The sequence below is a fragment of the Larkinella fluvii genome, from assembly GCF_051857545.1.
In the GTDB taxonomy this organism is placed as follows: Bacteria; Bacteroidota; Bacteroidia; order Cytophagales; family Spirosomataceae; genus Larkinella.
The window spans coordinates 56,481-114,151 of sequence record NZ_JBPZHB010000016.1; the positions used below are offsets into that span (position 1 = coordinate 56,481).

46 protein-coding genes (2 of these 46 cut by a window edge) are annotated in these 57,671 nt (G+C 50.9%); 16 read left to right on the forward strand and 30 right to left on the reverse strand.

Translation table 11 applies throughout. From position 1 onward, the window contains the following. Positions 1–513 carry the final stretch of a histidine kinase gene (locus ACS5NO_RS30585; RefSeq protein ID WP_439418643.1) on the forward strand. The gene continues 909 nt to the left of window position 1, outside the view, so only the last 513 of its 1,422 coding nucleotides appear in the window; the start codon falls outside the window, past its left edge; its stop codon occupies positions 511–513. Positions 514–558: 45 nt separating this feature from the next. Here the strand turns inward: ACS5NO_RS30585 and ACS5NO_RS30590 are convergent, their stop codons facing one another. The 5 genes from ACS5NO_RS30590 to ACS5NO_RS30610 all read right to left on the reverse strand — a co-directional run bounded on the left by ACS5NO_RS30590 (position 559) and on the right by ACS5NO_RS30610 (position 3,619). Beyond that, positions 559–1,536 carry a radical SAM protein gene (locus ACS5NO_RS30590; RefSeq protein WP_439418644.1) on the reverse strand — a complete coding sequence of 326 codons (978 nt, stop codon included), beginning with the start codon at positions 1,534–1,536 and terminating at the stop codon, positions 559–561. Positions 1,537–1,542: 6 nt separating this feature from the next. Next, positions 1,543–1,767, reverse strand: a complete 225-nt coding sequence (locus ACS5NO_RS30595) for a type II toxin-antitoxin system HicA family toxin (RefSeq protein WP_439418645.1) — start codon at positions 1,765–1,767, stop codon at positions 1,543–1,545. Continuing rightward, positions 1,764–1,985, reverse strand: coding sequence for a type II toxin-antitoxin system HicB family antitoxin (locus ACS5NO_RS30600; protein WP_439418646.1), 222 nt, complete (start codon positions 1,983–1,985; stop codon positions 1,764–1,766). The genes ACS5NO_RS30595 and ACS5NO_RS30600 overlap by 4 nt, the downstream gene beginning before the upstream one ends. 4 nt (positions 1,986–1,989) lie before the next feature. Beyond that, on the reverse strand, positions 1,990–2,832 hold the full coding sequence (accD, locus tag ACS5NO_RS30605) for an acetyl-CoA carboxylase, carboxyltransferase subunit beta (protein WP_439418647.1): 843 nt from the start codon (positions 2,830–2,832) through the stop codon (positions 1,990–1,992). Between the two features lie 88 nt (positions 2,833–2,920). Beyond that, on the reverse strand, positions 2,921–3,619 hold the full coding sequence (locus ACS5NO_RS30610; protein ID WP_439418648.1) for a DNA alkylation repair protein: 699 nt from the start codon (positions 3,617–3,619) through the stop codon (positions 2,921–2,923). Between the two features lie 78 nt (positions 3,620–3,697). On the opposite strand from ACS5NO_RS30610, the gene ACS5NO_RS30615 reads away from it, so the two are divergent. Next, positions 3,698–4,258 carry an NADPH-dependent FMN reductase gene (locus ACS5NO_RS30615; protein ID WP_439418649.1) on the forward strand — a complete coding sequence of 187 codons (561 nt, stop codon included), beginning with the start codon at positions 3,698–3,700 and terminating at the stop codon, positions 4,256–4,258. 76 nt (positions 4,259–4,334) lie between these two features. Here ACS5NO_RS30615 and ftsZ read toward each other — a convergent pair whose 3' ends face one another. From ftsZ to ACS5NO_RS30670, 11 genes are all read right to left on the reverse strand, one after another. After that, positions 4,335–5,747: a cell division protein FtsZ gene (gene ftsZ / locus ACS5NO_RS30620; RefSeq protein WP_150877268.1), complete on the reverse strand. Its 1,413-nt coding sequence runs from the start codon at positions 5,745–5,747 to the stop codon at positions 4,335–4,337. A gap of 78 nt (positions 5,748–5,825) precedes the next feature. After that, complete coding sequence (gene ftsA, locus ACS5NO_RS30625) at positions 5,826–7,250, reverse strand: cell division protein FtsA (protein WP_138992954.1); 1,425 nt, start codon at positions 7,248–7,250, stop codon at positions 5,826–5,828. After that, a complete protein-coding gene (locus tag ACS5NO_RS30630; RefSeq protein WP_138992955.1) occupies positions 7,247–8,023 on the reverse strand; it encodes a cell division protein FtsQ/DivIB in 777 nt (258 codons plus the stop codon). The genes ftsA and ACS5NO_RS30630 overlap by 4 nt, the downstream gene beginning before the upstream one ends. A 32-nt stretch (positions 8,024–8,055) precedes the next feature. After that, positions 8,056–9,438 (reverse strand): UDP-N-acetylmuramate--L-alanine ligase, encoded by a 1,383-nt coding sequence (gene murC, locus ACS5NO_RS30635; protein ID WP_439418650.1) that lies wholly within the window; start codon positions 9,436–9,438, stop codon positions 8,056–8,058. Positions 9,439–9,601: 163 nt separating this feature from the next. Continuing rightward, a complete protein-coding gene (gene murG, locus ACS5NO_RS30640; protein ID WP_439418651.1) occupies positions 9,602–10,699 on the reverse strand; it encodes an undecaprenyldiphospho-muramoylpentapeptide beta-N-acetylglucosaminyltransferase in 1,098 nt (365 codons plus the stop codon). Between the two features lie 65 nt (positions 10,700–10,764). Continuing rightward, positions 10,765–11,907 carry an FtsW/RodA/SpoVE family cell cycle protein gene (locus ACS5NO_RS30645; RefSeq protein ID WP_170315701.1) on the reverse strand — a complete coding sequence of 381 codons (1,143 nt, stop codon included), beginning with the start codon at positions 11,905–11,907 and terminating at the stop codon, positions 10,765–10,767. Between the two features lie 71 nt (positions 11,908–11,978). Next, positions 11,979–13,337, reverse strand: a complete 1,359-nt coding sequence (gene murD / locus ACS5NO_RS30650; protein WP_439418652.1) for a UDP-N-acetylmuramoyl-L-alanine--D-glutamate ligase — start codon at positions 13,335–13,337, stop codon at positions 11,979–11,981. Between the two features lie 132 nt (positions 13,338–13,469). After that, positions 13,470–13,793: a large-conductance mechanosensitive channel protein MscL gene (mscL, locus tag ACS5NO_RS30655; protein WP_150877256.1), complete on the reverse strand. Its 324-nt coding sequence runs from the start codon at positions 13,791–13,793 to the stop codon at positions 13,470–13,472. Positions 13,794–13,899: 106 nt separating this feature from the next. Next, positions 13,900–14,691, reverse strand: coding sequence for a transglutaminase family protein (locus ACS5NO_RS30660; protein ID WP_439418653.1), 792 nt, complete (start codon positions 14,689–14,691; stop codon positions 13,900–13,902). Positions 14,692–14,866: 175 nt separating this feature from the next. After that, the gene (locus ACS5NO_RS30665; protein ID WP_439418654.1) at positions 14,867–15,433 is read right to left on the reverse strand and encodes a thioredoxin family protein; all 567 of its coding nucleotides are present in this window, start codon (positions 15,431–15,433) and stop codon (positions 14,867–14,869) included. A gap of 176 nt (positions 15,434–15,609) precedes the next feature. Further along, positions 15,610–16,887, reverse strand: a complete 1,278-nt coding sequence (locus ACS5NO_RS30670; RefSeq protein WP_439418655.1) for a DNA polymerase Y family protein — start codon at positions 16,885–16,887, stop codon at positions 15,610–15,612. Positions 16,888–17,004: 117 nt separating this feature from the next. Between ACS5NO_RS30670 and ACS5NO_RS30675 the strand changes: the two genes are divergently transcribed. Then, positions 17,005–17,721, forward strand: a complete 717-nt coding sequence (locus tag ACS5NO_RS30675; RefSeq protein ID WP_114407483.1) for a LexA family transcriptional regulator — start codon at positions 17,005–17,007, stop codon at positions 17,719–17,721. Between the two features lie 106 nt (positions 17,722–17,827). On the opposite strand, the gene ACS5NO_RS30680 is transcribed toward ACS5NO_RS30675, so the two are convergent. Then, positions 17,828–18,427 carry a transposase gene (locus ACS5NO_RS30680; protein WP_439418656.1) on the reverse strand — a complete coding sequence of 200 codons (600 nt, stop codon included), beginning with the start codon at positions 18,425–18,427 and terminating at the stop codon, positions 17,828–17,830. Between the two features lie 103 nt (positions 18,428–18,530). Here ACS5NO_RS30680 and ACS5NO_RS30685 point away from each other — a divergent pair, with 103 nt between their 5' ends. Continuing rightward, positions 18,531–20,243: a GMC oxidoreductase gene (locus ACS5NO_RS30685; RefSeq protein WP_439418657.1), complete on the forward strand. Its 1,713-nt coding sequence runs from the start codon at positions 18,531–18,533 to the stop codon at positions 20,241–20,243. An 81-nt stretch (positions 20,244–20,324) separates the two neighbouring features. On the opposite strand, the gene ACS5NO_RS30690 is transcribed toward ACS5NO_RS30685, so the two are convergent. The 3 genes from ACS5NO_RS30690 to ACS5NO_RS30700 form a co-directional block, all read right to left on the reverse strand. After that, positions 20,325–21,071, reverse strand: coding sequence for a GLPGLI family protein (locus ACS5NO_RS30690; RefSeq protein ID WP_439418658.1), 747 nt, complete (start codon positions 21,069–21,071; stop codon positions 20,325–20,327). Positions 21,072–21,093: 22 nt separating this feature from the next. Then, complete coding sequence (locus ACS5NO_RS30695; RefSeq protein ID WP_439418659.1) at positions 21,094–23,922, reverse strand: outer membrane beta-barrel protein; 2,829 nt, start codon at positions 23,920–23,922, stop codon at positions 21,094–21,096. Between the two features lie 248 nt (positions 23,923–24,170). Then, on the reverse strand, positions 24,171–24,986 hold the full coding sequence (locus tag ACS5NO_RS30700; RefSeq protein ID WP_439418660.1) for a polysaccharide deacetylase family protein: 816 nt from the start codon (positions 24,984–24,986) through the stop codon (positions 24,171–24,173). 70 nt (positions 24,987–25,056) lie between these two features. On the opposite strand from ACS5NO_RS30700, the gene ACS5NO_RS30705 reads away from it, so the two are divergent. Continuing rightward, positions 25,057–25,353 (forward strand): hypothetical protein, encoded by a 297-nt coding sequence (locus ACS5NO_RS30705; protein ID WP_133299874.1) that lies wholly within the window; start codon positions 25,057–25,059, stop codon positions 25,351–25,353. A gap of 348 nt (positions 25,354–25,701) precedes the next feature. On the opposite strand, the gene ACS5NO_RS30710 is transcribed toward ACS5NO_RS30705, so the two are convergent. From ACS5NO_RS30710 to ACS5NO_RS30720, 3 genes are all read right to left on the reverse strand, one after another. Next, a complete protein-coding gene (locus ACS5NO_RS30710) occupies positions 25,702–27,639 on the reverse strand; it encodes a glycoside hydrolase family 9 protein (RefSeq protein ID WP_439418661.1) in 1,938 nt (645 codons plus the stop codon). Between the two features lie 139 nt (positions 27,640–27,778). Continuing rightward, positions 27,779–27,979: a hypothetical protein gene (locus ACS5NO_RS30715; RefSeq protein ID WP_114407472.1), complete on the reverse strand. Its 201-nt coding sequence runs from the start codon at positions 27,977–27,979 to the stop codon at positions 27,779–27,781. A 213-nt stretch (positions 27,980–28,192) separates the two neighbouring features. Continuing rightward, the gene (locus ACS5NO_RS30720; RefSeq protein ID WP_439418662.1) at positions 28,193–33,652 is read right to left on the reverse strand and encodes an alpha-2-macroglobulin family protein; all 5,460 of its coding nucleotides are present in this window, start codon (positions 33,650–33,652) and stop codon (positions 28,193–28,195) included. A 238-nt stretch (positions 33,653–33,890) separates the two neighbouring features. Here ACS5NO_RS30720 and ACS5NO_RS30725 point away from each other — a divergent pair, with 238 nt between their 5' ends. After that, on the forward strand, positions 33,891–34,415 hold the full coding sequence (locus tag ACS5NO_RS30725; protein WP_439418663.1) for a pyridoxamine 5'-phosphate oxidase family protein: 525 nt from the start codon (positions 33,891–33,893) through the stop codon (positions 34,413–34,415). Positions 34,416–34,546: 131 nt separating this feature from the next. On the opposite strand, the gene ACS5NO_RS30730 is transcribed toward ACS5NO_RS30725, so the two are convergent. Beyond that, positions 34,547–36,346: an acyl-CoA dehydrogenase FadE gene (locus ACS5NO_RS30730; protein ID WP_439418664.1), complete on the reverse strand. Its 1,800-nt coding sequence runs from the start codon at positions 36,344–36,346 to the stop codon at positions 34,547–34,549. Between the two features lie 255 nt (positions 36,347–36,601). On the opposite strand from ACS5NO_RS30730, the gene ACS5NO_RS30735 reads away from it, so the two are divergent. After that, positions 36,602–38,680: a LysM peptidoglycan-binding domain-containing protein gene (locus tag ACS5NO_RS30735; protein WP_439418665.1), complete on the forward strand. Its 2,079-nt coding sequence runs from the start codon at positions 36,602–36,604 to the stop codon at positions 38,678–38,680. 118 nt (positions 38,681–38,798) lie between these two features. Here ACS5NO_RS30735 and ACS5NO_RS30740 read toward each other — a convergent pair whose 3' ends face one another. From ACS5NO_RS30740 to ACS5NO_RS30760, 5 genes are all read right to left on the reverse strand, one after another. Further along, positions 38,799–39,974 (reverse strand): acetyl-CoA C-acyltransferase, encoded by a 1,176-nt coding sequence (locus ACS5NO_RS30740; protein ID WP_439418666.1) that lies wholly within the window; start codon positions 39,972–39,974, stop codon positions 38,799–38,801. A 51-nt stretch (positions 39,975–40,025) separates the two neighbouring features. Further along, complete coding sequence (locus tag ACS5NO_RS30745; RefSeq protein WP_114407467.1) at positions 40,026–40,397, reverse strand: four helix bundle protein; 372 nt, start codon at positions 40,395–40,397, stop codon at positions 40,026–40,028. Positions 40,398–40,462: 65 nt separating this feature from the next. Beyond that, entirely contained in the window at positions 40,463–42,919 is a 2,457-nt protein-coding gene (locus ACS5NO_RS30750; RefSeq protein ID WP_439418667.1) for a 3-hydroxyacyl-CoA dehydrogenase/enoyl-CoA hydratase family protein, read from the reverse strand. Between the two features lie 130 nt (positions 42,920–43,049). Beyond that, positions 43,050–43,520, reverse strand: coding sequence for a MarR family winged helix-turn-helix transcriptional regulator (locus ACS5NO_RS30755; RefSeq protein ID WP_439418668.1), 471 nt, complete (start codon positions 43,518–43,520; stop codon positions 43,050–43,052). 134 nt (positions 43,521–43,654) lie between these two features. Next, a complete protein-coding gene (locus tag ACS5NO_RS30760) occupies positions 43,655–44,692 on the reverse strand; it encodes an oxidoreductase (RefSeq protein WP_439418669.1) in 1,038 nt (345 codons plus the stop codon). A 175-nt stretch (positions 44,693–44,867) separates the two neighbouring features. On the opposite strand from ACS5NO_RS30760, the gene ACS5NO_RS30765 reads away from it, so the two are divergent. Next, complete coding sequence (locus ACS5NO_RS30765) at positions 44,868–45,536, forward strand: hypothetical protein (protein WP_439418670.1); 669 nt, start codon at positions 44,868–44,870, stop codon at positions 45,534–45,536. A 233-nt stretch (positions 45,537–45,769) separates the two neighbouring features. Continuing rightward, entirely contained in the window at positions 45,770–47,215 is a 1,446-nt protein-coding gene (locus ACS5NO_RS30770) for a S41 family peptidase (protein ID WP_439418671.1), read from the forward strand. A gap of 109 nt (positions 47,216–47,324) precedes the next feature. Here ACS5NO_RS30770 and ACS5NO_RS30775 read toward each other — a convergent pair whose 3' ends face one another. Next, positions 47,325–47,732: a gamma-glutamylcyclotransferase family protein gene (locus ACS5NO_RS30775; protein WP_439418672.1), complete on the reverse strand. Its 408-nt coding sequence runs from the start codon at positions 47,730–47,732 to the stop codon at positions 47,325–47,327. An 88-nt stretch (positions 47,733–47,820) separates the two neighbouring features. On the opposite strand from ACS5NO_RS30775, the gene ACS5NO_RS30780 reads away from it, so the two are divergent. From ACS5NO_RS30780 to ACS5NO_RS30810, 7 genes are all read left to right on the forward strand, one after another. Further along, on the forward strand, positions 47,821–49,284 hold the full coding sequence (locus ACS5NO_RS30780) for a TonB-dependent receptor (RefSeq protein WP_439418673.1): 1,464 nt from the start codon (positions 47,821–47,823) through the stop codon (positions 49,282–49,284). A gap of 125 nt (positions 49,285–49,409) precedes the next feature. Then, positions 49,410–51,044: a sodium/sugar symporter gene (locus ACS5NO_RS30785; RefSeq protein ID WP_439418674.1), complete on the forward strand. Its 1,635-nt coding sequence runs from the start codon at positions 49,410–49,412 to the stop codon at positions 51,042–51,044. 156 nt (positions 51,045–51,200) lie between these two features. Beyond that, complete coding sequence (locus ACS5NO_RS30790; RefSeq protein ID WP_439418675.1) at positions 51,201–52,694, forward strand: hypothetical protein; 1,494 nt, start codon at positions 51,201–51,203, stop codon at positions 52,692–52,694. A 130-nt stretch (positions 52,695–52,824) separates the two neighbouring features. Further along, complete coding sequence (locus tag ACS5NO_RS30795; protein WP_439418676.1) at positions 52,825–53,469, forward strand: hypothetical protein; 645 nt, start codon at positions 52,825–52,827, stop codon at positions 53,467–53,469. A 112-nt stretch (positions 53,470–53,581) separates the two neighbouring features. Then, positions 53,582–54,574, forward strand: coding sequence for an aspartate-semialdehyde dehydrogenase (locus ACS5NO_RS30800; RefSeq protein ID WP_439418677.1), 993 nt, complete (start codon positions 53,582–53,584; stop codon positions 54,572–54,574). 242 nt (positions 54,575–54,816) lie between these two features. Then, a complete protein-coding gene (locus ACS5NO_RS30805) occupies positions 54,817–57,528 on the forward strand; it encodes a TonB-dependent receptor (protein WP_439418678.1) in 2,712 nt (903 codons plus the stop codon). 12 nt (positions 57,529–57,540) lie between these two features. Beyond that, positions 57,541–57,671: the beginning of a M28 family metallopeptidase gene (locus tag ACS5NO_RS30810; protein ID WP_439418679.1), read on the forward strand. 1,477 nt of this gene lie beyond the right edge of the window; the window shows 131 of its 1,608 coding nt (coding positions 1–131); it begins with the start codon at positions 57,541–57,543; its stop codon lies beyond the right edge, outside the window.

The following is a 57,671-nucleotide window of genomic DNA, read 5'->3' on the forward strand; positions in this document are numbered from 1 at the left end:
CTTATTCTGGAGAATTCCCGGCAGGAGTGGGTGACCTTAGCCAGCGAACTCGAACAGTTGCAATTGTATTTAGAATTAGAGCAGCTCCGCTTCAGTAATAAATTTGACTTTTCTATTAGGACCGACCCTGCCCTGTTTCAAGATGCAGTGTCAATTCCGCCGATGATTATCCAGCCCTACATCGAGAATGCTATTCTGCACGGCATTGCTTATAAGAAAGATCGGGGCAACATCACCGTTTACATTCAGCCCAACAAGCATGGACTGGATTGCAGCGTCGAAGATGATGGGGTGGGCCGTCAGAAGGCGGCTGAACTGAAGAGCAAAACCGTTTCCTCGCATACGAGTGTGGGACTAAAGGTAACTGAAGAACGGTTGCAACTAATTCACCAGCAAACCGGTCAACCAAGCCAGGTCGTCATCATTGATAAAGTGGATGCCGAACAGAAGCCAACCGGTACGAAGGTAGAGATTCACTTACCCGTTCTATCGGCGAGGGCTGAATCGGAGTAAGGAGCAAAACTTCGGTGACTCTACCGAGAAGCCAATTCTGTGATCTTAGAACAACTGCTTCCAGGTGCCCTTGATGCGGTTGTATTTCAAGGTGCTTGGGAGGGCTTTCCACCAGTACCGGTTCATTTCAACGGCAAACGAAGGCTGCATGTAGCAATTGATGGCACAGCCTTCACAACCCGGCAGCCGACCTTCCAGTGCAATCAGTTTCTGCACTTCATCAGAGCGATAGAGATCATACAGCTTGCCGTCGATGGGCAGGTCTTTCAAGCCGAGGTGGTAGCAGGGTAGAACCAGTTTGTTTTCGGGGGAAATCACCAGGGTGGTGCTGCCGGCCAGACAAATCGGATCGTCGACGTGGTTGCCGCCATCGCGCCGGAGTTGAATAAAGGCATCGTTGAGGTACACATTTTTCTGCTTGCCCCACCACGTCATTTCCTGCAAGGTTTTCTCCGAAAAACCGCCCCCGGTTTCAACGTCGTTATATTCAAAAACCGGGTTCAGAATTAGCACCAGATCATTGGGGAGACAAATTTCTTCGTGTAGCTGCTTGATCTGGTGAACGTTGTGTTCAAAAACCGTAAACAGAATATCCGGACGTTCGCCCAGTTGTTTTGCAATGGCGATGGATTCCATCACTTTGTCGAAACACTTGACGCCCCGCGATTTGTCGTGTTCTTCCGCAATCGGCGAATCCAGCGAAAAATGCAGCATATCGACCAGTCCGTGCAGCCGTTCGGCATATTTGGGGTAGAGCAGACCGTTGGTCGTAATGGTTGTAATGAGCCCCAGGTTTTTGGCTTCGCGGAGCAGGTCGTCCAGTTGGCGGTGCAGCAGGGGTTCACCCCCCGTAAAATCGATCACCCGGACGCCCAGCCGTTTCAAATCCCGCAAGTTGTCGCGCACGTTCTCCTGCGTCACGTAGGGCGAGGGACGCTCCCAAATGTCGCAGAAACTACAGGTCGCGTTGCAGCGATAGGTAATGTAGTAATTGCAGAGAACGGGGTGAGAAACCAGGCGCATGTATACTTATCTATTTTCCAAATCTTCGACGGTCAAACCGGTATCTTTCATAATCTGTTTCAACAAACCAATCCCCAGTTCTTTCTTACCATGAATGGGCACCGTCGTACGTTTGCCTTCGCTGTTTATGTAGATAGCGTGACTGCCGCTTTGGCGTGAAAATCGAAATCCTTTTTGTTCAAGGAGACGGATAAGCTCGTGAGCGTTAACTTTCCGATGCTTATGACTCATGCAGCAATGTTGAGACGCTCTGAAATAATTTCCTCGTAGATCGTCTCTCCACGTTCAATCCGGTCTTCGATATGCAAATGAATGGCATCTTTTAAAGATTCAAGTGCTTCCTCTGGGGTTTCTCCTTCGGCGTAACAGCCCTGTAATGCCGGACAGATTGCCAAATAGTTACCCTCTTCATCCTGTTGCACAATGACCGTAAAATGATAGTTTTTCATGGTGTTACTGCAACATTTTAAACAACCCGGTCAGCTTGTCTTTCAAATCTTTCCGATCGACGATGAAATCCAGAAAACCGTGATCCAGCACGAACTCGGCACTCTGGAACCCTTCGGGCAGGTTTTTTCCGATGGTTTCGCGAATGACACGTGGCCCGGCAAAACCGATCAGTGCTCCCGGTTCGGCAATGTTGAAATCGCCCAGCATTGCAAAGGACGCCGTCACACCGCCGGTGGTTGGGTCGGTCAGCAGGGAAACGTACGGTATTTTCTCGTTCGACAACAGCGCCAGTTTGGCCGAGGTTTTGGCCATTTGCATCAGCGAATAACCGGCTTCCATCATCCGCGCTCCGCCCGATTTCGAAATCATGACGAACGGTGTCCGGGTTTTGATCGAATGGTCGATGGCCCGGGCAATTTTTTCGCCCACCACCGATCCCATCGAACCACCGATGAAATTAAAGTCCATACAGGCCACCGTAACCTCCAGTTCGTTCATCTGCCCGTAGGCTGACCGAACGGCATCTTTTAGCTGCGTTTTGTTGATGGTCGCTTTCACGCGTTCCGGATACGGCTTCGTGTCGACAAACTTCAGCGGATCACCCGAGGTCATGTTCGCATCCAGTTCCGTGAACACACCGTCGTCGAACAGGATGGAGAAATAGGCATCCGAACCGATTTTCTCGTGGTAGTTGCAGTGTACGCAGGTATAGGCGTTCAGCTTATGTTCCCGCGAATGCATAATTTTCTTGCAATTCGGGCATTGGTACCACAAGCCGTCCGGCGCTTCGCGCTTCTCTTTGGTTGGCGTGTTGATACCTTTTTCTTTACGGATAAACCACGACATAGGGGGTCAGTCTCCAGTTAACAGTTCGCAATCAATAACTTTGCTTTTCAGGCAGGGGGCAAAGATAGTAAGAAAACGGCAGGGCTGCTCATAGATCAAGGTAGTACTTTCGCCGGGCGGGGTCAAACCGCTCGATGGCATACCGCAAAGCCGTCCGCGGAAACCGCCCCGCATGGTCGTGCAGGAACTCTTCGAGCGCGTCCGGATTTTTCTTTCCTACTTCCCGCAGCATCCAGCCAACGGCTTTGTGAATGAGGTCGTGCCGGTGACTGAGCAACAGTTCGGCAATCTGAAAAGTGTCCTGAAACTGGTTTTTACGAATAAAAGCCAGCGTAGACACCATCGCGATCCGCTGCGACCACAGGTGGTTTTCCCGAGCCAGTTCGTATAAAATGCTGCGGTCTTTGTTTAACAAGTAATTGCCAACGATTCCGGGGCAGCTCGTATCCACCAGGTCCCAGTTGTTGACAAAGTTTTTATTCCGGAGGTAGTAGTCGAAAATCAGTCGCCGGTTTTCTTCGCCGGGCCGTTTGGCCTGGTTGGTCCAGATGATTAGACCCGTCAGACGGCATTCGTGAAACGGATCCCGCACGAGTTTTTCCGTCTCCTCCGGCGGCAGCAGCCGGTAAGTTTGGGCGATGATGCGCTGTTGCGGAACCGTCAGGCCCAGAAATTCATCGCCTTCGCCGTACTGACCCGGCCCGGTTTTAAAAAATCGTTTGAAAAAGACGGCTTTTTCGGGAACCGCCAGAGCCAACAGCTCATCCTTAACGTCCTGGTGAGTCATTTCTGTACTTGAACTAAAACCCGAACGGGTTGTTATTGCTGCAACTGAGTGTCTATTCAGCAGAACGAAAACAAGGATATGAATACAAATCCTACCGAACCGGTACGTGAAAATCCCATCATCATCATCGTCGGAACCAATCGGAAAGACTCCATGTCGCGCCATATTGCCGATTATTACCACCTCATTTTGCAGCAACTGGGTAAACCGAGTGATATTCTGGATTTAAGCGGACTTCCCCCCGATTTTATGACGACGGCTTTGTACGAAAATACGGGAAAAAATCCTGAATTCAACCAGTATAAGGAGGTGGTCGAGCGGGCGAAGAAAATGGTGTTTATCGTTCCGGAATACAACAATTCGTACCCCGGCGTCCTGAAAGCGTTTATCGACGGAATGAGCTATCCCAGCGGTTTATCAAACAAGAAAGTAGCGCTGGTGGGCCTATCCGCCAATCACCAGGGTGGCGCCCTGGCTCTCAGCCATTTGAATGATATTTTTAGCTACCTCGGGACGAATACCCTGGCGTTGCGCGTGAAGCTGGCGCAGATCCGAAATTACTGGAAAGAAGGCGCTCTACACAACGAGCTTTACAACCTGCTCCTGCAACAACAGGCGCAGCAGTTGATTGATTTTTGAGTGATTGAGTGAGTTAGTGATTGAGTGAATACTCGGTTTTCTAATTCACTCAATCACTAACTCACTCAATGACAATTCAATCATTCAGTCGGGTACGAATAATATCCCGCTCATCGAGAAGCGGTATTTCGTATAAATTCACTTTCTGGCGGGCAAAAGCCGGTGTTTCCAATTCCCGTTCCCGCTCCGAATACCGCCCCTGCGAAAATCCTTCGACCATTTTCTGGATCAGCAGCAAATCGTCTTCCCGCTTCTCGTCGATCAGAATGTCGTCAATGCTGGTCAGATGCGGGCGCGTTACCGGATCGGGTATCGGCGCTACTTCAACGTTCCCACCGCCCCGTGTCAGGGTGTCTGCTCCCTGGGGTTGATCCTCCGTTACCAGTTCCGTATCTTCTTCTTCGTCAACGGGTAATTCGTCGGTTACTTCCTCTTTTTTCAGCTCCGGCTCCGGCTGTTTCCAGTTCGTTGGCGGAAAATCCGGCCGTTCGGCGGGCAAATCAAAACCGGCAGCAATCACCGTAACGCGGAGATTTTTGCCCAGCGACTTGTCTTTGATCGTACCGTATTTGAAGAGATGCGCCTGCTTGTCCTTGCCGATTTTTTCCTTGATATAACCGGTAATGATCTGCAACTCCCGCATGGTCGTACGGGCATCCGGACCCGACGCCATCGTGAGCAGAATCCGTTTGGCACCCCGAATGTCGCGGTCGTTGAGCAACGGCGAGTTTAGCGCATCCTGAATGGCGGTCAGTGCGCGAGTTTCGCCTTCAGCATCGGCGGATCCCATTACGGCTTGACCGGCACCTTCCAGCACGCGCTTCACATCCATGAAGTCGACGTTGATTTCGCCCTGAACGGTAATGATTTCAGCGATACTTTTAACGGCATTCGCCAGCACGTCATCGGCCTTGGCAAACGCCTGATCCATCGGGAAATCCTCGAAGATTTCCGCCAGTTTGTCGTTCAGAATGACCAGAACCGTGTCGCAGTATTCCTTCAACTCTTCGATACCGCGCATGGCCTGATCCAGCTTCTCGATGCCTTCGAAGTCGAACGGTGCCGTAACAACCGCAATTGTCAGCAGGCCCATTTCCCGGGCAATCTGTGCGATAACCGGTGCGGCTCCGGTGCCGGTGCCTCCCCCCATCCCCGCCGTGATGAAAACCATCTTGGTGGGTTCGCCCAGTAACTGCCGGATATCGTCCGTGTTTTCCAGCGCGGCCTGACGGCCCACTTCGGGGTTTGTTCCGGCTCCCAGTCCGGAAGTCAGAAGCGCACCCAATTGGATTTTGGTCTTTACCGGGCTATTGGTCAGGGACTGGCGGTCGGTGTTGCAGACGATAAAATCCACATCCTTCACGCCCATTCTAAACATGTGGTTGACGGCATTGCTGCCACCGCCACCGACGCCTATTACTTTAATGATTGGGTCATCCTCCTCGTCGGGGAATTCAAACCTCATGCCGTACTCCAATGCCTCTGGCATACCTGCTAATGTTTGTTGCTATAAATATATATTTGGTAACGCTGGATGGCCAGTACGTTTTGCCGTCAAAATTGAGTACTACTGATTGTACCGGTCGTCGGGGCCGAGGTCTTTGCCGATGTCATCGGTCAGAAACTTCCGAACCCAGGTCATAAATCCTCCACCCCCTTTTTCTTCTCCTTTGCCCGTGTCCTTCGTATTCTTCCCGGATGTCTGTCCGTTTGTACCATGTCCATGACCGTGACCATGTCCGTTTGTGCCGGAACCAATCACCGGATTCAAAACCATGTGCTGCAAGGGAATGCGGTCGTCCAACCGTTTGAACCCGGCCCACACCAGACCCACTGCCGTGGCAAACGCCGGGTCGCTGACCAGGTCCGCCTTGACATTGTGTTCCAGTTGATCTGGAAAACCGATCCGGACGTCCAGGCCCGTAACGCGCTCAAAAATCCGCTCAATGCCTGAGATCGAAGCCGTTCCGCCGGTCAAAACCACACCGCCGACCAGTTTGTCGCGGTAGCCGGAGCGTATAATTTCGGCCTGTACCATCGCTGCGATTTCTTTCAGACGGGCCTCAATGACGAGGGCCACATTTTTCAGCAGAATATCTTTAGGCGGCCGACCGCTCAGGTTCGGAACCGCCACCACTTCATTCAGTCGGAAATCGGTAGGGTCGGCACTGCCAAACTTCGTTTTCAGCAGTTCAGCCTGGGTTGGCAACACCCGGCAACCGACTTCCAAGTCGGCCGTCAGGCTATTTCCCGCATAAGGAACCACGGCGACATGCCGCAGCACATTTTTGTGATAAATCGCAATTTCAGTGGTTCCACCGCCAATATCGACCAGGGCGACACCGGCGTGTTTTTCCTCATCGGTCAAAACCGCCAAAGCCGACGCGAGGGGCGCCAGCAGGAATTTATCGTTTTCCAGCGGTTCTTTCTGCGGAGATACCGAACGGGCGCGCTGAATACATTTCCGGGTGTAGGAAGCAGAACTCGTTTGTGCCGTAATAACCTGGAAATCAGCTTCCAGCTTGACGCCGATCCGCCCAACGGGGTAGTCGATGTTCGATTCACTGTCGACCGTGAAATCCATTGGCAGGACGTGGACAATTTCTGCACCGGCCGGCAGAACCGAACGGTACATATCGCCCACCAGGTGGTCGATGTCGTCGGCCACCACCTCGTCACCGGGCGACGTGCGCGTAATGCTGCCGTGTTGTCGGCGGGCGGTTACGTTTTGCCCGGAAAAACTGACATTCACGACGTGAATATCGATGTTGGCTTGCCCGGCGGCTTCTTCAACCGCCCGGTTGATGGCTTCGACGGTTTGCCCAATATTGACGACGGAGCCTTTGGTGACTCCTTTGGAAATAGCTTTTCCCACGCCCAGGACATCCAGGCGAGCGTGATCGTTACTGCGGATAAGGCGACCGGCCACGGCGCACACTTTGGTGCTGCCGATGTCCAGTCCAACTATAATTTCTTCCTGCTTAGGTATCATTCGCACACAATCTGGTTACGGTACTGCACACTAACCCTCCGGTATCGTTCCCACCCTTTCAGGGGCAGAATATGCTTGTAAAACAATTTAATCTTTTCAAATTTAGACTCCAGTTCGACGGGTTGCCCGATTTCGATCAGACAGTCGCCCACCTGCGGAATCAGCGTAACCTCGCGATTTCTGTCGACTACCACCTGGGCCACTTGCGCTTTCCAGAACGGGTCTTTTTCAATCTGCTTCAGTAACTCAATCAACGGTTGGTTTTGCTCCGTCGTCAGCGATTTCCGTTCGCTAAAATACGAACCGGACACCAGAACAACCCGTGCCGTGTAATTCATGGACAGTGGAAACCAGCGCCCTTCCTCCGTCAGATAATAACCGGCATACGCTGATTTGTCCTCATCGCCATCCGGAACCAACCGCGCCAACGGTCGTTGCTGCTTGATATCAGCGATCAGAATGCCTTTAAGGTCCCGATACAACTGACAACTTTTTATCAACCCATTCTGTTTCAGCCTTCTTTCCAAAAGCTTCAAATCCAGGTCGGCATAGTCGTCGCCCAGGAGTGGATCGGCGCCTTCGTTGGTCAGCGTTTTCAGTACATCGTTCCGGTTTAAAAACCGGTGGCCATCAACTTCGTCCATCCGGATGTCGATGCCTTCACACTGGCGGTGGTTTTGGCGGTGTTCGGTAAAGGCGATCAGCCCTACCAGAATGGCCAAACCGGCGACGGTCAGAATGAAAGTTCTATTTAAGGGAAAAATAGAAAACATCCGTGTTTATTAACTTTAAAAGAGATGAATTTTTATTGATTGGTCTCAAATAGGTTTCGCAACACCGGAATCATCTGATCAATGTCGCCTGCGCCGATGGTGGCCACCAATTCCGGTGGTTCGTTTCGCAGTAGATCGGTCAGTTCTGCTTTGGTGCATTGGACTTTATTTTCAGACAATATCGATTTAAAAATCAGGTCGGCACTCACCCCTTCAATGGGCAATTCACGGGCGGGGTAAATATCGAGCAAAATAACCCGATCGGCCAGTGAAAGGCTCTTTGCAAATTCCTCGGCGAAATCACGGGTCCGGCTAAAGAGGTGCGGCTGAAAGATGGCCGTTACCTTTCGCTCCGGATACAACGCTTTCAGCGACGATAAAAAGGCAAATACTTCGGCGGGGTGATGGGCGTAATCATCGATAAATATAACGTTTTTTGATTTGAGTATATACTCGAATCGACGTTTTACCCCCTTATAATTTCCGAGTGCCTGCCGGATCTGTTCCGGTGCGACACCCACCTGCAAAGCGGCAGCCGCGGCAGCCACGGCATTCTCGACGTTATGAAAACCGGGCATCTGCAAGGCTATATTTTCGATAACGCCCTGAGGATAAACGATGTCGAAAACGAAGCAGGCATTTTCGATGCGCAAATTCTTACTGTAGAACGAGCCTTCGTCTAACGCGTACTCATAAACGGTTGCCGGGGTGCGGTCGGCCAATGCCAGTCCCCGTTTCATAAACAGCGTGCCATCCGGTTTAATCTGGCTGACGAAAGCGCTGAACGAATCCAGAACCGCGTTGTGGTCGCCATAAATATCCAGGTGGTCGGCGTCGGTCGAGGTGACGATGGCCACCTGAGGAAACAGGGTTAGAAACGACCGGTCAAATTCATCGGCTTCCACCACGCAAATGACCTTCGACAGATCGTCGGTGGGTTCGTTCAGTAGAAAATTGGTGCCGTAATTTTGGGTAATGCCGCCCAGAAAAGCCGCGCAGTTCACGCCCGAATCTTTCAGAATATGGGCCACCATCGACGACGTCGTCGTCTTGCCGTGGGTGCCGGCAATGGCCACGGTGGTCATCCGCCCGGCCAGCAAACCCAACACCTGCGACCGCTTCTGCAACGTAAAACCGTGTTCGGTCAGGTAAATGTATTCCTGATGGGTTTTGGGTACGGCAGGCGTGTAAATGACCAGGGTTTCGTCCCGGTTTTCCCGAAAATGCGCCGGAATCTGTTCGACATCCTCCTCAAAGTGGATTGCCATGCCTTCCTGTTGCAGGGCGTTGGTCAGGGCGGTGGCGGTGCGGTCGTAACCTGCCACTTCATACCCGTTGACCAGAAACCACCGCGCCAGGGCACTCATGCCAATACCGCCAATTCCCAGAAAATAAACGTAACGGATGTTATTCATTTTTAATGGTCTACGATGGTTAAATGGCTATGATGATTTGAATGGTTAAAAATGGTTTCGATGGTTAAATGGTTAAAAATGTTACAGGTCTAATAAACCATCCAACCATTTTTAACCATTCAACCATGCAGCCATTTAAACCATCAAAACCATTTCTACCCATCTATTTTATCAAGTTTAAAACTTCCTCCGCAATTTCCCGCGCGGCTTTGGGCCGGGCCAGTTCGCGAATCTGTTGACTGAGTGTTTGCTGCTGCCCGGGATCGGCCAAAAGCCGCAGAGCCGCCGGAACCAGATCGGTGGGGGCTGCACGGTCGTTGACCAGCAAAGCCGCCTGCCGGTTCACCAGACTCATCGCATTCTTGGTCTGGTGGTCTTCCGAAGCCGCCGGAAACGGCACCAGAATCGCCGGTTTTTCGACCAGGCAAAGCTCGGAAACCGACAAGGCTCCCGCCCGCGACACCACCACGTCGGCGGCTGCGTAGGCCAGATCCATCTCGTAAATAAAATCAAACGCTTTGACCCGGCTGGCCCCGGCATCGGCAATGGCTTTGCGGGCGCGTTCGATGAACAGCGGCCCGGTTTGCCAGACAACCTGATGGCCGGAATCGACCAGCAGCCGAAGGTCTTTTTCGATGCTTTCGTTGATGGTACGCGCTCCCTGACTGCCCCCAATGATTAGCAACGTTTTGCGATCGGGTTCCAGCTTAAAAAAAGCCAGGCCTTCCGGGCGTTTCCCTTTGGCCTGCATAATGTCGGTCCGGACGGGATTGCCCGTCAGCTTGATTTTTTGAACGGGAAAAAACGCTTCCATGCCGGGATAAGCCACGCAGATGGTCTTAGCCCCGCGCGACAACAGCTTGTTGGTTAACCCGGCGTATGAATTCTGCTCCTGAATCAGTGTCGGAATGCCCTTCAGCGAAGCCGCCAGCAAAACCGGGCCGCTGGCGTAGCCCCCCACGCCCACGGCCACATCCGGACCGAAGTCGCGGACGACCTGTTGCGCCTTCAAAAAACTCCGCCCCAGTTTGAACGGGAAAGCCAGATTCTCCAGCGTCAACTCCCGTTTAATCCCGACCACCGGCAAGCCGATGATCCGGTAGCCTGCCCGTGGCACTTTTTCCATTTCCATCTTTCCTTCCGCTCCCACGAACAAAATTTCGGTGGTTGGATCGATGGTTTTCAGCTCATTGGCAATGGCAATCGCCGGATAAATGTGTCCGCCGGTTCCTCCACCGCTGATGATGATGCGTTTTGGCATAGTGGGTTGACTCCAAATTGAAATTACGAATGTGTTAAAAACCGTTCGTAATCAGTTGGTTTACGTTATATTTTACTTTCGTCGGCTTCTCCCCGGCTCACACTGATGATAATGCCGATGGCCGTGCCGGTGAAGAGCAGCGACGTACCGCCCATACTCAGCAAAGGCAACGGCTGGCCCGTCACGGGAACCAATCCGACCGAAACCGCCATGTTGATCATCGCCTGAATCACGATGCTGAACGTTAGACCGGCCGACAGCAAACCGCCGTACGCCCGGTTGGCCTTTCGAATGGCCCGCATCCCGCGCCAGAGCAGATAGAGATAGGCCGCAATGATGACAATGCCGCCGATCAGCCCGTATTCTTCCACGATCATGGCGAAAATAAAGTCGGAATAGGAGTGGGGCAGGAAATTTCGCTGGTGGCTGTTGCCCGGTCCTTGTCCGTAAATTCCGCCGTGTGCCAGCGCGATGTACGATTGTTCAACCTGAAATTCGGGCGGTCGCCTTCCGTTGAAGGTCTCCCAGTAATTGGTCAGACGACTGCCCGATGTTTTAGCCCGCTGCCCGATCAAAAGAGCAAAGCTACCCATGATCATGCAAACCACCACCATGATGAGCAAATACTTGCTGGGTACGCGTCCGATGAACATCAGCAGAAAGCAGGTGGCGGCCAGCAAAGCCGCTGTCGATGCGTTACTCAAAACGATACAGGCACAAATAATCCCGATCCAGCCAATCATGTTGACCAGAACGCTGGGGTCATACTGTTCCTTTTTAATGTGCTGCCGTTTGGCCAGCATGGCGGCCAGATTGGAGATCAGCGCCAGTTTGGCCAAATCCGAGGGCTGAAAAGTCTGGTTGATCAACGGAATGGTGATCCAGCGTGAAGCTTCGTTCAGATTTGTCCCTTTGAAATAAGCCCACAGCAACAGGGGAACGGACAGCCACATGCCAAAGCGCGACAACCGGGCGTAGTAGACGTAGTTGAACCGGTGAGCCACCCACATGCAGGCCAGCCCCAGCACCACCAGCGCGCCGTGTTTAAAGAGGTAATGTTCCGTTGATTGCAGTTTCTGATAGGCCATCGTCCCCGTGGCACTATACACCACCGCAACGCTCATAATCGATAGAAAAAGCACTACCCCCCAAATGTGGTAGTCGCCCTTGATGTTGCTTTTCAACCAGTCTGTTGGAGAGATCGTCATATCTGAGTGAAGAGTTAAGAGTGAAGAGTGAAGAGTTAAAATGGCTGACGCACACGTTAACTCTTCACTCTTCACTCATCATTCATAATTCTTTTTACGGCTTCTTTAAACTGATTACCCCGGTCTTCGTAATTACGGAACAGGTCGAAACTGGCGCAGGCGGGGGATAACAGAACCGTATCGCCCGGATTGGCCAGCTCCAGTCCTTTGGCAACGGCTTCGTTGACGTCCTGCGTCTCGAACAAAGTCGGAACGCGGTCCGCAAAATAGCTCACCAGTTTCCGGTTATCTTTTCCCAGACAAATTAACGCTTTTACTTTTTCCCGAACCAACGGCTCAAGCTGGTCGTAGTCATTTCCTTTGTCTAACCCGCCCGCAATCCACACCACCGGCGTTGGTAGGCTTTCCAGCGCGTAGTAAACCGAATCGACGTTCGTCGCTTTTGAGTCGTTGATGAATCGCACGCCCCTGATTTCGCCCGCCGGTTCGAGCCGGTGAGCAGCATTTTGGAATGTCAGCAATCCTTCCCGCAGTGCGTCCGGTTTGACGCCGACCGCCAGAGCCGCCAGCGTTGCCGCCAGCATGTTGATGGCGTTATGCTGGCCTTTCAATGGCAGATCAGCCAGTGGAATCTCAAGGGAGTGAGAACCATTGTCGATTACCAGCAAACCGTCTTTCAGATATGCGCCCGGTTTGGGCGCATCGACCAGCGACACGGGCAACAGCCGGGGCACCGGTTTTTTAACGGGCAGGGCTTCGCTGATCACCGGACTTTCCTGGTAGTAGATAAACGTGTCGTCGGGGGTCATGTTTTGCAAAATACGGAATTTCGAGTCGACGTATTTTGAAAACTGGTACTCGTAGCGGTCGAGGTGATCGGGCGTGATGTTGAGCAGGATGGCGACATTCATTCGGGCCTGAATCATATCGTCCAACTGGAAACTACTCAGTTCCAGAACATAATAGTCAAATGAATGGTCGAGAACCTGTTGCGCGAAACTGTCACCGATGTTCCCCGCCAGACCGACGTTGAAGCCGGCGGTTTTGAGCAGATGATAGGTTAGGAGCGTCGTAGTGGTTTTTCCGTTGCTGCCCGTAATGCCGATCAGTTGGGCCTTCGTGTAGCGCGAAGCCAGTTCGATTTCCGAGATAATCGGGATTTTCTTTTCCCGGAGTTTCTGAATAATGGGCGCTTTTTCGGGAATGCCGGGGCTTTTCACCACTTCGTCGGCCTGAAAAATAGTTTCTTCGGTATGATGTCCTTCTTCAAACGGGATGCCCTCTTGCTGGAGAATCTGACGATAGGATTCCTGTAAGAGACTTTTGTCCGACAAAAAAATCGTGTATCCTTTTGCTTTTGCCAGCAAAGCCGCACCCACTCCGCTTTCTCCTCCGCCCAAAACAACCATCAATTCCCTAGTACCTTTCATAGATTCATGTGCAAACCGGAGACAAAAATAGAGGTTTCACCGTAGTCTGTTCGCCCCTTCACCAATCTTTTTGTTTCTAAAAAAGAAACCCCGCTCTGGAGCGGGGTCGATGGAGTGGGTACAGTGGAAAGGTTACTCTTTCTTTTCCTGCGACCTAAAACGGTTGGCCGCCTTAACAATGAGAAACACCACCCAGGCAATGATCAAGAACTGAATGACAATGTTGAGGAAATTGCCGTACCGAATGGCGACTTCCGGCGTTTCACCGACGGCTTCCTTCAGAACAACTTTCAAATTACTGAAATCGACACCGCCCGTTAAGAGCCCCAGGATCGGGTTGATAATATCTTCAACCAGAGAGGTGGTTATTTTTCCGAAAGCCGCACCAATAATGACACCCACGGCCAAATCCAGTACGTTGCCCTGAGCAATGAAGGTTTTAAATTCTTTCAGCATGGATTGAGTGGTTAAGTTGATTGGCAGGAAGTTATGAAATGTAACCGTTTTGTCAAATTTATTTACAAAAAAAGAAAAACCGGTCTTATTTCGCCTGTCTGGCAACTTATGCGTCGGTTTTCTTTTCTTCCACCCACACCCGCATTTCTTCTAAAGTCATGGCGCCATACTGTGTTGCCAGGGCCACATCGGCCGCATCCCGGCCATAAGCGACCACGATCCGATTGCCACGGGGTTCTTTTTGGGTGGCGTCGAACGTATACCAACGGCCATCGATGAACGCTTCGAACCAGGCGTGCAGATCCATCGGTTCCAGCAGGTGCAGGTAGCCTACCACCATGCGGGCCGGAATGTTGATGCTGCGGCAGAGCGAAATGCCCAGGTGCGCAAAATCCCGGCAGACGCCAATGCGCTTTTCGGCGGTTTCAACGGCCGACGTGCTGGCATCGCTGGTGCCATACTGGTACGTCACGCGGGTCTGAATCCAGCTCCGGATCGCTTCAACCTGGTCGTAGCCGGGGAGGGCGGTTTCCGTAATTTCGGCCGCCAGGGCTCCCAGCCGGTCCGACTGGCAGTAGCGGCTGGGTAGTAAAAACTGCAGGGTGTCGTCGGGTAAATCCTGCACGGGCACAAAGGGCGCGCCGGGAGCTGTATCGATTTCGTCGGCGGTTTCGATCACCAGCGATATTTGGATCTTAAACTGGCCCTCTGGGGCCATCAGCCGCTGGCACAGATTGCCGTACGGGTCGGTGTATTCGATCACCGGAATGCTCGGTTCGATCTGGTATTCCTCGGAAATTACCCACTGCCCGGCACCGGAGCGGGGGCGTAACATAAGCACAACAGGTGCTGGAGCCGGAACTTCGTAGAGGAGTTCACAGCCGGCGAAAAGTTTCATAAATTATCAGGATGCGAGCGTCGGTTTTAAATTGCTCAAGCTTTCCTAACTTCAATTTCTGTGAAATTGTTCTTCGTTTTTCAGGAGTAAACGAATTATTTTCTGTACGGTTGAACGCAAAAACGACCCCGCTCTAAAACCGGGGTCGTTTTTGCGTTGGAGGATGGTCAATCCGTTAAATCTTCACGGAATATTTCTGCTGATAGGTCTTTGTTTTGAACTGATCGAAGGGCTCTTTGCTGTAATGGTCGCCCCCGATAAAGGTGATGATCTGGTGAAATTCCGGTGCTTTTATGTACCCGGGGATGGGTTGAATCGGCTGGAATTTCTCGTTCAGAAATACGACAGTCGGGTAGCTTAACTGGTTGCGCAACAACGCAGCCGCCAGTTGATGATAGCCCCGACCACCCTGCGCAACGTACACAAATTTATCGGTTCCCAGCACGATGTCGGCCTTCTGTTCGGCGTTCAACTTGACGGCATAGTAGTTTTTATTGATGTAGTCGACAACGGAAGGGTTGGTGAAGGTTTCGCGATCCATAACCTTGCACCAGCCGCACCAATCGGTATACACGTCGATGAAAACCTTCTTCGGCGTTTTCTGATTCAGCGCAAAGGCTTCCTCAATCGTGAGCCACTTGATTTTGGCCTCTTCTTTGGTGGCTTCCGGGCGGGGCCGAAACGAAACCAGTGTCACTGCCATAAGCAGCATGGTTACAATAACGGTGAATAATTTATTCATAAGTCTGATGATTTAGGCAAAACCGCTTCCGGGTTGCTGTACCAAATTAGATAACGAAAGATACGAAGGAAACCGTGTGGCACAACGCGAAGTTCGTGCTCCTTGTTTTGACTTCAAAAAGGAGGAAGAGTAACGCGTTTTCGCTAAAAAACTATTGGATGTATCGGTTTCGTCATTCAAAACGGATTTTGGTCATCGTGCAAGTCCTTGATCGATCCAAAACCGATGACATCCCGGAATACCGGGTTATCGCGGAGTTCGGTGGCACGCATCAGCTTATCGCTCCCGAACTTCGCTTTCACTTCATAAACCGTTTTCCGAAGCGTGTTTTTGCGGGTATTGTCTTCAAACAAGCTGAAAGGAACCAGTTGGGCAGGGATAAACCGGAACACACTGACGCTCATGCTCCGGATCGAGTGGTTCAAAATTGGTTCACACTGGTTGAGTTTCTGAAACCGCTCGAAGCGTTGCCGGATCAGGTGGTAGAGTTCCATGCTGTCCTGCTTCGGTTCGGGCAGCCGGACTTCGTCGCTGTAGTTTCGGCCGTCATGATACCGGCAATAGAACGTCACGATCTGGCAAAAGACATCCTGGCGCACCATCCGGCGCTCGAGCGTCAGGCAAAGCGACTGGAGCAGCTCATCCAGTTGCTCCTCGGATCGTCGTTGGGCCGATGAAATGGTTCGCATGGCCTGCATGCTTTTGTAGGCGCTGGTTTCCAGATCCACTTCGCCCCCGAAGTTCAGCCGCAAATGCCAGTGCCAGCCGATGACGCTTTGACAAACCGCCCGCAGTCGTTCGGGGGAGGCATACCGCAGATTCAGGGGCGTCAGAATGCCTTTGTCTTCGAGTCGTTTTGCCATTCGGGTTCCAATACCGGGCAAATCCGTCAGTTTCAGATCTCGTAAAACGTCGTCGATGGTTTCGGGCGTGATCATCACCAGACCGTCGGGCTTCTGAAGATCCGATCCTAATTTGGCCAGAAACGCATTGGGTGCAATCCCGATGGAGCAGCGTAAATAATCGCCGACCTTTTCGCGAATGTCCCGTTTGATCTGCTGAGCGACCTCCCGCACGTCCTTGTACATCAACTGACAGCGCGTGAGGTCGACCACCGCTTCGTCGATACTTTTCGGCAGCACATCGGGCGTAAACTGGCGGAGCACATCGATGATGGCAACGTGAAATTCACGGTAACGCTTGGAATTCGTTTCAACCGGAACCAGATCCGGGCAAATCTTTACGGCTTCGTCCAGTCGCATCCCGAGCCTGATCCCCAGACGTTTGGCTTCGATGGAAGGCGCAATTACGCAGCCCTGTTTTCCGGTATAGACGCACACCGCAATCGGGCGGTCGCGCAGGTAATAATTCACCTGTTGCTCGCAACTGGCAAAAAAACTGTTCATATCGACGAACAGAACCGTCGGTTTCGTGTATTCCCCCAGCCGCTTCATCCTTTTTTTAGCTATCGTATAATATTATTCTGGTAGTTTTCATCGGATTTGTTGTTTTATTTAGTAAATTTGATCACAATATATAATACTTATATTATAAAAGTCAACAACTATATTATGTTTAACGAACCCGGAAAATCTTTTGAGGAGGGTTTAGAGCCGATTCAGGAGCGGTTGCGGCAAGTATTTGACGCGCTGGAAATCAGTATCTACCAGGCTGCCAAAGACCTGGGTGAGAACTCATCAAAGTTTTATAACATCCTGAACGGCCGTGCTAAACCATCGTATGATACCATCATGCGGTTGTTGGAGCAATATCCGCAGGTACGGGCCGACTTTCTGTTGCGGGGGCAGAAACCCGTGTTGGACGAGCCGGAGCAGAACGGAAAAATTATTGAACTGGAAGTACGGTATACCGACCTTCCTTTTGTGCCGACGCGTTTCTACGCGAGCTTCATCGAGACCTACATTGAAGGAATCAGTATGGCACAGATGGAAACGTACCGCGTTCCGGTTCATCTGGTGGGCAATCACAAGGACCCGGTTGTTATCGAGGTTTCGGGCAACAGCATGACGCCACAACTGGCAAACGGAGCGAAAGTGCTGGCGATTCTGGTGGACCCTAATAATTGGGAATACCAGTCAGGCGGCATCTTTGCGGTAATTTACCGAGATTTCTTCGTTGTTAAACGCATCAAAGACAACGAATTATTGACCAAACAGCGGCTCACGTTGCATTCCGATAACCCAAACGGCGGCAGCGTTACGGTTCCGTTGAAAGACATACGCGGAATTTGGAAAATTGTGCGGGTTATTGACTCGCCGGTGGAATAATGTATGGGAGAAAAACGCATTTTCGTTTAAGAACAGCTAAAATGGGAGACCCGCACACCTGTCAGGTTTTCAAAACCTGACAGGTGTGCGGGTCTCCCATTTTAGATTAAATATCCATAGTATCGTGAAAATCAATAAAGGCAGCTCGCCCACCAAACCAACTCAAAACTTCATCGCGACACAATAAGGTTGGTTTTTCGGAAATCAACGATTGAAAAGAAGAATGCGGCCATTTAGCCAATTTCCTGCAAAAACCGTGTTTGACGGGATTATGGTGGATATAATAAATAAGTTGGTTGTAATATCGTTCATCGCTTACTTCTTTTCTTTTGAAAGGATTTAGGAATAAGGCTCCTTTTCGCCCAAATCGCCGGTTATAGGCTTTGGCGTATGCGTTGAAGAAATTCGAAAATACTTGACTGAGTTGAAAGGTTATTTTATCCTGCAATTCCAGAGAACTCAGTTTTTCAGGCATTTCAAAATAAGATGCCAACTCGCTTTTGGATTTTATGCGAACGAATAAATGAAAATGGTTAGGCATCAAACAATAGGCGAACGTATCGACTACAGGCGCGCAGTGTTCTGCGTATTTTTTCAGAAAATACTGGTAGTTAGGGATTTCCCGAAACAATAAGTCAGATGCGTTTGCATGGTTATAGATGTGATAATACTGATCAGGCAGCAGGGGAAGGGGACTAACTGACATAGTGGAAGTTTTATCTGTTTAGACGTAAAAACACCTGTCAGGTTTCCAAAGCCTGACAGGTGTTTTTGTTTAACTTGCGAAAGGATTTAACCGCTTCTATTTGATGAATCTCAACGGAAAGGCCAAAGAACAAATGAGCTACGATGCCATCGTCATCGGCTCGGGAATCAGCGGGGGCTGGGCCGCCAAAGAACTGTGTGAAAAGGGTCTGAAAACTCTCGTGCTGGAACGGGGCCGCATGGTAAAACACATCACGGATTATCCGACTGCTATGGCCAATCCGTGGGACCTGCCCCACCGCAACCGGATGCCCGACACGTTTGAAGTGGCCAATCCCGTAGCCACCAAATGTTACGCGCTGGACGAGGCCACGCAGCAGTATTTCGTGAAAGATGCCGAGCATCCCTACATTCAGGAAAAACCGTTCGACTGGATTCGGGGCTATCAGGTGGGCGGAAAATCGCTGATCTGGGCGCGGCAGACCCAGCGATGGAGCGACTATGAATTTGTCGCCCCGGCCCGCGACGGTTTCGCCGTCGACTGGCCCATTCGCTACGCCGACCTTGCCCCCTGGTATAGCCGGGTCGAGAAGTTTGTCGGCATCAGTGGCAACAAAGACGGGATCGACAGCCTGCCCGACGGCGAGTTTTTGCCGCCTTTTGAACTGAACTGCGTCGAAAAACACATCCAGACGGCGGTTAAAACCAACTATACCGACCGGCACGTGATCATTGGCCGATGCGCCCACCTGACCAAACCGCAGCCCATTCATTTGCAGCAGGGCAGAGGGCAATGCCAGGCGCGGCATTTGTGCTACCGGGGCTGTCCGTTTGGCGGGTATTTCAGTTCCAACTCCGCGACCTTGCCGTGGGCGGCCAAAACCGGTAATCTGACGATTCGGCCCGACTCCGTCGTTCACTCCATCATTTACGATGAACAGAAAGGCAAGGCAACGGGGGTGCGGGTGATCGACGCCCATACGAAGGCAACGACCGAGTATTTTGCCAAAATCATCTTTGTGAATGCGGCCTGTCTGAATTCCAACCTGGTGTTATTGAATTCGACCTCAAAACGCTTTCCGAATGGCCTGGGCAACGACAACGGGCTGCTGGGCCGTTACGTGGCCTTCCATAATTACCGGGGCAGTCTGACGGCTTCGTTCGAGGGTTATAAGGACCAGTATTTCTACGGACGTCGACCGACCACGGCTTTTATGCCTTCCTTCCGCAATGTGAAAAAACAGGAAACGGACTTTCAGCGGGGCTACATGGTGGCCTTTAGCGCCAGCCGCGCCGGTTGGGGACGTGGCAATGGGCAGGAAGGATTCGGGGCGGAATTTAAAGAAAGTCTGCTGACACCGGGCGACTGGAGCGTGTATATGATGATGCAGGCCGAAACCGTTCCGAAATACGAAAACCACGTTCGATTGAGTGCCGATCAGAAAGATCCCTGGGGCATTCCGCAACTGATTACGTCGGTGGGGTACGACGACAATGACGTAAAAATCTTGAAAGACTTTCTGGTGCAGGGGGCCGAGATGCTCGACAAATCAGGGTGTAAAAACATCGCGTCTTATGACGATAACCGCAATCCGGGTCTGGACATTCACGAAATGGGCGGTGTCAGGATGGGAAAAGACCCCAAAACGTCGCTGCTGAACAAGTGGAATCAGTTTCACAACGTCAAAAATGTTTTCGTCACCGATGGGGCCTGTATGACATCGGTTGGCAACCAAAACCCGTCCATTACGTTTATGGCCCTGACGGCACGAGCGGCCAATTACGCGGCTGCGGAGTTGAAGAAAGGGAAGCTGTAAACTTAATGATGAGTTATGAACGATGAACGATGAATGCGTCAGCCCCATTCATCGTTCATCGTTCATAACTCATCATTAAGTTCAATACCGGATTGTCCAATATGGGTTTTCCTGGGCTTTGGTGCTGGTCTGGATATGGTCTTTGATCAATTTATCGTAGTCGGCGGTTTTGATTTTCTTGCCTTTGATCTTTTTGGTAGCGGTCAATTCCTTCGAGACATCCCGCATCTCAATCTTGCTGGCGGTAATGACCGCGTCACCGTCGTTCAAATCCAGTTCCAGAATCAGGCCCGGTAAGCCGAAATACTGCTCGGGTCCGGCCGAAACCGGAATGTCCTGGGCAAACCAGGCGACGACTTTCTGTTGCTTGATGGGGTCTTCGGTTTCGGCCTTCATGCAGATGTGGCCAGCGATGTCTTTCAACTGGTTCAGAATCTTCCATTGGGGCGTTTTCAGGGAATCGTCGATGAGGTAGGTTCTTCCCAGCATTTCGATCACGTCCGACTTGGTTTCCTGTTTGAAATCACGACGGATGATGTAATCGCTGTTTCGGTAAGACCACTGACCGTTTTCGCTCCGCCAGTATTCACTTTCGTTCGTATACAGACTTTGATCTTCGTTGAAATACAGCACCATTTGGGTGGGGCGGCTGCTGTAATTTTTGTTGGTGGCCTTCATGCGTTCTTTCTGATCCAGGCTCAGAAACGTCATCCGGGACATGATTTTAACGTAATCCTGCGTGCGGTCATACGTAACGACACCTTCCATTTTTTGGGCCATTGACGGCGCCCCGATCATTACGAGAAGAAGAATCAGAAGCTTTTTCATTATCATTTGCGGTTCCTGCTGATTAATAAATGTAGTTATTTTGACGCATTTGCGACTTCAGGCCCCGTAGGTTATACGAAAAGGAGAGCATGAAATACCGCGCCAGCGTTTGAACCCGCTCGGTTTGAACGTAATTCTGGTAAGCCTGTTGCGTAATGCCCCGGTTTTTGTTGAATACATCATAGGCCGTCAGCCGCACCTCCGCTTTGTTGTCTTTCAGGAAGAGTTTGTAGACGGCCAGGTTCAAAATCGGCAACTCCTGTCTAAAATCAAACTTGGGGTTTTTGTAAATCTGGTAATTCATCCGTCCGTTGAAGAAAATCCCCTTAGGCAACTGGACGTTCATGTTACCGCCGTAATTGTAATTATAAATGGTCAGGTTTTGCGCCGTATTGACGGAATACTTCGTATCCGTGATGCTGAAGTTAAACGTTGGATAAAACGTAAATTTTTCGCTCGGCGTCAAATCCAGGCTCATGTAGGCGTTGTAGTTGTTGTTGTTGGTTTGGTTCGGTACGCCATTGATGAACGTCGGGAATTTGTTAAGGTTGGTGTAAAAATTCGTATTCAATACCGCTTTCGTCTTTTTTATCGGGAAACTAAAATAAACGCTTCCGCCTTTGGTGGTTCCACCGCTGATGTTCTCCGGGCGGGTTGTCGTTACCAGTAACTCATTAACCGTTTGATTATAAACGATTTGATTGATGTTGTAGCCGTAGTTGACATTGACGAACACGTTGACAAAGCTACCGGGATTGAAGACGCCAAATCCGCCACTGACCCGGTGCGTAAGCGAGGGTAATAAATCGGGATTTCCTTCCCGAATAAAGCGGGGATTACTATTGTCGATAACCGGTTGCAAATCACTCGTTTGTGGCTGGTTGACGTTGACATTGTAACCGGCGTTAAACCGTTTGTTCTTCTTGTTGTAGTTTACGCTGACATTGGGAACAACCGAGAAATAATTGCGGTCGACTTTCGTAAAATTCGAGGACCCCTGATTCGAGGCAAATTGCCCGGCCTGATGAAACCACATCCCCGCCAAACCGCCCGACACATTAAATCCTTTGTCGGAATAACGGATCAGAGAGCCAATCCGGTTGTAGGTAAAATCGTTGGTGTAATACCGGCTCAGCGTTTCATTCCGAACGGAAATCTGGTCACCGACATCGAACACGTCACGATCGACCTTGTCGTTGCGTCGGCTGAAGTTGTAAAACGTTTCCCAGAATGTTGTTTTTGATAAGGGTTCGGTATAATCCAGACTGGACTTGATTTCGGTTCGCAAACTGCTGGTGACGTTGTCCTGGTTGATGCGGAAAACCATCGGGCCGGTGGCGGTGGTGTCATTAAAATAGGTGTTGGTCGAGCGTTGCTGGGCCGAACCATCGGTATCGTTCACGTTATAGGCCAGGCTGGCGGCAAAGTTGCGCCCTTTCTTTCGGAAGGTGTGCCGGTAAATCGCCGTTGTCGCAAGCTGAAAACCGTTGAACTGGTTGTAGTTGGCAAAATTGGTCTGGCTGGTGCGCGTTTCCTGATTGGGCCCTTCAAAAAAGTTCTGATCGCTGAACAGGTTGGTGTTGCCATTGTTGGCGCGCAGGTTGCCGATGATCACCAGGGTATTGAGCGAATCGATTTTTTGCTCGAACCGGGCACTGCCCCGGTGGTTTCGGGTCAGGCTACCCTGGCTCTTGTGGTCCGTATTCAAAAATGAACTATTGGGTAGAAAGGTCTCTTTTTCTAAATCCGAGTTGAGCGTCAGACCGCTCTGGTTGTAGAAATAATTGGAGCTAAGTTTGGTTTTTTTTGTATCGTAATTATAATTCGCACCACCGGCATAGTTGCGGGAAAAGCCCCGGCTGTTGCTCCCCCCGCCCGTGATGGGAACCCCGATGCCATCATCGCCCCCGAAGAAGTAGACCCCTCCGCTGTAGAACCCGAAATCACCCTGATCTTCCCAATTAAAGGATTGGCTTCCCCGAAAATCCTGGTAATCATCGAACGATAAACCGGTCTGGTTGATGTTATTGCCGAGACCAATCACCGACATTTGTTCTTTGGTATTGAAGCGGTTGTAATTTCCCCGGAGCTGAAACCGGTCTTTTGTACCGGCGCCCGCGGTCACTTTCCCGAAACCGCCTTTGCGGTGGCTTTCCTTCAGTTCCAGGTTAACAGCCTTTTCCCGTTTTCCGTCGTCGATACCCGTCGTCTTAGCCGCTTCTGTTTTATCGTTGAACACCTGCACCTTTGAAATGGCGTCGGCGGGGAGGTTTTTGGTGGCTAATTTGGGGTCTGAGCCAAAGAACGTTTTTCCGTCAACGGTAACTTTCGTGACGTTTTCGCCCTGGGCTTTGATGTTTCCTTCCTGATCGACCTGCATCCCCGGCAGCTTGCGGAGCAATTCTTCTACCGTCGATCCGGGCGGTACCTTGAACGAAGCGGCATTGTACTCGATGGTATCGCCCCGAATGCTCAGCGGTGCTTTGGCCGCTTTAATAACTACTTCCAGTAATTCTTTCTGAATGGGCTTGATGGGCAAGGCACCCAGGTCGGTTACCTCGCTGTTGTCAGGATTCACTTCCACCTGCAAGGGCAAAAAACCGACGTACGATACTTTCAGAATGTAGGGAGCCCGCTTTACATTCCGGAATTCAAACGCCCCTTTGTCGTTGGTTCGGCCGAAATTGACCAGTGCGGAGTCTTTCGGGGTCAGGAGCATCACCGTTGCTCCGGGCATGATGGCTTTGGACGTATCGGTAATGGAACCCCGGATGGTGATCCGGTTCGACTGTTGGGCAAAAGCCGCCTGACAACATACTGTTAGTAACAGCAGCAGGAAAAATTTTTTCATAGGGAACAGGATTCAGTTTGCAATACGCACCGGCAAATTGGAAAGAATTAACATCCGTTGCTGAAAGTTAACAAATTTTAATAGTTACAACTACAGTTGTAGTTAAAAAATATTTTTATAGGAGCAATGCCGGGTTAGCAAACAGGCAGGGTAAGTCTAAAAATCAAGGGAAAGACATTGATTCACAGCGGACTGTTGCATGAATCAACAGAGAAACGGAAAAAATATACTTTGTTATATGTTCCTTATCAAATTAATTCATTGACCCGCACCAGCCGGTATTTTTTATGCTGTAAATACTCAAGAAGTTCTTCCAGGTGCGCATACAGTTTATCGGTTCGGGCGGGGTGTGTCCCAACATGAAGCAAGAGAATAAAACCGTTCAAGCCGGCCGGATGCCGCTGCTCATACGTATAGATGGATTCTAAAATGGCCCGGCTGCTGCGGTAATTTTTTAGATCGGGTGTCGTATAATCAGCGTGGCTGAGGGTGCCGGGCGTATACGAGATGAGTTGAAAACCCGCCGTTTTAGTCCAGGCGGCAATCGTGTCGTTATACCATTCGTATGGCGGCAGAAAATACCGGGCGTCTTTTTTCAAGATACCGTAGAGTTGCATGGCTGCGTAATTCCGCTCCAGATCGCTGCGAAACTGCGTTAGGTTTACCAGCAGACTGTCGCGCTTCCGCCAGTCGCAGTACAACAAATGGGCGTCGGAATGAGCACCGAGGTAATGGCCGTCTTTTTTCAGGCTGCGAATCAGGGGTTGAAAAACCGGATTGCGATAAAAGCGGCCTGTCAGGAAAAATGATGCAACAACCCGGTGGTGAGCTAACGTTTGCCGGATTTGTTCCCCGCCATCGGCGTATTCGTCCCCCGTAAAGACGATCGCCAGCCGCCGGGCGGTTGTGTCGCCCCGAATGATGGCGCCCTGATGCCGCGAAATATATTTTTCGGGGTTTGTGTCGTTGCGTGCAACGTCGGCGACCCGGGCTGCATCTTTTACCCAATTATCGATCCCAGGAGCGATAGCCCAATACAGTAAACACAACCAAACGATCAGCATAGCGGGACACCATTACTTCCAAAAACACCGTATCATGAATTTGATGAACTCTTGGGCTACCCGGACCCCTATGGCCACTCCATTGACCAATTACACCGTTGAAATGGAACACACCGGTTTATCCGGGTGGATCAGCTACCGTGAATCCATGCTGACGTTGCGGTTTTCGTACGAACGCATGCTGACCTCCATCTACGTTTTCGTACCGGGCAACGAACAATGGCCGGCCTATTGCCGGAGCGCGGGCGCCAAAGTTGCCACCCCACGCCGAACCGAAATCATTCAGCGCATTGCCACCGAACTGCGCAACCAGCAGGCCCCGTCGATGGTGCAAATTAATGATTTTGGAATAGAAGTGGTGTTTTGAAAGATCGAAACGAAAAATACCGATCTTGGGTCTTTGCTTAAAGAAACAGCTCCCCAGCTACTGAATGTCGAGCTGGGGAGTGAGTAGTACGTGCACACCCAAAGATTAATACACTTGTCGCTTTATTCCGTTTGAAGTGCCTTTGGTAACACGAAGCGAAAAATATCCTGAAATCGGCCTTTGATTCATTGCCTGCTTTGCCTTCTTCTACACCAGTTACCTCGAATTTTAATGCCCGAGCGCCATGTTGTCCGAAGCATTCCGGATGGCGGTTTTGTTGGCAATCGCTTCCGATCTGCTAAAAAAGTTGGGCGTGATTCGAATCCGATAAAAAGAAACAAAAACCGCTTACCGTCTCCGTTTCTTCTTTTTCCCCGACGAACGTTTGGCCGGGGCCTTTTTTCGTCCGGAGGACTTTTTGCGAACCGTCTTTTTGCGGGATGAGGTCTTCTTTTTAACCACCTTCGCTTTTGCCGGAGCAGCAACCGTGGCTGCCGCTGTTGTTTCGCCTTGTTTGGCAGCCAGCAGGTAAATCAGCGAAGCCGTGCCGTCCATCGTCGGTTCATTCGTGCTATAGTCGCCGTAATCGTCGTGATAAACCACCAGATCGCTCTGAAACTCCGCGTATTCATCCGGTTCTTTCAATTCGATCCCGATCAGATTTTTGTAAATCCGGCCATACACCGGCCCGTCGACCAGACCGCCATCGATGGGGTAGTTTTTGAGGTGGGTGAAAGCCGAGTGTGGATCGGCGGGGGTATCGGCGCCGGCCGGTAAACCGTACACAAAACTGGTTCCCCACGGATTGCAGCCAAACAGCCAGTCGAAACAGGCCTGCTCAAGTTGCAGATAGCGGGTATCGCCGGTTAGTTTGCGGTACCAGTAACACTGAATGGCAAAAGACGTCGTCAGGTTGTTGCTGCACCAGATGAACGGAACGCCCCGGTAAAACGCGTTGCTCTGTGCCTTCTGCCAGACTTTTTCAATCCCATCCCGGTAAAAACCGACCATGTGTTGCCGACGGGTATCGACAACCCGCTTGGCAACCTCGAAATGGCCGATGTTAATGAACGGATACCACTGGTAATGCCGGGCCGTATCGGCTCCCAGCCAGGGCGTTACCGGTTCGATCAAGCCGTAGGCGTAGGCACTGTTGAGGTAGTCGGCGGCTTTATAGCCCTGAACCCGGGCAGCATTGTACATCTCGACAGCCGCCAGTTCCATGTCATCGACGTAATTGTCTTCTTCGTAAAAATAGGGTGCCCGACCCGGCGCGGTCTGGCAAACCCCCGGTTTTTGCAGGCCCAGCATGTAAGCACTTTGCGCCCGTTCCCACAATTTGTCGGCATAATCCAGATCCCGTTTGCGCAATACCTGGTAACCCAATGCAAACGCGCTGCTGAATTTGCCGGCCGTAGAGGCAACGCCCGTTGCGCGGTTTTTGTGTTTAAAAAGTCCCTGTGGTTTTCCGGTCGCAAAATACACGGGCCGCTCATAGCCCTTTCCATACGCCGAGTCCAGTTTGGGAATGCGCAACCCGGAATGATCCCGGTCGTCGGCCAGTTGGTTGAACATCCAGTCGTCTTTGGGGTGCATTTTCAACAGCCAGTCGAGGCCCCAGCGCGCTTCGTCCAGCACATCGGCCTGGTTGTTCGTTCCTTCCAGCCCGTTGGCCAGGTGCTGATCACCGAAAACTTTCGGAAAATCGCGGAAAGCGGCCAGCAGGTGGTAGGTGGCGTTGGCGGAGGTCGGAACGTATTGCAGATAGTCCGAAGCATCGTGCCAGCCGCCCGACACATCGATGTGGGTGCTGTCGGGCATGGGGCCATACATCGTGTAACCGTCGTGGGTATGGCACGAATCTTTCAGGAAAGGATTGTAACCGCTGCGTTGCTGGCGCATGTAGCGCAGGCAAAAATCAGCCGCCCCGTTGTATACGTCGTCAGCAATCCGAAATTCCGGCGATTGGATCGTTCCGGTTTTGAGGTAGTAGGTACCCGGTTTGTGAACGTTGGAAAAATCCAGGCGGTGGGTTTGAACGAAAGGGCCATACGCACCGAAGTCTTTCCCAACCGGTTTTTCATAAACGACTTTTCCGGTTTGAGCGTCAATGACCTGAAAAGGCTGTGTGACGGCTTCCTCCGTTTTCCCGACCCAGATGGCTACTTTCGTACTGGCGGGCCGGTAGCCGAGGGAATTGATTCGGATCCAGGCCTGTTCGTCAACGGTGGATTTGAAAGCAAAAAGCCAAGCAATAAAACCAATCAGCAAAAATAATTTCCTCATCGATAGGCAAGTTACAACTTTTACCGGTTGCAGAGGAAACTCCGGTTAAATGAAATAAACCCATTCCCGACTTTGGCTAAAAGTCGTCAGGAATGGGTTTATGGATGGATATAGTATAAAGATAAACTACCAATACGATTTAGTAGCGCCGTTCGAGCATTTCGAGAATACGCAGCCACGGCATGCCACTGCGTATAAATTGATCCAGCGGGATCTCCGAAAGGAGATTAAACCGCTTTTCCAGACTCTCCTCAATAGGTTGATCTTTTTTAGATGAATGCTGACGATATAATTCATCGCCCATCATGCTGGATAAGAGGTAATAGCGATTGTATTGCATACGATTACTTAATCTTTTCGGTGACACAAAGGTAGACTACAAAACGCCTTTCTCCAACCCGTTAAAACAGTTTATTCGAATCAACCTGCTTCTAATCAGGGGAAAACGAATGGTTTAACCGACTTGGAATGAACTCGTCCCACCGGATAAAATGGTGGGATATACTTAATAGACGCAACTTAGTCTCAAAAGTCACTTTTCGATTTTTTTTTGTTAGTATGTGGTTAGGATTCCGCCCCCCGAATAGCTCCGCAAACTGCCGTCATACATCGCGTCGGCAGAGACCGGCCCCAGCGCAAACCGACCTTTGGACACTACCCGGACGAGGTAATAAAAGGTTTTAACGGTTGTTCCGGCGGAGGTGAAAAAATGAATCCGGTCGTCGCGTACATCGAAGTGTTCCGGCGTCGAAGCCCCTTTGATCCAGGGCATTTCACGCGGTTCGGTCAGGCGCGGATTTTCGATCTCAAAACCAGCGGGCAGCATATCCGTCACCACCACGTTGTTAACCGCAATTCCGTTGTCGCTCGCCAGTGAAATCCGGACCACCACCAGATCATTCTGCTTAAACGACGACATCGGCGCACCGTCGCGGTCCAGAAATTCCCGCCGAACCCGCAAACCGGCATCTTCTTCGGTGTAGTTTCCCGTCGCACTTAGCCCTTCCGTTTGGGCGAACCAGTATAGGCTGCCGCTGCCCTGCGTCGTCAGATTCAATTTCCGGTTGGCAATTCCGGTCATCAGATTCAGGTTTTTGCCGGTAAACTGTCCAACGGTTTTCCCCTCCGCCGACAGCGTGGCGGTGGCCGTCGAAGTAGCGGCTTTTTTGGCAATCTTGCCCAGTGCCAAAACCGCAAAAACCGACTCCTGCGTGTTCAGATAAGAGCTGGTATTCAAGGCCTGCGACAATTGCCGGGCCAGGGTCGGAATCTGCAAATTGTCCGGATCGGTTTCCAGCAAGGTGTTCAGCACCAGCGCCAGATTCCGGATCGGCGAAGCATAGCTGCCGCCCGATTGCCGCTGGTTGGTCGTATTGTTGAATTTTTTGGGTAATAAGGCACTATAACTGCGTGTATCGCCGGTGAGGTAGAACGCAGCCGCCAGCAAATACCGGCTGTCCGACGTCAGTGAATTTTCGTTTGGCCGTAGAGCTGCGGTTTTGTAATAATTCATCGCCGGACGATTGGGTTGCCCGCCCAACGCCAGGGCGTATAATCCGTACAGATTCTGCCGACTCACCACTTTACGAACCGTGTTGCCGGTTTCATCACGAACAATTTCATCCTCCAGCGCGGGGCTGCTCGTGCGAACATTCAGCCGGTCCAGTGCTTTGCTATACACCGACGGACTCACTTCAAAACCGGCGCGTCGGGCTTCGGTCAGGAAATGAACCGCGTAAGCCGACGCCCAGCCGTCTTCCGTTGGCAAACCGGGCCACATACTAAAACCGCCGTCGGCCAGTTGCATCGATTCCACGCGCCGGATGGCTTCCTGAACCGTGTAGTTCGGATTCAGATCGCTGTCGCCCGAACGCACAAAATACGTCCCCGGTTTTCCCATCGTTTTGAGCACTTCGGCAAAATACAACTGCGGAAATGCTTTAGAAATCGTCTGCTCCATGCACCCGTACGGATAACCGAGCAGATACGACAACTCCTTGCTCAATTGAATCATCGGCGACCGGCTGACGGTCAACTGACTCCGCACCGTACCGGGAATGTATGAATTGGTCAGATCGATGGTTTGGGATTGATTGGCGGCCACGACACCTGATTGGGCGGTTTTCAGCAAAGACGTCACCGGCCGGACGGTGAGGTCGAGACTTTCGCTGAATGTTTCGTTCAGACCTTTCACCAAAACCGTCATGTGGCCCGTGCCAATGGCGGTTTTCGCTTTCACGGCAAAGGTCGCGCGGACTTCCTGTCCCGGCCCGATGGTGAGTTGCTGCGTAGTTGCACCGTTGGCCAGTAAAGCACCGCTCAGTTTCAGCGAAGCCGTCACAGTAGCCGGTTTTTTGGTGGTATTGCTGATCGTAACGGGCAGACTCAGTTCGTCGTCCGGACTCAAAAACCGGGATGCTCCGGTGCTGATCACGAGCGGATCGGCCACTTTCATGTTTTTCATCGCCGAACCGAACGCCTTGTCTTTATACGCAACGGCCATGACCCGCAAATCGCCCGAAAACTGCGGAATCGCCACGTCGAAACTGGCTTCTCCGCTGCCGTTGGCTTTCAAAACACCACTCCACAAGGCCACCAGTTTAACGCGTCCGTTGCTCAACGGATTGATGCGTTTGCCCAGATTATAGCCGTCACCACCAAACGACGAACGGCCGGAAAGGGCTAATTCCGGAAACAGGAAGGCATACAAATCGTGGCTGTTAACTTCCAAAGCTCGTTTCTGGTAAAAATAACCGTGGATGTCGGGCGTCTGGAAATTTTTCAATTGCAGAATGCCTTCATCGACCACGGCCACGGTCAGTTCGGCATTCGGGCTGGTTTTAACCGAAATATGCTGCTTCGTTTTGGAACGGGATTGGGTCACCGCCGTAATTTCTACCGGCAATTTTGTTTCCGGGTCTTCTACCGAAATCGGGGCAAAACCGTGGGCAACCATCAGCGGCAGGTTCGATCCATCGACGGGCCGAATGAGCGTAGCCGTCACGTACACCGTTGGCAGGTGTTCATTGGACAAACTAAAGGTCAGTTCGGCGGATTTCTGGTCGGTTTCCAGCACATGCGTTTCCAGGACTTTATTGCGCTCCAGCGTCACCAGCAGTTTTCCGGCAAACGGCGTTTTGAACAGCACTTTCGCTTTGTCGCCCACCTGATACTTTTCCTTGTCGAACTCCATCAACACCTGCCCTTCGGTGCTGACTTCGAACGATGAACTTTGCGTGGTGCCAAAACCGTAAGCATAATACGAAACCGCTGTGTAAGCCGCAGCCACGTCGCCGGATTTGCCCGTCCGTCGGATGCGCACCTCGTATTCGCCCGAAACCGTCGGCACATAACTGAATTTCGCCCGGCCGTCGCCGAACGTCAGGTTATTGGTATAAACGACCTTCTCGCGTTTTTTTGAGACATACCGCAACTGGTCGTACTGTTTTTCAACGACCGTCTGGTAATCAAACCGCACCACCTCGGCCTGCGCCGTAGCACCTTTTTGCAGATTACCGTTTCGGTCAACAGCCACCACATCGACGGGCAGCGGAACGTTGGTGCCGACGTACGAATCCGCCAGCCGAATGCCGTAAAACGTTTCCTGCGTGAATACATCGAGTTGTTTCAAACGATTGACCGGGCGGCTGTTTTCGTCAAAAACCGTGACGAACAGTTTGCCTTCCAACACGCCGATGTCGCGGTAACTGGTCGAAATCGGAAACCGTTCAACGGCCTGACCGCTGGCGTTGGTCACGCCCTGGCGCAGATTTTTTTCAAACGAGGTGTTGCTCTCGATGGCAAAGGTGTAGTCTGGAAACTGTTTGGCCGTAAACGCCCGCTGCTTCAGTTGCAGGTCCATTTCGTAGGTTCGCCCGGTGGCTGGCGGGCCAAACAGGTTCGTAGCCGTAGCGGTCATTGTGACGGTTTCGCCGGTTTTGTAGGCGTCGCGTTCGGTGCGGGCTTCCACCCGGATGCGGTCGGGAATAAATTCCTCGATGCTGATGTTCCGCGATGCCAGCAATACGTCGTTGGCGTTATAAATCTCGGTGACATACGTTCCCGTGATGGCCGCCGGATCGATGGGTACATCAGTGGCCACGGCGCCCTGCTCGTTGGTCGATTGGCGGAGCACCCGGTATTCTTTGCCGTTGGGCGACAGGACTTTAATCTTCAGCGGAATCTCGCCGACGCTTTCCCAAACCGGGTTTCGAATGATGGTGTTGAAGTGAATCGTTTCGCCGGGGCGGTAAATATTGCGGTCGCCATACACAAACGCGTCAAACCCGGTCGGGTTGTCGCGTTTGCCTTCCACCTCAAACCGCGACGTCTCGACTTTTGCGTCCTGCAACAACAGGTAATTGAAATCGTCTTCGGTTTTGGACAGCACCATCGCCAGTTTGGAACCGGGATTTTTCTCCGCTATTTTTTCGAAATGGGCGACGCCTTTGCCGTTGGTTTGCACCGTGGCAATAACCTGGTTGTTGCTGCTGATCAGCGTGATATCGACGTTCGCCAGCGGCTCGGCGGTTTTGATGGAGTTGGCAAACACCCAGACTTCGTCGTTGCCCTGTTTGGTGATCAGACCAATGTCCGACACCGAAATCAGTTTGGTCGCGCTGATGAACGCATCGTCTTTCGAACTAACCGTAACGAGGTAAATTCCCCGGGGCGGATTCGGACTGGAAGCGGTTTGGTCGGGGAGGGACAGGTTTAAGGCCGAAACGCCTTTGGCTTTGGGTAAATTGGTTGTTTCGACGGTTTTCTGAACGATGATATCGCTGTAATTCTGTTGTTCATCGTCGTAATAATAGTGCGTTCCCAGCGGTTTCCATTCGCCGTCGATTTCGCCACTTTCTTCGTAGCGACCCGAGCGCAGGTAATGCAGAATGTTATTTTCGTACACCTTCGCAATCTTCACGTCCACCTTCGGCACGTTGACGATGTTGACGCCCACGTTCTTTGCGCCTTTCGACGAAAGATAAACCGCCCGTTTGTTGACGAACGAAATACCGGCGGGCATTTTTCCAAAAAACACGTCTTTCGAAACCGCTTCTTCCAGTTTTGCACCCAAAACGCCCTTTAGCTGATCGGTGAGCGTCAGAACGTACGTCTCGGTTTCGTTGAAATTGCCGCGAATGACAAAACCGTTCTCAGTGAGTTCGGCACGGCTTTCGGCTTCCGGTGTCAGGGTATAATAACTGCTCAACTGGCTGGCCTGCAATTCCTGCGTCGTGATGATCCGGATAACGCCTTCGTTGTTTTCAAAGCCGGTTTTTACATCCACCACCTCCAGGCTGTATTGCGAGGGGAGCGCGGTCGTTTGTTCAAACGCTTCTTTGGTGCTGAAAGCGGTATTCGGCACTTTCAGGCCTTGCCCGATCTGAATTTTCAACGGGGTTTCGCTGCGGGAAGCGGGGGCGTTGGCGAGCGTAACCGGGATGGTTTCGTTCAGCGACGTTTGCAGAACCTGCGTCGTCAGCGGTTTTTCCGCTTCGGCTTCAATTTTCAGTAAACCGGCCAGTTCGGCTCCGCTCACTGGGTAGTTGAAATTCAGTTTCGCTTTGGCAATCGGTCGACCGTTCTCGCCCCGCGTCCACCAGAATTCGGTGTCGGCGAGCTGGAGATACGCCGTGTGGAAAGCAATGGTTTCATTATCAAGAGAGAGTTGCGCGTCTTTCTGCTGACGAACCAGCGCATTGTTCAGTTCGGCTTTGTATTCTGTGGCTGGTTTGAAAGCAACCGCTGGCGAAAACACCAGTTCGTTGGGGGCAGTCCACTTGAAATTGCCCGCAACCGCCGGTTCAAAAACCACGTACTGCGTCGAATCCCATTCGTTGAGTCGGCCTTCCGGCACGAGGTCTTTGCTGAACGTAAAGACCAGATTCTGGTTCCGACCCACTTCCTCTTCAAAGTTTTGATTGATCAGCCGGACGGAATTACTGAGGTGGGAACAGGTGCTTAAAAAAAACAGGACACTAAGGGCCGTTAACGAACGCAGGTACGTCTTCATGGTTTGGAATTGTTACGGAGAAGAACGGCGAAAGGTCTTAAAAATAGTTGGCATTTTGCAATACGAATGAATAAATGGCGGTTTCAGGCTGGTAATCACCGCTATATCACAGATGGCAGGAAGGGAAACCCGGATCGGTTCTACGGAATGAGGGGCCACACAATCGATCCGTCCAGTCCGCAAAAACATAAAGCACGCACAAGCCGTTTTGCCGACTCACCCTTATCTCAACGGAGTCATGCAAGATCCCCGACACGACGAAGACGGCCATATCCAGAATCTCGCCGGAGCAGAAGCCCTCGAAAAATTAAAAGACCTCGCCGAAGGCATGTGTATGTTTACGACCTTCACCGACAGCCGCCCGGCCCCCAGCCGCCCGATGGCATTGCAGGGCGTAGACGACGATGGCGCACTCTATTTCCTCAGTGCGGCTTCATCAAATAAAAACAAGGAACTGGCCACCGACCCGGCAGTGCAGCTTTTCTTCTGCAAAGAAGGCCCCTCCGAATACCTCAGTTTGTATGGCACGGCTACCATTTCGCAAGACCGCCAAAAAATTGAAGAATACTGGACACCTTTCGCGAAAATCTGGTTTCAGGGCGGCAAGGACGATCCGGATCTGACGGTGATTCGTGTGCAGCCCGAAAGTTGCCGCTACTGGGATACGAAGAACAACCGCGCGGTGTCGTTCATCAAGATGGCGGCTTCGCTGGTGACCGGCAAAACGATGGATGACGGCGTGGAAGGTGAACTGAAGGTCTGATTCATTTGCCAAAAGCAAATCAACAATAAAGCCGACCGCGAATCCGCAGTCGGCTTATACAGTTTTGGTTTTTAGTTGTGAAGTTAATCAGTCGGTCTACCGGTTTACGTAAACCGGTAGACCTGAGTTTCTTAGAAAATATATTTATTCTCCGCAATCATCGCATCGGCAATGCGACGGCGGGTGTCTTTCAGGTTCAGCGGTTCAATTTTGGTAAAGCGTTTCAGGCCCATCAGCATCACGCGGAGTTCGTCGCCCTCGGCAAACGACGAGATGGCGGCCCGACCGGCGTTGTTGATTTTCTCGACGGCTTCGTGCAAGTAGACCAGTGCGAGGTCTTTCTGCAACGCGACCGAGGATTCGCCCTTGATGCCCGTCAGTTTTTCAACCCGCAGCAAAACCGACTCGGCCACGTACAGTTCAATGACCATATCGGCAAGATTCATCAGTATTTCCTGCTCATCCGACAGTTTCATCATCAGTTTCTGAACAGCCGCACCCGCTACCATCAGAATGGCTTTTTTTAGGTTCCGCAGCACTTTTTTCTCGGCAGCAAACAGCACTTCCTCTTCGTCGGCACTGAAATCCGGGATCGACATGATTTCTTTGGAAACCGCCATCGCCGGACCCATCAGATCGAGTTCGCCCTTCATGGTTCGCTTCAGGATCATGTCGACGGTCAGCATCCGGTTGATTTCGTTCGTGCCTTCAAAAATCCGGTTGATGCGGGCGTCGCGGTAAGCACGGTCCATTGGCGCGTCGGCCGAATACCCCATGCCGCCGTACACCTGAACGCCTTCATCGACCACGTAATCCAGTGCTTCGGAACCGTGAACTTTCATCATGGCGCATTCGATGGCGAACTGCTCCAGGGCTTTCAACTTGGCTTCGGAGTCCCCCAGGCCGTTGGCTTTCAAGTTTTCGATCAGGTCGTCGATGTTCTGTCCGGCGCGGTAACAGGCGGTTTCACAGGCGTAAACTTTCACCGCCATTTCGGCCAGCTTGTGCTTGATCGCGCCAAAGCTCGAAATCAGTGTGTTGAACTGCTTGCGTTCGTTGGCATACCGGATGGCGTTATTGATCACTTCTTTCGACCCGCCGACGGCGGCCACGCCTAGTTTAATCCGGCCAATGTTGAGAATATTGACGGCAATTTTGAAACCGTTGCCCCGCGTCGAAAGCAGATTTTCGACCGGCACTTTGCAATCGTTGAAGAAAATCTGGCGGGTGTCGGAGCCTTTGATGCCCATTTTATGCTCCGGCTCATTCATCGTAATGCCACCAAAATCCTTTTCGATGATGAAGGCACTCAGGTTCTTGTCCTCATCGATTTTGGCAAAAACAATGAACAGATCGGCAAAACCGCCGTTCGTAATCCACATTTTCTGACCGTCGATGATGTAGTGCTTACCATCTTCGGTCAATTTAGCTTTCGTTTTGCCAGAGTTGGCGTCCGAACCCGAATCTGGCTCAGTCAGGCAGTAAGCGGCTTTCCATTCGCCGGTCGCCAGTTTGGGCAGATATTTCGATTTTTGGTCGTCGTTGCCGTAGTATACAATCGGTAGGGTTCCGATACCGGTGTGGGCCGACAGCGCCACGGAGAACGAATGCCCGGCACCGGTTACTTCCGTTACCAGCATCGACGTATTGAAATTCATGCCAAAACCGCCGTATTCTTCCGGAACCGACGTACCGAGCAGACCCAGTTCACCGGCTTTGTCCATCAATGAAGCAATCAGGTCCGGCGATTTGGCCTGGTCGATTTCGTCCAGACGAGTCCAGATTTCGCGCTCCAGAAACTCGCGGCAAGTCGCGGCAATCATTTGTTGCTCTTCCGAAAATTCCTCCGGAATGAACACCTGGGCGGCATCGGTTTCTTTGATCAGAAACTCTCCGCCTTTCAGCGATGCTTTATGGTCCGTTGCAATCATGATGTAGGTCGAATAGGGGTTTATAGGTTGGTATGCAGGCATACCGTTGCCGTGCAAAAGTAAAAAAAGTAGAAATAGTATGCAAGCATACGGGTTTAATTTGATAACGGTTTTTAGCGGGAGAATGTGCCTTCCGTCTGTTAATGAAATAGGTCATTTGGTAGCCATAAAGTATAAATTAATGCCATTTTTGCTTGTACATGTATGATTTAACTGTATATTTCGTCTATTATTGGGTACGACTATTGCGTAGGTATGATCCAGGAAAATACATTCAGACCAGCGTTGTTGCGGAACGGCCTGAATCCGTCGTTCATCAGACGACTGTTTGGATTGAGTTTAGGTCTTCTGCTTCAGGGTGGAGCCGTTCATGCTCAGGGTGTTCCCCGGATTGATAACCGGCTGGAATTTGCCGGGGTAACGATTCTGTTGACCCCGGCCACGCAGCATTCCGTTCAACAGGAAGCAGAATTATTGTATGTCAATCGGGCATTGGTGACGGCCCGATTGGAGCGAATGAATGCGTACTTTCCGATTATCCGGCCTCTTCTGGCTCAACATTCCCTATCCGACGATTTTTTATTTCTGGCCCTTCATCATTCGATATCGGCTTCTGATGAAGCATCCTCCGGTTTTTGGGCTTTGGACAAGACGACCCTGCACGATCTGCGAACTGATGTTTTTGTGGATGAACGGCGGCATCCCATCCGGTCGACGCGGGCCGTTTTGACCCGGTTAAAACAACTGTATAATCGAAAGCCGAACTGGGTGTCGGTCATCCACCGGTACGATCAACTGTTGCGCGGAGACTCGACCCAGCTTTTAACACAGGAACCCGTAGATGGAAAAACTTACGCCCTCAATGACCCGCAGGATGTGTTTCTGATCCGGCTGCTGGCGTCTAAAATGGTTTTGGAACGCGCCTTGTCGGTTTATCATCCGCAGAAACAAACGGTTTTGTTTCCGTATGAAGAGACCCGGGGGAGAAGCCTTTCGCAAATTGCGGAAACGTGTCGGGTTAGTGAAGCCCTGGTCAGTCAATACAATACCTGGCTAAAAGCACCCCGCATACCGGAAAATGAGGATTATACAGTTTATGTCCCGACAACGCCGGAACAGTATGCCGGGTTGAAACAGCAAACTGGTTCGTCGGGCGAGCGTCAGGCGGCTCTCCAGGATGCTGGTTTTCCGGTATTACAAAAAAGTACGGCGGAACCCGGTAAACGGGGTGGGATATTCTACCAGATCAACGGAAAAAAAGGAATTCAGGCGCAGTTATTCGACAACCGGATTACGCTGGCTTATGAGGGCAAAATAAAGGTGGAAAAGTTTCAGCGGTATAACGACCTGCGGAGCGACCAGCCGATTGTTGCGGGTGAAATTTATTACCTGCGAAAAAAAAGGAAACGGGCCAACGTGCCGTTTCACATTGTCAGACGCGGGCAGTCGCTGTGGGCCATTGCCCAGCAATACGGGATTAAACTTCACAAACTGATTGCGTACAATGGGATCAATCCCGAGCAGCAACCCGCGGTGAACCGGATTTTATGGTTGCAGAAAAAGCGACCTTCCAACCTGCCGGTGGAATATTACCGGGCACCCGCCGAACCGCCTTTGACACCTAAAACCGAACCCGTCCTGGCCGTTACCAAACCGGACTCCGCCGATCAGAAACCCGTCGTTTTGAAACCGGAGCCGACTGAGCAGCCCGAGCGGCTGGCGGTTGCCGAAAAGCCCCTGACCACCGTTCCGAGCCGAAGCACCCTGTCGACGCTGGACAGTATGATTGCGGCATTGAACGAACCGGAAGCCCCGCAGTTCCGTTCTAGTGCCGCCAAAACCATTCAGCCCGTTCGCGTAACAGAGAAAGCGGTTCCGGTGAAGGAAGCCGAAGAAGAGCCGGAAGAGGTGAGTGGTCCGCTGATTATGCACGTGGCGGAAAAAAGTGATACCTATGCAACGGTAGCCCGGAAATACAACGTGACGGTTTCCCAATTGTATCTCTGGAATAATTTGTCGGCCCAAAAACCGCTCCGGCCCGGTCAGGCATTGTTGATCGATCAATCGAAGTCGCCCACGAAAACCGGTTTAGTTCCGCTGGCCGCGAAACCCACCAAACCCGCAATGGCTCGACCACCTGTGGCAAAACCGGCAGCGCTGGCCACTGTACCGGTCAATTCAACGGGTGAACTGATTCATGTGGTGAAACCCGGCGAAAATATGTACCGGATTGGGTTGCGCTACAACGTAAAACCGGAGCAGGTTCGCCAATGGAATCATTTGCCGGATTTGACGGCGGTTGTGGGGGCACGATTGGTGATCCGGAAAAAATAAAAGGGGCCGAAGCCCCTGTATTTGATGATACCCCTAAATCCCCTAAAGGGGACTTTCTGCATTTGGAGTAAGCTGTGTCCAAGTCCCCTTTAGGGGATTTAGGGGTATCGGGCGGTTGTCAAAGCCGCTCAAAAATCCCGGCGACGCCCTGACCGCCACCGACACAGGCCGAAACCATGCCGTACTTCTGGTTCTGACGCTCCATTTCATTCAATAACTGCACCGACAGCCGAGCACCCGTCGAACCCAGCGCGTGGCCGAGCGCAATGGCCCCACCGTTCGGGTTGATTTTGCTGCGATCCAGCCCAAGTTCCTGAATAACCGCCAGCGATTGGGCCGCAAAGGCTTCATTCAGTTCAATTTGATCGATATCATCCTGTTTCAACCCGGCTTTTTTCAGGGCTAACGGAATGGCGTTCACCGGCCCGATGCCCATGATGCGCGGTTCTACGCCAGCGGCTGCGTAAGACACCATCCGGGCTTTCGGTTTCAACCCCAGTTCGTTGACGAGCTTTTCAGACATCACGATGACAAACGCGGCACCGTCGGATGTTTGCGATGAATTTCCTGCCGTGACCGAGCCGCCAGCCGCAAAAACCGGTTTCAGCTTGTTCAGGGCTTCAAAACTGGTGTCGGCGCGTGGGCCTTCGTCTTTGCCAACGGTCCATTCTCGGGTTTTCTTTTTGCCCGAATCGGCATCGAAATACGTTTCTTTTACGGCAATCGGCACAATTTCACCGTCGAACTTCCCGGCTGCCTGAGCCGCCAACGCTTTCTGGTGTGATTCGAAGGCAAATTGATCCTGGTCTTCGCGGCCAATTTTAAATTGCTCGGCCACCTGCTCGGCGGTTAGTCCCATGCCGATGTAGTAGTCCGGGTGTTTCTGCGCGATTTCAAAGTTCAGGGCGGTTTTCCAACCCATCACCGGCACCAGCGACATTGACTCGGTACCACCCGCAATGATGCAGTCGGCCAGTCCGGCGTGGATTTTGGCCGACGCGATGGCAATGGCTTCTAGTCCCGATCCGCAATACCGGTTGATGGTCATGCCCGGCACGCTGTTGGGCAGCGACAGCAGGGCAATATACCGGGCAATCTGCATGCCCTGCTCGGCTTCCGGCACGGCATTGCCGACGATCAGGTCTTCGACGCGCGCAGGGTCGAAGTTCGGAATCTGTGCGAGCAGGTGTTTGATGACTTCAGCCGCCAGGTCGTCGGGGCGGGTGAGCCGCAATCCGCCCCGGGGAGCTTTCCCGACGGCGGTTCTATAGCCAGCTACGATGTATGCGTCCATTTTTTATTGAGATTAAAGAGGTTAGACATGAGACAAGAGAAACTCTTAAGTTTAGGAAGAAATTTGACTTTCAAACTTTTTGTGAAGTGAGAATATCATTTTCTGTATCTCATGTAGTTTCCGGATTATTTCTTGAACAATAGTTTCTGCCAGGAAATTTAGACGATTTGCAACGATTAGTTGTGTTTCTAATTCGTAGGATGAAGCCAGCGATATAGATAAGAAACGGGCGAATTCCTTATTACTACCCCGTCCAGATCCTTCCGCGATATTGGAAGGAATGGAAACTGCCGAGCGTTTAATTTGTGAAGACAAACCGAATTTCTCGTCATTTGGAAACAGGGTAGTTAATTGGTAAATAGCTGTCACAAAATCTACCGATAACTGCCATACTTTTAAATTTCTAAAATTGTGTGTTTCCATCTTCTAAATGTGAGATTATAATGAAAGGTCTTTATTCTCTTGTCTCACATCTCGCATCTAAAAAATCAATTCCTAGGCGGTTTCCCCCCATTCAATAACCCCTGAATCCGCTCCAGCGTCTTTTTCTCGCCGGTTAACGAAAGAAAAGCTTCGCGTTCCAGATCGATCAAATATTGCTCGCTGACGTTTTGTGGCGAACTCAGATCACCACCGCAAATGACATAGGCCAGCTTTTCGGCAATTTTCTGGTCGTGGTCGGAGATGTAGCGGCCCATGCGCATGGCGGTAATCCCGGCTTTGAAGAGCGCAATCCCGGTTTTTCCCTGCACCTTGATGTCCTTGCGCGGTTTGGGTTGCGTGTAGCCGTTTTCAGCCAGTTCGATGGCGACCTGCTTGGCTTCGGCAATCAGGCGGCTGCGGTTCAGCACAATTTGCGCCGAGGGCAACAGGTAATTCATTTCGCGGGCTTCCTGCGCCGAAGTCGAGACCTTGGCGGTGGCAATGTTCATAAAGATACTTTGCAGGATGTTCAGTTCCGGGTCGCCGGTTTGGTAGAGATCGCTGGCGCGGGCGGCCATTTCTTTGGTGCCACCCCCCGCCGGAATCAGGCCGACGCCCACTTCCACCAGACCCATGTACAATTCGGAATGGGCCACCACCCGGTCGACGTGCAGATTCAGCTCGCAGCCCCCGCCGAGGGCCAGGGAATGCGGAGCGCCCACGACCGGAATGGACGAATACCGCGCCCGCATCATCGTCTGCTGGAACTGCGCAATCATGAGGTTGATCTCGTCAAATTCCTGCTCAATGGCAAACATGAACAGCGTCGCCAGATTGGCTCCCGCCGAATAGGCCTCCGACGAGTCGTTGCCGATCACCAGGCCACGGAAATCCTTTTCCGCCAGACTGATGGCTTTGTGGATGCCTTCGATCACTTCGGCACCCATCGTGTTCATTTTGCTGCGAAATTCCAGGTTCAGAATCCCGTCGCCCAGGTCGTAGATGACCGAACCGGCATTTTTCCAAACCACATTGTTCGACAAACTTTCCAGCAAAATGAACTGCTCCGTTCCCGGAATGGCTTTGTAGCTCTTCGTTGGAATGTCGTAGTATTTCCGTACTCCTCCGCCTTCCACTTTGTAAAAGCTGTCAAAACCGGCATCGAGCAGATCGTAGACCCACTGCGCCGGTTTTGACCCCTGCGACTCGATCAGTTCGATTCCCTTGCGAATGCCGATGGCATCCCAGGTTTCGAACAGGCCCAGTTGCCAGCCAAAACCGGCGGTGATGGCGGCATCGATCCGGTAGAGTTCATCGGCGATTTCGGGAATGCGGAGACTGGCGTACCGGAACTGGTCGGCGAAGGTTTTGCGGTAAAACTCCCCGGCTTTGTCCTGACCAGCCAGCAGAACCGAAAACCGCTTTTTGAGGTTGTCGATGCTTTTGGTGCCTTCCAGCGTCGCGAATTTCACTTTCTGCGACGGTTTGTACTCGAACGTTTTCGGGTCGAGCGCCAGAATAACCGACTGTCCTTTTTCGTCCTTGATTTTCTTGTAAAACCCCTGACCGGTTTTATCGCCCAGCCACTTGTTTTCCATCAGCTTCTGCATGACGGGCGGCAACTGGAAGGTGTCTTTCGACTCGTCGTTGGTTAGCACGTTCAGCAGGTTGCTGGCCACATTCGCCGTCGTGTCCAAACCGACGACATCCGAGAGCCGGAATGTTCCCGATTTCGGGCGACCCACCACCGGGCCGGTCAGTTTATCGACTTCCTCAACGGTCAGCCCCATGTCTTCGGCCACGCGAATGGTCTGGATCATGGCGTAGATGCCCAAACGGTTGGCAATGAACGCGGGCGTGTCTTTGCACAGAACCGTGGTTTTTCCCAGATACAAATCGCCGTATTTCATCAGAAAATCGATGATCGTCGGGTCGGTGTCGGGGCCGGGAATGATTTCGAGCAGGCGCAGATACCGGGGCGGATTGAAGAAGTGGGTTCCGCAGAAATGCCGCCGGAAATCCTCGCTCCGGCCTTCGGTCAGCAGGTGCATCGGAATCCCGGAGGTGTTCGAGGTGATCAGCGTGCCCGGTTTGCGGTATTGCTCGACGCGCTCGTACAACGATTTTTTAATATCCAGCCGCTCGACCACCACTTCCATAATCCAGTCGTATTTGCCGATTTCGGGCAGATTATCGTCGAAATTTCCCAGCGTAATCCGTTGGGCGAATTTCGGACTGTAGAGCGCGGCCGGGCTGGCTTTCAGCAGATTCTGAAACGCATCGTTCACAATCCGGTTGCGGACGGCGGGTTTATCGAGCGTCAATCCTTTGGCTTCCTCGGCGGGTGTCAGTGTGTTAGGGACGATGTCGAGCAGCAGCACATCCACGCCGATGTTGGCAAAGTGAGCGGCAATGCGTGAGCCCATAATGCCGGAGCCCAGGACGGCTACCCGGCGAATGCTGCGGTTTTTGGCGGTCGGCGTCCGGCCTTCTGATTGTGGTTTTGCAAGGGTTGCTTCCATGGTATTGAAATAGGGTCTGGATCTTTATTGAAGCGTAGAGAGATGAGACCAGAGAAGAAAGACTGGGTCGTCCGACGAATTGTCTTACCTCTCTGGTCTCATCTCTCTTGTCTCATTTCTTTACTCTCCTTCACTTCATTACGAATTCGGTAATTCCGCTCGCTTTCATTTTGGCATTTTCGTCTTCCACCAACCGGTTGATGTCCTTCATCACGTCGAAGAAAATCACCAGTTTTTCCAGCGGAATATTGTCCCGGATCAGGTTATTGAACTGGATAACGCCTTCGCGGGCTACTTCGCGTTTCTCTTTCCCGGCATCCGTCAGCACGATACGGACAAACCGTTTGTCGTTTTCGTCGATGACCCGCCGAATCCAGCCACGTTCTTCCAGGCTTTTCAGCATCCGGACGAGGCTGCGCGGCTCCATGCCCAGCAACGGCCCGATTTTGGTAGCGGGCGTGCCTTGTTCGGTGTCGATGTTTAGCAACACATAGCCGATTGCCATCGTCATATCATAGCGGATTGCGTAAGCATTGTACATGCGCGAAATGGCGTGCCAACCCGTTTTAATGTGATAATCGACGGTTTTCTCTTTCTTCATCTTCAGTTCTCGTTGCTCGTTAGGGGCCATCGACTGTAAAGCTACAATATAGACGAGGTATTATGCAAGCATACTATTGAAGAAATGAAGATAAAATTGGGATAAAACCGGACGACAAAGAGCGCACAAAACCGCTACTTCACCTCCCTGATCACCGCAATCGCTCCTTTGGCACCCACCGCCCAGCATTGGCCGCCCGAACAGTCAATGGAATGAAAAGCCGAATCGTCAATTTTGGTCCAGGTTTTTCCGAAATCGTCGGTATAACCCGTTCCCGACGGCCCCACTGCAATGAACCGCTTGCCCGACAACCGCCCGACGGCTTCTTTCAACCCCGGCGGATCGGTGGGGGTGCCTGCTTTCCAGGTTTTGCCGCCATCGGTGGTTACGGCCACATTCTGCCAGACGCCTTTTTCATTTTTATAATCGCCCCCAACGGCCATGCCATTTTGGCCCTGCGCATCGAACCAAAGCCCAAAGATGCCAGCCGTTGGACCCGCCGGGATGGGCGTTTCGATCACTTGCCAAGCCGACTCGGGTGTTGCCGCCGTATACAATCGCCCGTTGCCAACGCCCCCCGATGCAATCCAGGCCCGCTGGTAACTATTCATGCGCCATTTATACCCCCGCGTGATCAGGCTGGTTCCGCTGGCGGCAAAGGCGGCTTCACCTGTGGGAAGCAGCGGCAGGTTCTCCGCCGGAACCCGCTTCCAGTTTTTGCCGCCGTTCGTCGTGGTCATCACATACCAGGTTCCGTTGATCGGATCGCTGAACACCATGCCTTCCCAGCGGTTCCAGAAATCCATCGAGTCGAAAAATACGCCGGGCTGTTTGGTCTGGTAAATGAGCTGCCATTTTTTACCGCCGTCGTTGGTGCGATACAGTCGGGCCTGGCCTTTTTCGGCGGGGCCGGCGGCCATTAGAATGGCTTCTTTGGCACTGAAAGCCTGGACATCGCGAAAGTCGCAGCTTTCGGCCCCCGGCACGGTTCCGGTTTTCCAGGTTTTTCCGCCGTCGGCCGTGTGGACGAAGGTGCCTTTACTGCCGCCTACCCAGACCACCTTCCGGCTCACCGCGCTGACGGCCCGAAAGTTGGCGTCGGTGCCACTGATTTGGGGTTGCCATTGCGCACAAACAAGGGAAGGAAGTAGCAGGAACAAAAGCAGTTTCATACGGGAAAAGAGCGGTTTTAACAGGATTAAATAGCAATACAGACCGGTTTTAAAAACCAGAACCGGCAAGGTAGTTTATTTTTGTAAACGGCTTTTCGTGAATGGTAACCGGATTGGTGCCGATTCACGTATGTTTGTTCCGAAATACTGCTAACAACAACGAACAGAATACCTTATGAAAAAGATTTTCGCCCTTATCGTAGCCTTCGGCTGGAGTATACAGACGTATGCACAAGCGCCGGAGAATGTGGTTTCTGCCAAAATTAACGGGAAAGAGTGGCAAGCCAAAGCCCAGCGGCTCAATCTGCCCTTTACCGGTGTCAAATACCTCGCCATTGCCGGCATGAATGTGAGCCCGGATGTGCAGACCTGGATTCGTTTTGTGTATGTCGACCAACTGAAACCGGGCACCTACCCGGTTATTGCGGAAAACGACCGGGAGATGGAAAAGAAATACAAGGAATCGAACGGCAACGTGATTTGGGCGCTGGTCGATTACACGGAGGAATCGAAAGGATTGGGCCACGCGTTCCGCGATGGGGAGTCGTGGAAAGGTACAGTGACGATCACCAGTGTGACGGATAACAGCATTGAAGGGACGTTTGAAGCCACGTTAAAAGAAGTAACGTATAAAAAACGCGCACTGGCTACCATTTCCGGTTTTGGAATCCGGCAGAACCTGGAAGACAAAGCCATCACGGCGGCCGGTGGCGGGATGTTAACGAAGTCGGGGCCGCACGACCACGACAACACCAAACGCACTGAAGGCAGCGGTGAAATCTCGATCACCGAAGGCAAGTTTAAGGTGAGCTGGGGCAAGGATTCGGCTAAAAAGGACAAATAAGACCCACCAAACGGTTACGCCCACCGGATATTCGTCAGCGCGAATACCCGGTGGGCGTTTTTATGACCTGTAAGCGTTACAAGGAAAACCACCAACGGTTGTTAATTCTGATTAAAATACAATTAACCACTGGGTTTAGTAGAACAAATGGACTGCCGTAGCGTTAAAATATTGCAACGAGTCATGCGTTAGATTTACACACTTTTTCAATTCGCATCAACGAAACGAACCTGATGAAAATTTCTGTGAACGTACGGCAGTCTGCCTGGATAGTGATGGCAGTGCTTGGTTTTTGGATGACTGCCTGTACGAAAGACCCGTCGGTTACCCCGCAGTCGCCGGTGAGTGGCACGCCTGCAAAAGCCGACCAATCAGTGAATAACTGGATTCTGGAGAACATGCGGGCGGTGTATTACTGGAATGACAAAATGCCGGCTAATCCGGATACGATGCTGACAACTGCTCCCTTTTTTTATTCCCTGCTTTACGATTATAACAACAGAGCCAACCCGGAGCGCGACCGGTTTTCGTGGATTCAGGAAAGTGCTGACGAACTGAGGTCGTCACTGAGCGGAGAACAAAAAACAACGGGTCTTGAGGTTAAGTATTTTCTGCGGACGGCGGGTTCGACGGATGTGATTATCAAGGTGCTCTATGTTTTGCCCGGTTCGCCCGCTTACAAAGCCGGTCTGAAACGGGGCGATTTTATTTCGACGATCAACGGTCAGAAACTGACGACCAGCAATTATGCTTCTTTGGCTAATAATCCTACGACTTTCAACTACGGTATGGCCAAATTGGAAAGCGGCAAAATCGTGGATACCGAAGTCGTGAAAACGGTTACGGCGGAGGTTTTTCAGCAAAACCCGGTTTTTCTGGATTCAATTTACGCGATTGGTGGAAAAACGATTGGCTATCTCGTCTATAATCAGTTTATCCCTGGCCCGAATGGCAGCACAACGCCCACCTACGACCAGAAACTGGAGCAGATTTTCAGTAAGTTCAAGGCGCGGGGTGTCAATGAATTGGTGTTGGATTTGCGCTACAATCCGGGCGGTTACGTGTCGTCGTCGGTCAAACTGGCGAGTATGATTGCCAAGGGGGTCGATAATACGAAGACGTTTTACCGCACGGAATACAACAAGGATGTGATGGCGGAACTCCAGAGCCAGAACCAAACGGCTCAGTTAACAACCCGTTTTCAGACCAAGGCGCAAAACATTGGCGGCAACCTGTCGCGGGTGTTTGTGCTGACAACGGGTGGAACCGCTTCGGCCAGTGAATTGATCATCAATGGCTTGAAGCCTTTTATGCCGGTTATCACCATCGGCGAAACCACCTACGGCAAGAATGTGGGTTCCATTACGGTCTCGGACAAAACCGGCAAAATAAAATGGGGGATGCAACCCATTGTTTTCAAGTCCTTTAATGCCCTGAATCAGTCGGATTATTCGACGGGATTTACGCCAACAATCATAAAAAACGAACCGCTGGCCTTGAAACCATTGGGAGATTTGGAAGAAGAGTACCTGAACGCGGCCGTGGCCCAGATTGTCGGCAACGGAACGGCCCGCATTTCCGCCGATCAGGGGCCACAATTGCCCGCCATCGGCTCCTCAGTTGAACGCCGGGCTGGTGGCAGCAATATGTTCGACGACCGGAGTCCGTTGAATCGGTGATGGATTTGGACTTCAAATACAGTGAATCATAAATGTAAAATGATGAATTTTAAATGTAAAAGTAAAGACGCGCTCTTCGCACACTTTTACATTTAAAATTCATCATTTATTATTTTTGATTTCCTTTTTGCCCAAAATACCGCCCCGACGCGATAAGCGGTAACGAATCCGTTGGCGGTTTGAAAAGGTACATCCAGCAATCGACCAAACCATCGTCGGTTTGGACCGGCACAATAGCCCGGACATACTCATTTCCTTCGTAGTCATCAAGCGTTTCCTGCTCCCTTTTCCACACCGATTCTGTGAACGAATAGACTTCCCCATACACATTCGTTTGGGCAATCGGGTCATAAACCGCTCCGGGGTACGTGCCAAGATCGTATAACCGGCCGGGGAAAAAAGCCGGTCCGAGAAGCTGGGCTTTTTGACGCAAATCCTGCGCCATTGGGTGTTTTGACGCACTCAGCAGGGTTCCGTAAACAAAAAGATGGATAAAAGACGTTGTAGAAGTAGACATGCGATAGGCGGTATTCACCAGGATATTTGTAAATTTAAACCAAAAGTTAGCTTGCCCGTCGCATGTGAACTCGTCTACTCGCCAACCTATGTACGATAAAACCATTGGAACCAAACAAAAAGGGCTGCGAATCAACCTTGACCGGCGGATCTACGGCTCTTTTGCCGAAATCGGGGCCGGGCAGGAAACCGCAGCCATGTTTTTTAAAGCCGGGGGCGCGTCGGGAACCATTGCCAAAACCATGTCGGCGTATGATATGACCTTCAGCGATGCGATTTATGGCCCGGAAGAAAGCGGGCGCTACGTGGTCGAATCACGGCTGATCAAAATGCTCAGCAAAGAGTACAGCCTGATGGAAAAACGGCTGGCCGAACAACGCGGAGAAACGACTACATTTTTTGCATTTGCCAATACCGTTGTTGCGCTTAACTATCAGAAAACCAACGAATCACACGGCTGGATTGGCCTGCGGTTTCAACTTGAACCCAAAGGGCCTTATAACGACGTGATCATCCACGTCCGGATGCTCGACAACGAGAATGTGTTGCAACAGCAGGCGCTGGGTGTGATTGGCGTCAACCTGATCTACGGTTGTTATTATTACCATAAATCACCGGAAACCCTGCTGTTGTCGCTCATGGACGATCTGTCGCCGGAGCGCATTGAAATTGATATGATCCGCTTCGATGGGCCGGATTTTCCCAACGTCGATAACCGATTGATGAGCCTGTATCTGGTGCGAAACGGTTTTACCAACGCGGCTTTGTTCGGGCCGGACGGTCGGGTGCTGCAACCCTCGGAAGCACTCTACAAACGTCATATTGTGTTGTTGCGCGGACGATTGCGGCCTGTCACCAATGTTCACGTCGATATGCTCAGCAACGGACTGAAGCAGTTTCTGGAAGAACCCGAAATTGACCCCAACCGGGTGGTGACTGTCGCGGAGTTAACGCTTCACAACCTGGCAGCCAACGTTGATCACGGGATCGACGAGAAGGATTTTCTCGATCGCGTCGACATTCTGTGCTCGCTTGGGCAAACGGTGATGATTTCGAGTTTTCTGGAATATTACCGGCTGGTTTCGTACCTCTCGCGACTGACCCGCCTGAAAGTGGGCCTGATCCTGGGCATTCCCAACCTGGAATACATATTTGAAGAGCAGCATTACAAAAACCTGCCGGGGGGTATTCTGGAGTCATTTGCCACGCTGTTCAGCCGGAAAGTGAAACTTTTTGTCTATCCAACGCTGCTCTCCGACGGCGTGATTTACCGGTGTCAGGATTTTCAGTTGCCGCCCAACCTGCAACCGTTGTACCAATACCTCATTGCCAACGACAAAATCGAAGATATTACCGATTACAACGAAGAAAACCTGCACATTTCGACCGACCGCGTGCTGCAAATGGTCAAAGCCGGGGAAGATGGCTGGGAAGCGATGGTACCCGAGGGCGTTGCCAAGATCATCAAAGACAACTGCCTGTTTGGCTATCCGTGTGAGGTGGAGCTTCAACCGGTTACTCAACAAGTGCAAACGGCAACTCCGAATCCTTGACAGCGGTCGCAGACCCTGTCAGGGACTGGTCTGCATGAATTTTACGGCATCCGAAAAGGTGGGAAGTTGAACGGGAATGGAAATAGTTCTATTTTGCCGTTCTTTAAGCCTAAAACTACCTTGGAATGAACCACCTTCAACCCGCCGATTACGCGGTGTTCCTGCTGTATTTTGTCATAGTATCCGGCTACGGTTATTGGATCTACCGCCGTCGAAAATCCGCTGAAACCAATACCAAAGATTTTTTTCTGGCCGAAGGATCGCTGACCTGGTGGGCCATCGGAGCCTCGCTGATTGCGTCGAACATCTCCGCCGAACACTTCATCGGCATGGCCGGGTCGGGGTTTGCCATGGGGCTGGCCATTTCGTCGTACGAGTGGATTGCGGCTGCCGTGCTGATCATCGTGGCGGTTTATTTCATCCCGATTTACCTGAAAAACCGCATCTACACCATGCCGCAGTTTCTGGCGCAACGGTACAATGATACGGTCAGTACGATTCTGGCCATTTTCTGGCTTGTCGTTTATGTACTCGTCAACCTGACGTCGATTCTGTACCTGGGAGCCATTGCCATCGAGTCGCTGGCTGGTATTTCGTTTACGACCTGCACCATCGGGCTGGCTCTTTTCGCCATTTTTATCACGTTGGGCGGCATGAAAGTCATCGGCTATACGGATGTCATTCAGGTGGTGGTGCTGATTACGGGCGGTTTGGTGGTGACGTATCTGGCTTTGCAACTGGTGTCCGACAAACTGGGTATTTCCGGCGTCTGGAACGGGTTGCTGTCGCTCCGCACCGAAGCCGATTCGCATTTTCACATGTATTTTCCGGAAGGCCATCCGCACTACAGCGTGTTGCCCGGCATGGCGCTGGTAACGGGCGGCATGTGGGTAAACAATCTGTCGTACTGGGGCTGTAATCAGTACATTGTGCAACGGGCGCTGGGAGCCGACCTGAAAACCGCCCGGAGCGGCATTCTCTTCGCGGCTTTTCTGAAACTGATGATTCCACTCATTGTCGTGATTCCGGGCATCGCGGCTTATGTCCTGTTCAAAAATGGCACGTTTCAAACCGAAATGACCAGCAACGGTGCGGTCCGGCCCGACAATGCCTACCCGGTTTTGATGAACTTGTTACCAACGGGCATGAAAGGCCTGGCGTTTGCCGCTTTGACGGCCGCCGTGGTGGCTTCGCTGGCGGGGAAATGCAACAGCATCTCGACGATTTTTACGCTCGATATTTACAAGAAATTCTTCGACAAAGACGCGTCGGAGCAGAAACTGGTGCGGGTGGGGCGGTATGCGGTGGTGGTGGCGTTCATCATCGCCATCATCATTGCGCCCATGCTGCGGTCGTTCGATCAGGTGTATCAGTATATTCAGGAATACACCAATTTCATTACGCCGGGCGTTTTCGCCATTTTCCTGCTGGGCTTTTTCTGGAAACGCGCCACCACGCGGGCGGCATTGACGGTGGCCATCGTCACCATTCCGTTGTCGACGCTGCTCAAATTCTGGGCAGAAGTGATGGAGACGTTCGGAGTTCAGGCGGCTGACATTCCGTTTCTGCACCGGACGATGTGGGTTTTCTGCATCGACATCGCCATCATGTTCATCGTTTCGCTGACCGATCCGGCCAGTCACCACAACGAGAAAGGCCTGGAAATCGACCGGCAAATGTTCAAGGTAACGCCGTCGTTTATCGCCGGTTCGGCGCTGATTCTGGGAATTCTGGTGGTTTTGTATGCCAATTTCTGGTGATTCGTTACCATTTCTTGATGAGTATCGGTTTTTTGCCATATATGGGGTTAAAAGTCCATATATCAATTTGTTATGCATATAAGTCAGTTGTTTATTAAATTAGGGATACTTATATCCTAATAAGTGCTTATATTGATAAACAGTTATAAAATACCGATGCTAGAAATATATACTTTTCCAGACTTAGCTACAATCAAGGCAATTTTCATTGGACTTGCTGTCATTTTGTATATTATCGTTTCCGTTCTACTTCACAAGGTCTCTATCCTAGACATACTTGATTTTCGAGAAATTTGGATATTTAATACAAGAGAAATCGCAATATTCATTTGCTTGATTATCCCAATATTCATTTTGTGTTTTAAATCTAATAGTATTCTGATTCAATTAAGAGAAGTTCTAAAAGCTTTTTTTGTTAAACCTATAATTATAGTATGTCTGTTAGCTGTTCTGTACTTAACTTTTATCGTTTTAATATTTGATGTTACTGGATTTTGGAAATTGTCTTTCTTTAAAAATGCGATTATATGGCTAATATTTTCTGCATCAATTACTATATTTAGGATAAATGAAGCGAAAAAAGATTATTTTAAAGATATTATTTTAGAAAACTTTAAGATATCGGCTGTAATTGAATTTATTATTGGAATATACACATTCAATTTAATTGTAGAGATATTTATTGTGATCGTTTCATTTTTAATTGGAGGTTTAATGGTGTATTCGAAAGGAAATGAACATAAAGATGTAAGAAAGTTGCTAAATATATTTGCTATTATTTTAGGAGGATTGATGCTGTATTTTTCACTTTATCAAGTTATTCAGCATTTTGATAATTTTAATATGATTGAAAAACTTAGCGAGTTTTCTTTGCCTATTTTACTTACTGTATTGTTTACTCCTTTCTTTTATTCATTATACTTATATATGAATTATGATTCTAGATTTACTATAATGAAGTTTAGCATAGAAAATAACTATATTTTATCATATGCAAAGAGAAAGTCAATAATAACATTCAAGACTGATATTGAATCGCTAAGCCGCTGGGTTAATACATTGCATTTAGATGAACCAAAAACAAAAGAAGATATTCAAGAATCTATTCTAAAATTTAAAACTATAAAATCTATTGAAGCAAATCCGCCTGTTATAAGTAATAGCGAAGGGTGGTCACCCTATAAGGCAAAAGATTTCCTAAAAGCTAACGGAATAGAGACTAGATTTTATACTAATTGTTTTGAGAAGGAATGGCAAGCAAGTTCTCCATATATAGAGCTTAATACTGATTTAATTGTGGATGGGAAATACTATCTTGCCGATAACGTGGCTTACTATGTTTCAGGTGACAATAGAGTCGCTACGAAATTAAAATTAATATTAAATATAAACTCGAAGAAAGAAGAAGAATTATCATTAATGAAATTTAATGAACATGTTAAGGCTTTGTATAAAGCAGCTTTAGATAAAAATTTACCAGCCTCAATTACTCATTCAATAGTAAAAAGGAGGAATAAAAATATTAAACAATTTTATAACAGTATTTCAATTACAAAGCACGAATTTCTTAATAAGGATAAAGGTTACAGCCTTGTTTTCGCCATCGTGCACGAGCAGTCTCCCAGTCATATCTCCGAGACTCAGACATAGTTTGGATCAAGTTAATCGAGTTTGCTTATCCAATTCACGATATAATCAAAACCATTCTACTGAAAATATAATCAAACTTTAATCATATAAACATCGTTTTTTCGTAGATTTCTTAAAAAAAATCTCGACGATGAAAACACTGTACGTCTTGTTGCTGGCCTGGCCCGTGGGAGCGTGGGCGCAGTCTGAACCCTTGAAACCGATTGAAACGGTTACCTCCTCTACACCGATTTATACCCAATACGGTTACCGAACCCAATCTTCTTCGCAGTATCTCTACGACGGCATTGAAGTCCGCCGGGCGACGGATTTAGGCCAGTACATCCTGGCTTCCGGCGATCCGAATGCCATTCGTGAATACCGGCAGTTCAAAAGTGGGCGTGAATTGGGTACCAGCCTGATGCTCGTCGGCGGAGTTGCGTCGCTGGTAGGAATAATTGTTACTGCCAATCCCAAAGAGGTACAAAGTCAAAACGGGGTTCCCAAAGGGTTGACGTATTACAATGGTGCCTGGTACGGAAATGGGCTGGTCTACCTGGGTAATCCATACGCGAATACAGAAACGAAAAAAGAAGTCAGAAAAGGTGGACTCGTTACCATGACAACTGGCCTTAGTCTGTTTCTGGTGGGCTCGTTAATCCGCATTCCCGGTTTTCATTTCCGGCGTTCCATTCAGTATTATAATAAAGCATTGCGGACGAAAGACGTCTCTTTCCGGCTGGAACCACACATTGACTACACCAATACCGGAATGGGTTTGGTTGCGCGGTTTTGACACTGAGCGATTTATCCGGATTTTTTTGAATCTTTCCCGGTTCTCTCAGCATTTCTCCGTATTTTTGCACCCAATTTTTAAGACTTGTTTCACTTAATTGATTGGTACGGAAATGAAAATTGCAGTAGTAGGTGCAACCGGCCTTGTCGGTGGCGAAATCCTGAAAGTGCTCGAAGAACGTAACTTCCCGGTAACGGAACTGATTCCTGTCGCGTCAGAACGCTCGGTGGGTAAACAGATTACGTTTAAGGGTAAACAGGTTACGATCGTGAGCTTTGAGGATGCCATCGCGGCAAAACCGGCTATTGCGATTTTTTCGGCCGGGGGCAGCACGTCGCTCAAACTGGCTCCGTTGTTCGCGGAAGCCGGGATTACGGTCGTCGATAACTCCTCGGCCTGGCGCATGGACCCGACCAAAAAACTGGTCGTTCCCGAAATCAACGCCCACACGCTGACGCCGGAAGATAAAATCATCGCCAACCCCAACTGCTCGACCATCCAGATGGTGGTGGTACTGGACCCGCTGCATAAGAAATACGGTGTGAAACGCGTGGTGGTTTCGACCTACCAATCCGTGACCGGAACCGGGAAAGCCGCCGTCGATCAGTTGTTTTCCGAGCGTTCGGGCGATTATTCCAATCCGAAAGTATACCCGCACCCCATCGACCTCAACGTGTTGCCGCACATCGATGTTTTCCTGGACAACGGCTACACGAAGGAAGAAATGAAGATGGTGAACGAAACCAAGAAGATCATGGGCGACGACACCATTCAGGTGACGGCTACGACCGTGCGGATTCCGACCATCGGCGGGCACTCCGAAGCCGTGAACATCGAGTTTGAGAATGACTACGAAGTGGGTGATGTCGTTAAAATTCTGGAAGAAGCGGAAGGCGTCATCGTTCAGGATGATCCGAAAAACTACCTGTATCCAATGCCGCTGACGGCACACGGAAAAGATGAGGTGTTTGTGGGCCGGATTCGGCGCGACGAAAGCCAGCCAAATACCCTCAATCTGTGGATTGTGGCCGATAACCTGCGGAAAGGCGCGGCTACCAATGCCGTTCAGATTGCGGAATATTTAGCTGAAAACAATTTAGTATAACATCCCGTTATATACATACAAGCCTGTCGGCCTTAGGCTGACAGGCTTTTTTCTTTATAGCCCCATCTACTCAAGTCTATACGTCAAATCCCGTTCATTTTTGATGAATTCCGGGAATTACGCACCGGTTTACCTGCTAAAAACCGTTCAAACTGGCCCTGTCCGGTAAAGAATGGTTGACGTGGAAAATTCGGGGAGACAGACCTGCTTTATTAAATAGATACAATTTATTTAAACGTTTTATGAAGATCGATTCGGTTGTTTTTTTCGTGATTTGTACCGTTGGGCTATTGATGGGAACCGTTCAGGCACAACAACCAGCACCGGTTTCCAATTCGATGGTGCAGGCCATCGGACTGGAAGCGGATACGACGCAACCCGCCCCCCCGACCCGCCCGGACACCACGCAGTATAATTCGGCCGACCGTCCTGATACGGTTCGTTCTACGTCGACACAGCCAGTTTTGCAACCCGCCCTCCCGGCCACGAATTCGCCCACATCGACGACCCAACCCGTTGGAACGGGAACAGCAGGCCGTCGAACCACGGCGGATGCGCCGGAATCCGTTGTCGGCTCCGGAAAAATCAGTGGAAAACTCCTGACTCCGCAAGCCGGGAAAAACCAGCCCGTCGAATTTGCCAGCATCGGCCTGTTCCGCTCGCGGGATTCGAGTTCGGTGACGGGCGCGTTGACGGACGAGAAAGGGTTTTTCCAGATGACTAATCTCGCACCAGACGCCTATTACCTGCTCATTCAAAGCCTGGGTTTTGCAGCCAAACGGGTGCCGCGTATCGTGATCAGTATGGATAAACCGATTGTCGATCTGGGAAATGTTTTGATGACCGAAACCGCCAAACAGCTTCAGGAAGTGGTGGTTCAGGGGCAAAGACAGGCGTATGAATATTCCCTCGACCGCAAAATTGTGAACGTCGACCAGTTGCCCATCGCGCAGGGTGGTTCGGCCATCGACATTTTACAGAACGTTCCTTCGGTAACAGTCGATGTCGACGGTACGCTGAGTTTGCGCGGCAGCAGCAACATCATTGTCCTGGTTGACGGAAAACCGTCGGGTCTGACAGGGCTGGATCGGCAGGCCGTTCTGGATCAGATTCCGGCCAGCAACATCGAACGAATCGAGATGATTACCAATCCGTCGTCGCGGTTCGATGCCGACGGTGCCGCCGGGATTATCAACATCATTCTGAAAAAAGAAAGGGCCGCAGGTTTCAATGGGAATGTGCAACTGAACGTCGGTACGCGGGATAAATACAACGCGTCGGTCAATCTGAACACACGGTTTAAGAAACTCAACCTGTTCAGCAGCTATAATTTTCGGGCAAACCGGCGGTTTCAATACCGGATCTCGGAACGGCAGAATATTTTTGAAGACTCGATCAGTTATCTGGCGCAACGCAACGACGCCATCCGAAGGAGCGTGAACAACAACCTTCGCGTCGGTTTCGATTACACACTGTCGCCCCGCGACAACATTACCGCTTCGATTCTCTACCGGCCTGAATACAGCCGCGATTCGGAAGAGGAGAATTTCAATACACTGGATGCTAACCGGGTGTCGCTGGGACGAACCCTGCGGATTACCGAAGAAACCGAACCTGAAAGAGGACTGGATTACGTTTTCGGGTATCGCCGGACGTTCGACAAACAGGGGCGGGAACTCACCTTTGATGCCACTACATCGACTAACAAAAGCACGGAATACCAGAACTTCAGCAACACCACGACCTTGCCCGAAACGTTGTTGACGCCCAATTTCCTGATTGGCCAGCAGCGCGCCGACAATGGCCGGGAAAACCGGGTGGCGGTGTTGCAACTGGATTTTGTGGAACCGCTCAAAGACAAGAAGAAACTCGAAACCGGCTTGAAACACACCTACCGGCGGCTGGCTTCCGACTATACGTTTGAGAACCTGCTGGACGGCATCTGGACGATAAACCCCGCCATCAGCAACAATTTCATTTACGATGAACGAACCAGTGCGGCTTATGTCAATTTCGGCAACGAGATCAGAAAGTTTAGCTATCAGGTGGGGTTGCGTACCGAATATACCAACATCACAACGGATCAGCGGACCACCAACGTGAAAACCCAGCGGGATTATATCTACCTGTTTCCCAGTGTTTTCCTGAACTATAACGCCAGCGAATCGCAGAAGATGCAGATCAACTACAGCCGCCGGATCAATCGGCCGTCGACCTGGTCGCTCAACCCCTTCATCGACTTGTCCGATCCGCTGAACATCCGGTACGGGAATCCGAACCTGAACCCGGAGTTAATCAATTCGTTTGAAATAAGCCATTTGCTGTATGGCAAAAGCACAACGTTGACGTCTTCGCTGTTTTACCGCCAGACAAATAACGAAATTACAAATTACCGGACGCTGCGACCCGACGGTATTACCGAGCAAACGTCGCTGAACCTGAACCGTTCGCAGAATTACGGGCTGGAAGTGGTCGTGACGCAGGATCTTACGCGCTGGTGGAAGGTGAATGGTAATTTCTCGTTTTTCCAGCGAAACATCCAGGCCAGTGCCGATGTTCCGGGCATTCTGACCCGCACGAACCGGAGTTGGACGGCCCGGGTCACCTCCAACATGAACCCGAAAAAAGGAACCGATATTCAGGTGGCGATGAATTACCGGTCGCCGTTTATCGTGGCACAGGGAACCATCAAAGGCTTCTTTAACGTCGATCTGGGGGTCAAACAAAATATTCTGAAAGGGCGCGGAACGGTGAGCCTGCGCGTCAGTGACATCTTCAATACGCTGCAGTTTCAGAACGAGAGTTTTGGCTCCAACTTTGTGTCGTCTACGCGCAGCAAACGCGAAAGCCGCATCGGTTTCATTGGCTTTAGTTACCGGTTAAGCCGGCAGGTGGTTCGGGAAAAAGAACGGGATCAGGAGCGGGATGATACGCCGACGGAGAATGAGTTTTAGTTATCTTTAGGCATGATACGACTCTTTCTCTTCTTTCTTTTAGCCGGAAATTATGCTTTCGCCACTGTCGACAGTGTTGCGATCGACGGCAAAGCGTTTGTCAAACACATTCAGGTGCTGGCTTCGGATGCCTTCGAAGGGCG

What these genes read in the sequence shown, in the direction of transcription:
- ACS5NO_RS30590 (WP_439418644.1), bottom strand. Translation starts at nt 1,536, where the DNA reads ATGCGCCTGGTTTCTCACCCCGTTCTCTGCAATTACTACATTACCTAT.
- ACS5NO_RS30595 (WP_439418645.1), bottom strand. Translation starts at nt 1,767, where the DNA reads ATGAGTCATAAGCATCGGAAAGTTAACGCTCACGAGCTTATCCGTCTC.
- ACS5NO_RS30600 (WP_439418646.1), bottom strand. Translation starts at nt 1,985, where the DNA reads ATGAAAAACTATCATTTTACGGTCATTGTGCAACAGGATGAAGAGGGT.
- accD (WP_439418647.1), bottom strand. Translation starts at nt 2,832, where the DNA reads ATGTCGTGGTTTATCCGTAAAGAAAAAGGTATCAACACGCCAACCAAA.
- ACS5NO_RS30610 (WP_439418648.1), bottom strand. Translation starts at nt 3,619, where the DNA reads ATGACTCACCAGGACGTTAAGGATGAGCTGTTGGCTCTGGCGGTTCCC.
- ACS5NO_RS30615 (WP_439418649.1), top strand. Translation starts at nt 3,698, where the DNA reads ATGAATACAAATCCTACCGAACCGGTACGTGAAAATCCCATCATCATC.
- ftsZ (WP_150877268.1), bottom strand. Translation starts at nt 5,747, where the DNA reads ATGCCAGAGGCATTGGAGTACGGCATGAGGTTTGAATTCCCCGACGAG.
- ftsA (WP_138992954.1), bottom strand. Translation starts at nt 7,250, where the DNA reads ATGATACCTAAGCAGGAAGAAATTATAGTTGGACTGGACATCGGCAGC.
- ACS5NO_RS30630 (WP_138992955.1), bottom strand. Translation starts at nt 8,023, where the DNA reads ATGTTTTCTATTTTTCCCTTAAATAGAACTTTCATTCTGACCGTCGCC.
- murC (WP_439418650.1), bottom strand. Translation starts at nt 9,438, where the DNA reads ATGAATAACATCCGTTACGTTTATTTTCTGGGAATTGGCGGTATTGGC.
- murG (WP_439418651.1), bottom strand. Translation starts at nt 10,699, where the DNA reads ATGCCAAAACGCATCATCATCAGCGGTGGAGGAACCGGCGGACACATT.
- ACS5NO_RS30645 (WP_170315701.1), bottom strand. Translation starts at nt 11,907, where the DNA reads ATGACGATCTCTCCAACAGACTGGTTGAAAAGCAACATCAAGGGCGAC.
- murD (WP_439418652.1), bottom strand. Translation starts at nt 13,337, where the DNA reads ATGAAAGGTACTAGGGAATTGATGGTTGTTTTGGGCGGAGGAGAAAGC.
- mscL (WP_150877256.1), bottom strand. Translation starts at nt 13,793, where the DNA reads ATGCTGAAAGAATTTAAAACCTTCATTGCTCAGGGCAACGTACTGGAT.
- ACS5NO_RS30660 (WP_439418653.1), bottom strand. Translation starts at nt 14,691, where the DNA reads ATGAAACTTTTCGCCGGCTGTGAACTCCTCTACGAAGTTCCGGCTCCA.
- ACS5NO_RS30665 (WP_439418654.1), bottom strand. Translation starts at nt 15,433, where the DNA reads ATGAATAAATTATTCACCGTTATTGTAACCATGCTGCTTATGGCAGTG.
- ACS5NO_RS30670 (WP_439418655.1), bottom strand. Translation starts at nt 16,887, where the DNA reads ATGAAGCGGCTGGGGGAATACACGAAACCGACGGTTCTGTTCGTCGAT.
- ACS5NO_RS30675 (WP_114407483.1), top strand. Translation starts at nt 17,005, where the DNA reads ATGTTTAACGAACCCGGAAAATCTTTTGAGGAGGGTTTAGAGCCGATT.
- ACS5NO_RS30680 (WP_439418656.1), bottom strand. Translation starts at nt 18,427, where the DNA reads ATGTCAGTTAGTCCCCTTCCCCTGCTGCCTGATCAGTATTATCACATC.
- ACS5NO_RS30685 (WP_439418657.1), top strand. Translation starts at nt 18,531, where the DNA reads ATGAATCTCAACGGAAAGGCCAAAGAACAAATGAGCTACGATGCCATC.
- ACS5NO_RS30690 (WP_439418658.1), bottom strand. Translation starts at nt 21,071, where the DNA reads ATGAAAAAGCTTCTGATTCTTCTTCTCGTAATGATCGGGGCGCCGTCA.
- ACS5NO_RS30695 (WP_439418659.1), bottom strand. Translation starts at nt 23,922, where the DNA reads ATGAAAAAATTTTTCCTGCTGCTGTTACTAACAGTATGTTGTCAGGCG.
- ACS5NO_RS30700 (WP_439418660.1), bottom strand. Translation starts at nt 24,986, where the DNA reads ATGCTGATCGTTTGGTTGTGTTTACTGTATTGGGCTATCGCTCCTGGG.
- ACS5NO_RS30705 (WP_133299874.1), top strand. Translation starts at nt 25,057, where the DNA reads ATGGCCACTCCATTGACCAATTACACCGTTGAAATGGAACACACCGGT.
- ACS5NO_RS30710 (WP_439418661.1), bottom strand. Translation starts at nt 27,639, where the DNA reads ATGAGGAAATTATTTTTGCTGATTGGTTTTATTGCTTGGCTTTTTGCT.
- ACS5NO_RS30715 (WP_114407472.1), bottom strand. Translation starts at nt 27,979, where the DNA reads ATGCAATACAATCGCTATTACCTCTTATCCAGCATGATGGGCGATGAA.
- ACS5NO_RS30720 (WP_439418662.1), bottom strand. Translation starts at nt 33,652, where the DNA reads ATGAAGACGTACCTGCGTTCGTTAACGGCCCTTAGTGTCCTGTTTTTT.
- ACS5NO_RS30725 (WP_439418663.1), top strand. Translation starts at nt 33,891, where the DNA reads ATGCAAGATCCCCGACACGACGAAGACGGCCATATCCAGAATCTCGCC.
- ACS5NO_RS30730 (WP_439418664.1), bottom strand. Translation starts at nt 36,346, where the DNA reads ATGATTGCAACGGACCATAAAGCATCGCTGAAAGGCGGAGAGTTTCTG.
- ACS5NO_RS30735 (WP_439418665.1), top strand. Translation starts at nt 36,602, where the DNA reads ATGATCCAGGAAAATACATTCAGACCAGCGTTGTTGCGGAACGGCCTG.
- ACS5NO_RS30740 (WP_439418666.1), bottom strand. Translation starts at nt 39,974, where the DNA reads ATGGACGCATACATCGTAGCTGGCTATAGAACCGCCGTCGGGAAAGCT.
- ACS5NO_RS30745 (WP_114407467.1), bottom strand. Translation starts at nt 40,397, where the DNA reads ATGGAAACACACAATTTTAGAAATTTAAAAGTATGGCAGTTATCGGTA.
- ACS5NO_RS30750 (WP_439418667.1), bottom strand. Translation starts at nt 42,919, where the DNA reads ATGGAAGCAACCCTTGCAAAACCACAATCAGAAGGCCGGACGCCGACC.
- ACS5NO_RS30755 (WP_439418668.1), bottom strand. Translation starts at nt 43,520, where the DNA reads ATGAAGAAAGAGAAAACCGTCGATTATCACATTAAAACGGGTTGGCAC.
- ACS5NO_RS30760 (WP_439418669.1), bottom strand. Translation starts at nt 44,692, where the DNA reads ATGAAACTGCTTTTGTTCCTGCTACTTCCTTCCCTTGTTTGTGCGCAA.
- ACS5NO_RS30765 (WP_439418670.1), top strand. Translation starts at nt 44,868, where the DNA reads ATGAAAAAGATTTTCGCCCTTATCGTAGCCTTCGGCTGGAGTATACAG.
- ACS5NO_RS30770 (WP_439418671.1), top strand. Translation starts at nt 45,770, where the DNA reads ATGAAAATTTCTGTGAACGTACGGCAGTCTGCCTGGATAGTGATGGCA.
- ACS5NO_RS30775 (WP_439418672.1), bottom strand. Translation starts at nt 47,732, where the DNA reads ATGTCTACTTCTACAACGTCTTTTATCCATCTTTTTGTTTACGGAACC.
- ACS5NO_RS30780 (WP_439418673.1), top strand. Translation starts at nt 47,821, where the DNA reads ATGTACGATAAAACCATTGGAACCAAACAAAAAGGGCTGCGAATCAAC.
- ACS5NO_RS30785 (WP_439418674.1), top strand. Translation starts at nt 49,410, where the DNA reads ATGAACCACCTTCAACCCGCCGATTACGCGGTGTTCCTGCTGTATTTT.
- ACS5NO_RS30790 (WP_439418675.1), top strand. Translation starts at nt 51,201, where the DNA reads ATGCTAGAAATATATACTTTTCCAGACTTAGCTACAATCAAGGCAATT.
- ACS5NO_RS30795 (WP_439418676.1), top strand. Translation starts at nt 52,825, where the DNA reads ATGAAAACACTGTACGTCTTGTTGCTGGCCTGGCCCGTGGGAGCGTGG.
- ACS5NO_RS30800 (WP_439418677.1), top strand. Translation starts at nt 53,582, where the DNA reads ATGAAAATTGCAGTAGTAGGTGCAACCGGCCTTGTCGGTGGCGAAATC.
- ACS5NO_RS30805 (WP_439418678.1), top strand. Translation starts at nt 54,817, where the DNA reads ATGAAGATCGATTCGGTTGTTTTTTTCGTGATTTGTACCGTTGGGCTA.